Source organism: Nocardioides sp. (assembly GCF_036503465.1).
Classification (GTDB): domain Bacteria; phylum Actinomycetota; class Actinomycetes; order Propionibacteriales; family Nocardioidaceae; genus Nocardioides.
The window spans coordinates 1-57,531 of sequence record NZ_DASXWU010000086.1 but is presented as its reverse complement, the minus strand read 5'-3'; the positions used below and the strand labels follow the sequence as shown (position 1 = coordinate 57,531).

53 protein-coding genes and 1 pseudogene (1 of these 54 only partly in view) are annotated in these 57,531 nt (G+C 71.9%); 20 read left to right on the top strand and 34 right to left on the bottom strand.

The window, feature by feature from the left end; all coding sequences use genetic code 11:
* Positions 1–79 carry the start of a PP2C family protein-serine/threonine phosphatase gene (locus tag VGK78_RS15810; protein WP_331528657.1) on the bottom strand. The gene continues 728 nt to the left of window position 1, outside the view, so only the first 79 of its 807 coding nucleotides appear in the window; its start codon is at positions 77–79; the stop codon falls past the left edge of the window.
* A gap of 205 nt (positions 80–284) precedes the next feature.
* Here VGK78_RS15810 and VGK78_RS15805 point away from each other — a divergent pair, with 205 nt between their 5' ends.
* The 3 genes from VGK78_RS15805 (at position 285) to VGK78_RS15795 (ending at position 2,496) form a co-directional block, all read left to right on the top strand.
* Positions 285–1,334: a S66 family peptidase gene (locus VGK78_RS15805; protein ID WP_331528655.1), complete on the top strand. Its 1,050-nt coding sequence runs from the start codon at positions 285–287 to the stop codon at positions 1,332–1,334.
* A 153-nt stretch (positions 1,335–1,487) separates the two neighbouring features.
* Positions 1,488–1,910, top strand: a complete 423-nt coding sequence (locus VGK78_RS15800; RefSeq protein WP_331528654.1) for a hypothetical protein — start codon at positions 1,488–1,490, stop codon at positions 1,908–1,910.
* Positions 1,911–2,010: 100 nt separating this feature from the next.
* Entirely contained in the window at positions 2,011–2,496 is a 486-nt protein-coding gene (locus VGK78_RS15795) for a DUF3806 domain-containing protein (RefSeq protein ID WP_331528653.1), read from the top strand.
* Positions 2,497–2,513: 17 nt separating this feature from the next.
* Here VGK78_RS15795 and ilvD read toward each other — a convergent pair whose 3' ends face one another.
* Positions 2,514–4,190, bottom strand: coding sequence for a dihydroxy-acid dehydratase (ilvD, locus tag VGK78_RS15790; protein ID WP_331528652.1), 1,677 nt, complete (start codon positions 4,188–4,190; stop codon positions 2,514–2,516).
* 100 nt (positions 4,191–4,290) lie between these two features.
* Here ilvD and VGK78_RS15785 point away from each other — a divergent pair, with 100 nt between their 5' ends.
* Positions 4,291–4,620, top strand: a complete 330-nt coding sequence (locus VGK78_RS15785) for a hypothetical protein (RefSeq protein WP_331528651.1) — start codon at positions 4,291–4,293, stop codon at positions 4,618–4,620.
* A 46-nt stretch (positions 4,621–4,666) separates the two neighbouring features.
* Here the strand turns inward: VGK78_RS15785 and VGK78_RS15780 are convergent, their stop codons facing one another.
* Entirely contained in the window at positions 4,667–5,755 is a 1,089-nt protein-coding gene (locus tag VGK78_RS15780) for a sialidase family protein (RefSeq protein ID WP_331528650.1), read from the bottom strand.
* A gap of 65 nt (positions 5,756–5,820) precedes the next feature.
* Here VGK78_RS15780 and VGK78_RS15775 point away from each other — a divergent pair, with 65 nt between their 5' ends.
* Positions 5,821–6,402 (top strand): PadR family transcriptional regulator, encoded by a 582-nt coding sequence (locus VGK78_RS15775; protein ID WP_331528649.1) that lies wholly within the window; start codon positions 5,821–5,823, stop codon positions 6,400–6,402.
* 107 nt (positions 6,403–6,509) lie between these two features.
* Positions 6,510–7,364 (top strand): EamA family transporter, encoded by an 855-nt coding sequence (locus tag VGK78_RS15770; RefSeq protein ID WP_331528648.1) that lies wholly within the window; start codon positions 6,510–6,512, stop codon positions 7,362–7,364.
* 10 nt (positions 7,365–7,374) lie between these two features.
* Here VGK78_RS15770 and VGK78_RS15765 read toward each other — a convergent pair whose 3' ends face one another.
* From VGK78_RS15765 to gatC, 8 genes are all read right to left on the bottom strand, one after another.
* Positions 7,375–8,250 carry an ECF transporter S component gene (locus tag VGK78_RS15765; RefSeq protein ID WP_331528646.1) on the bottom strand — a complete coding sequence of 292 codons (876 nt, stop codon included), beginning with the start codon at positions 8,248–8,250 and terminating at the stop codon, positions 7,375–7,377.
* Complete coding sequence (locus VGK78_RS15760) at positions 8,247–9,830, bottom strand: ABC transporter ATP-binding protein (RefSeq protein WP_331528644.1); 1,584 nt, start codon at positions 9,828–9,830, stop codon at positions 8,247–8,249. The genes VGK78_RS15765 and VGK78_RS15760 overlap by 4 nt, the downstream gene beginning before the upstream one ends.
* The gene (locus VGK78_RS15755; protein ID WP_331528677.1) at positions 9,827–10,945 is read right to left on the bottom strand and encodes an energy-coupling factor transporter transmembrane component T family protein; all 1,119 of its coding nucleotides are present in this window, start codon (positions 10,943–10,945) and stop codon (positions 9,827–9,829) included. The genes VGK78_RS15760 and VGK78_RS15755 overlap by 4 nt, the downstream gene beginning before the upstream one ends.
* Positions 10,945–11,820 carry a hypothetical protein gene (locus tag VGK78_RS15750; RefSeq protein ID WP_331528643.1) on the bottom strand — a complete coding sequence of 292 codons (876 nt, stop codon included), beginning with the start codon at positions 11,818–11,820 and terminating at the stop codon, positions 10,945–10,947. Before VGK78_RS15750 ends, VGK78_RS15755 begins: the two co-directional genes overlap by 1 nt.
* Positions 11,821–11,825: 5 nt before the next feature.
* Positions 11,826–12,914, bottom strand: coding sequence for a hypothetical protein (locus VGK78_RS15745; protein WP_331528641.1), 1,089 nt, complete (start codon positions 12,912–12,914; stop codon positions 11,826–11,828).
* A gap of 591 nt (positions 12,915–13,505) precedes the next feature.
* Positions 13,506–15,035, bottom strand: a complete 1,530-nt coding sequence (gene gatB, locus VGK78_RS15740; protein ID WP_331528640.1) for an Asp-tRNA(Asn)/Glu-tRNA(Gln) amidotransferase subunit GatB — start codon at positions 15,033–15,035, stop codon at positions 13,506–13,508.
* Positions 15,032–16,579 carry an Asp-tRNA(Asn)/Glu-tRNA(Gln) amidotransferase subunit GatA gene (gene gatA / locus VGK78_RS15735; protein WP_331528639.1) on the bottom strand — a complete coding sequence of 516 codons (1,548 nt, stop codon included), beginning with the start codon at positions 16,577–16,579 and terminating at the stop codon, positions 15,032–15,034. Before gatA ends, gatB begins: the two co-directional genes overlap by 4 nt.
* Positions 16,576–16,890, bottom strand: coding sequence for an Asp-tRNA(Asn)/Glu-tRNA(Gln) amidotransferase subunit GatC (gene gatC / locus VGK78_RS15730; RefSeq protein WP_331528637.1), 315 nt, complete (start codon positions 16,888–16,890; stop codon positions 16,576–16,578). The genes gatA and gatC overlap by 4 nt, the downstream gene beginning before the upstream one ends.
* Positions 16,891–16,985: 95 nt before the next feature.
* Between gatC and VGK78_RS15725 the strand changes: the two genes are divergently transcribed.
* The 3 genes from VGK78_RS15725 to VGK78_RS15715 all read left to right on the top strand — a co-directional run bounded on the left by VGK78_RS15725 (position 16,986) and on the right by VGK78_RS15715 (position 20,444).
* The gene (locus VGK78_RS15725; protein WP_331528636.1) at positions 16,986–17,504 is read left to right on the top strand and encodes a SigE family RNA polymerase sigma factor; all 519 of its coding nucleotides are present in this window, start codon (positions 16,986–16,988) and stop codon (positions 17,502–17,504) included.
* Positions 17,497–18,615 carry a hypothetical protein gene (locus VGK78_RS15720; protein WP_331528635.1) on the top strand — a complete coding sequence of 373 codons (1,119 nt, stop codon included), beginning with the start codon at positions 17,497–17,499 and terminating at the stop codon, positions 18,613–18,615. The genes VGK78_RS15725 and VGK78_RS15720 overlap by 8 nt, the downstream gene beginning before the upstream one ends.
* A 245-nt stretch (positions 18,616–18,860) precedes the next feature.
* Complete coding sequence (locus VGK78_RS15715; RefSeq protein ID WP_331528634.1) at positions 18,861–20,444, top strand: hypothetical protein; 1,584 nt, start codon at positions 18,861–18,863, stop codon at positions 20,442–20,444.
* Between the two features lie 25 nt (positions 20,445–20,469).
* On the opposite strand, the gene ligA is transcribed toward VGK78_RS15715, so the two are convergent.
* A complete protein-coding gene (gene ligA / locus VGK78_RS15710; protein ID WP_331528633.1) occupies positions 20,470–22,554 on the bottom strand; it encodes an NAD-dependent DNA ligase LigA in 2,085 nt (694 codons plus the stop codon).
* A 66-nt stretch (positions 22,555–22,620) separates the two neighbouring features.
* On the opposite strand from ligA, the gene VGK78_RS15705 reads away from it, so the two are divergent.
* From VGK78_RS15705 to VGK78_RS15690, 4 genes are all read left to right on the top strand, one after another.
* A complete protein-coding gene (locus VGK78_RS15705; protein ID WP_331528632.1) occupies positions 22,621–23,595 on the top strand; it encodes a methyltransferase in 975 nt (324 codons plus the stop codon).
* Entirely contained in the window at positions 23,592–24,203 is a 612-nt protein-coding gene (locus tag VGK78_RS15700; RefSeq protein WP_331528631.1) for an alpha/beta fold hydrolase, read from the top strand. Before VGK78_RS15705 ends, VGK78_RS15700 begins: the two co-directional genes overlap by 4 nt.
* Positions 24,204–24,347: 144 nt before the next feature.
* Entirely contained in the window at positions 24,348–24,950 is a 603-nt protein-coding gene (locus VGK78_RS15695) for a TetR/AcrR family transcriptional regulator (protein WP_331528630.1), read from the top strand.
* A 47-nt stretch (positions 24,951–24,997) separates the two neighbouring features.
* Entirely contained in the window at positions 24,998–26,674 is a 1,677-nt protein-coding gene (locus tag VGK78_RS15690; protein ID WP_331528629.1) for an MFS transporter, read from the top strand.
* Positions 26,675–26,869: 195 nt separating this feature from the next.
* Here the strand turns inward: VGK78_RS15690 and VGK78_RS15685 are convergent, their stop codons facing one another.
* The 14 genes from VGK78_RS15685 to rplU all read right to left on the bottom strand — a co-directional run bounded on the left by VGK78_RS15685 (position 26,870) and on the right by rplU (position 40,903).
* Positions 26,870–27,511, bottom strand: a complete 642-nt coding sequence (locus tag VGK78_RS15685; protein ID WP_331528628.1) for an O-methyltransferase — start codon at positions 27,509–27,511, stop codon at positions 26,870–26,872.
* 24 nt (positions 27,512–27,535) lie between these two features.
* Complete coding sequence (locus VGK78_RS15680) at positions 27,536–28,849, bottom strand: hypothetical protein (RefSeq protein WP_331528627.1); 1,314 nt, start codon at positions 28,847–28,849, stop codon at positions 27,536–27,538.
* 2 nt (positions 28,850–28,851) lie between these two features.
* Positions 28,852–29,373: a SigE family RNA polymerase sigma factor gene (locus VGK78_RS15675; RefSeq protein ID WP_331528626.1), complete on the bottom strand. Its 522-nt coding sequence runs from the start codon at positions 29,371–29,373 to the stop codon at positions 28,852–28,854.
* Between the two features lie 99 nt (positions 29,374–29,472).
* Complete coding sequence (locus tag VGK78_RS15670; protein WP_331528625.1) at positions 29,473–31,257, bottom strand: gamma-glutamyltransferase family protein; 1,785 nt, start codon at positions 31,255–31,257, stop codon at positions 29,473–29,475.
* The gene (locus VGK78_RS15665; protein ID WP_331528624.1) at positions 31,254–32,264 is read right to left on the bottom strand and encodes a methionine synthase; all 1,011 of its coding nucleotides are present in this window, start codon (positions 32,262–32,264) and stop codon (positions 31,254–31,256) included. The genes VGK78_RS15670 and VGK78_RS15665 overlap by 4 nt, the downstream gene beginning before the upstream one ends.
* A gap of 79 nt (positions 32,265–32,343) precedes the next feature.
* Entirely contained in the window at positions 32,344–33,456 is a 1,113-nt protein-coding gene (gene mnmA / locus VGK78_RS15660) for a tRNA 2-thiouridine(34) synthase MnmA (RefSeq protein WP_331528623.1), read from the bottom strand.
* The gene (locus VGK78_RS15655; protein ID WP_331528622.1) at positions 33,453–34,637 is read right to left on the bottom strand and encodes a cysteine desulfurase family protein; all 1,185 of its coding nucleotides are present in this window, start codon (positions 34,635–34,637) and stop codon (positions 33,453–33,455) included. The genes mnmA and VGK78_RS15655 overlap by 4 nt, the downstream gene beginning before the upstream one ends.
* A 56-nt stretch (positions 34,638–34,693) precedes the next feature.
* A complete protein-coding gene (locus VGK78_RS15650; RefSeq protein WP_331528621.1) occupies positions 34,694–35,542 on the bottom strand; it encodes a TrmH family RNA methyltransferase in 849 nt (282 codons plus the stop codon).
* 192 nt (positions 35,543–35,734) lie between these two features.
* Positions 35,735–36,409, bottom strand: a complete 675-nt coding sequence (locus VGK78_RS15645) for a nucleotidyltransferase domain-containing protein (RefSeq protein ID WP_331528620.1) — start codon at positions 36,407–36,409, stop codon at positions 35,735–35,737.
* 80 nt (positions 36,410–36,489) lie between these two features.
* Positions 36,490–37,524 (bottom strand): hypothetical protein, encoded by a 1,035-nt coding sequence (locus VGK78_RS15640; RefSeq protein ID WP_331528619.1) that lies wholly within the window; start codon positions 37,522–37,524, stop codon positions 36,490–36,492.
* A gap of 44 nt (positions 37,525–37,568) precedes the next feature.
* Complete coding sequence (gene proB, locus VGK78_RS15635) at positions 37,569–38,702, bottom strand: glutamate 5-kinase (protein WP_331528618.1); 1,134 nt, start codon at positions 38,700–38,702, stop codon at positions 37,569–37,571.
* The gene (gene obgE / locus VGK78_RS15630) at positions 38,699–40,237 is read right to left on the bottom strand and encodes a GTPase ObgE (protein ID WP_331528616.1); all 1,539 of its coding nucleotides are present in this window, start codon (positions 40,235–40,237) and stop codon (positions 38,699–38,701) included. The genes proB and obgE overlap by 4 nt, the downstream gene beginning before the upstream one ends.
* 70 nt (positions 40,238–40,307) lie before the next feature.
* Positions 40,308–40,565, bottom strand: a complete 258-nt coding sequence (gene rpmA, locus VGK78_RS15625) for a 50S ribosomal protein L27 (RefSeq protein ID WP_331528614.1) — start codon at positions 40,563–40,565, stop codon at positions 40,308–40,310.
* Positions 40,566–40,600: 35 nt separating this feature from the next.
* Positions 40,601–40,903, bottom strand: a complete 303-nt coding sequence (rplU, locus tag VGK78_RS15620) for a 50S ribosomal protein L21 (RefSeq protein ID WP_331528613.1) — start codon at positions 40,901–40,903, stop codon at positions 40,601–40,603.
* Between the two features lie 306 nt (positions 40,904–41,209).
* Here rplU and VGK78_RS15615 point away from each other — a divergent pair, with 306 nt between their 5' ends.
* Positions 41,210–41,725 carry a DUF4232 domain-containing protein gene (locus VGK78_RS15615; protein WP_331528612.1) on the top strand — a complete coding sequence of 172 codons (516 nt, stop codon included), beginning with the start codon at positions 41,210–41,212 and terminating at the stop codon, positions 41,723–41,725.
* A 29-nt stretch (positions 41,726–41,754) separates the two neighbouring features.
* Here the strand turns inward: VGK78_RS15615 and VGK78_RS15610 are convergent, their stop codons facing one another.
* Together VGK78_RS15610 and VGK78_RS15605 are read right to left on the bottom strand one after the other, a co-directional pair.
* Positions 41,755–42,405 (bottom strand): response regulator transcription factor, encoded by a 651-nt coding sequence (locus VGK78_RS15610; RefSeq protein ID WP_331528611.1) that lies wholly within the window; start codon positions 42,403–42,405, stop codon positions 41,755–41,757.
* A complete protein-coding gene (locus tag VGK78_RS15605; protein WP_331528610.1) occupies positions 42,402–43,559 on the bottom strand; it encodes a sensor histidine kinase in 1,158 nt (385 codons plus the stop codon). Before VGK78_RS15605 ends, VGK78_RS15610 begins: the two co-directional genes overlap by 4 nt.
* 170 nt (positions 43,560–43,729) lie before the next feature.
* Between VGK78_RS15605 and VGK78_RS15600 the strand changes: the two genes are divergently transcribed.
* A complete protein-coding gene (locus VGK78_RS15600; RefSeq protein ID WP_331528609.1) occupies positions 43,730–44,437 on the top strand; it encodes a hypothetical protein in 708 nt (235 codons plus the stop codon).
* Here the strand turns inward: VGK78_RS15600 and VGK78_RS15595 are convergent.
* The 3 genes from VGK78_RS15595 to VGK78_RS15585 form a co-directional block, all read right to left on the bottom strand.
* Positions 44,409–47,081, bottom strand: coding sequence for an Rne/Rng family ribonuclease (locus VGK78_RS15595; RefSeq protein ID WP_331528608.1), 2,673 nt, complete (start codon positions 47,079–47,081; stop codon positions 44,409–44,411). The two genes, VGK78_RS15600 and VGK78_RS15595, sit on opposite strands and share 29 nt — an antisense overlap.
* 356 nt (positions 47,082–47,437) lie before the next feature.
* Positions 47,438–48,148 (bottom strand): TIGR03936 family radical SAM-associated protein, encoded by a 711-nt coding sequence (locus tag VGK78_RS15590; protein ID WP_331528607.1) that lies wholly within the window; start codon positions 48,146–48,148, stop codon positions 47,438–47,440.
* Positions 48,149–48,157: 9 nt separating this feature from the next.
* Entirely contained in the window at positions 48,158–49,351 is a 1,194-nt protein-coding gene (locus VGK78_RS15585) for a winged helix DNA-binding domain-containing protein (RefSeq protein ID WP_331528606.1), read from the bottom strand.
* Positions 49,352–49,450: 99 nt separating this feature from the next.
* On the opposite strand from VGK78_RS15585, the gene VGK78_RS15580 reads away from it, so the two are divergent.
* Together VGK78_RS15580 and VGK78_RS15575 are read left to right on the top strand one after the other, a co-directional pair.
* Positions 49,451–50,653, top strand: a complete 1,203-nt coding sequence (locus VGK78_RS15580) for an MFS transporter (RefSeq protein ID WP_331528605.1) — start codon at positions 49,451–49,453, stop codon at positions 50,651–50,653.
* 24 nt (positions 50,654–50,677) lie between these two features.
* Entirely contained in the window at positions 50,678–51,712 is a 1,035-nt protein-coding gene (locus VGK78_RS15575; protein WP_331528604.1) for an endonuclease/exonuclease/phosphatase family protein, read from the top strand.
* Positions 51,713–51,731: 19 nt separating this feature from the next.
* Here the strand turns inward: VGK78_RS15575 and VGK78_RS15570 are convergent, their stop codons facing one another.
* Positions 51,732–52,799: a DNA adenine methylase gene (locus tag VGK78_RS15570; RefSeq protein ID WP_331528603.1), complete on the bottom strand. Its 1,068-nt coding sequence runs from the start codon at positions 52,797–52,799 to the stop codon at positions 51,732–51,734.
* 94 nt (positions 52,800–52,893) lie between these two features.
* Here VGK78_RS15570 and VGK78_RS15565 point away from each other — a divergent pair, with 94 nt between their 5' ends.
* Positions 52,894–53,808 carry a DMT family transporter gene (locus VGK78_RS15565; protein WP_331528602.1) on the top strand — a complete coding sequence of 305 codons (915 nt, stop codon included), beginning with the start codon at positions 52,894–52,896 and terminating at the stop codon, positions 53,806–53,808.
* 109 nt (positions 53,809–53,917) lie between these two features.
* A complete protein-coding gene (locus tag VGK78_RS15560; protein ID WP_331528601.1) occupies positions 53,918–54,361 on the top strand; it encodes a Crp/Fnr family transcriptional regulator in 444 nt (147 codons plus the stop codon).
* On the opposite strand, the gene VGK78_RS15555 is transcribed toward VGK78_RS15560, so the two are convergent.
* Together VGK78_RS15555 and VGK78_RS15550 are read right to left on the bottom strand one after the other, a co-directional pair.
* Positions 54,345–55,343, bottom strand: a complete 999-nt coding sequence (locus tag VGK78_RS15555) for a L,D-transpeptidase (protein WP_331528600.1) — start codon at positions 55,341–55,343, stop codon at positions 54,345–54,347. The genes VGK78_RS15560 and VGK78_RS15555 overlap by 17 nt on opposite strands.
* 6 nt (positions 55,344–55,349) lie before the next feature.
* Entirely contained in the window at positions 55,350–57,287 is a 1,938-nt protein-coding gene (locus VGK78_RS15550) for a TIGR03960 family B12-binding radical SAM protein (RefSeq protein WP_331528599.1), read from the bottom strand.
* Between the two features lie 56 nt (positions 57,288–57,343).
* On the opposite strand from VGK78_RS15550, the pseudogene VGK78_RS15545 reads away from it, so the two are divergent.
* Positions 57,344–57,531: pseudogene (locus VGK78_RS15545) on the top strand (EamA family transporter); the annotation flags it as partial.

Genomic DNA, 57,531 nt, shown 5'->3' with positions numbered 1-57,531 from the left:
GCCCCGCGAAACCCGCGTCCTCGTTGTGCTCGCGGACCAGGCCGACGTGAGAAGCGGCACCGTAGGCGAAGCGCAGCATCGGCGGTAGCTCCTTCCCGGCGGACGAGCCCTGGGACGACCCCGGTCGGCGAAAGGTTGTCGGCGCCGGACCCGCCGACCGGGAGAGTGTCGCGCATGGAAGCCCGATCCGCAGCCCTGGGTCGTGCTCGGGAGCACGCGGTGCCCGCCGGAGCGGCTTGACATCGGGTGTCGCCGCGCTCGGCCCCCCGCGGTTGGATGTCGGGATGTTCCCCTCGCTCGTGCACCCGCCCAAGGCCTCGCCCGGTGACAAGGTCGCGATCGTCTCGCCGTCGTTCGCGGCGCCCGCGGTGGCTCCGGCGGTGCACGAGCAGGCCATGGAACGGATCCGCGACGTCCTAGGGCTCGAGCCGGTGGAGTACCCGACCACTCGTCGGCTCGGGGCCACGCCCGAGGACCGCGCCGCCGACCTGAACGCCGCGTTCGCCGACCCCGAGATCAGGGCGGTGCTGGCGACGATCGGCGGCGACGACCAGATCACGGTGATCCCCCGTCTCGACGCGGACCTGGTGCGCGCCGACCCCAAGCCCTTCCTCGGGACCAGCGACAACACCAACCTCCTCTGCTGGCTCTGGACGCAGGGGGTCGCCGCCTTCCACGGCGGCTCGACGCAGATCCACATCGGCGCCGGGCCGGCCCTCGACGACGTGCACCTCCGGTCGTTGCGGGCCGCGCTCCTCGACGCCGGACGGCTGGAGATCACCGAGCCCGGCGAGTCCGAGGACTTCGGCGTCGACTGGCACGACCCGGCCGCCCTCACCTCGTACGGCGACCGCGAGCAGACCGAACCCTGGACCTGGGCCGGCCCGGAGCGGACGGTCACCGGTCCGACCTGGGGCGGGTGCATCGAGGTCCTGCAGTGGATGCTGGCCGCCGGCCGCTTCCCCGCGGATCCCGCTGTGCTCGACGGGGCCGTGCTGCTGCTGGAGTCGTCGGAGGACCTGATCCCTGCATCCGAGTTCGGCTTCATCACGCGATCACTCGGCGAGCGAGGCCTGCTCGCCGCCGTCGACGCGGTGGTGGTCGGCCGCCCTCCGGCGTCGACCCGTGAGAGCCGGCCGGAGGCGGGCCGCCGGGCAGCCCACCGGGCGGAGCAGTGCGACGCCGCGGTCGAGCAGGTCCGGCGCTACAACCCGGACGCGGTCGTGGTGGTGGGCGTGCCCTTCGGGCACACGAGGCCGCAGTGGATCCTGCCCCACGGCGGCACGATGACCGTGGATGCCCGCCAGCAGAGGGTGTGGGCCGACTTCGACTGACACCCCTGGGGCCCACGGCGGGACCGGGCGCAGGGCGGATTCATCCTCGCGACGGATGCCTCGACCGGAGCAGGCGACGTACCGTCCCGGCGAGGACACACGGGGGTTCCCCGGCGTGTCCGGACCTCCGTGCCACATCACACAGGAGGCGACATGCACATCACGTTGAAAGTCCTGACCGGGGCCGCCGCTGCCACGATCCTCGGTCTGAGCACCTGGGCACCGGCCCAGGCCGATCCGGCCGGCGCCCGGGACTCGCTGCAGCTCCAGGTCACCTGCGACAACGGGCAGACCTACGACGTCGTGACCAACGGCAACGGCGCCTGGACGCCGGCCCATGACCTGAACAGCACGGCTGTGCTGATCCCGGTCGCGTTCGGGGAACAGACGTTCTCGGTCTACGACCCCGACGGCAACCTGATCGACCAGGAGACCGTTCCGGCCAGCGCGAAGACGGGCGCGTCCGCCCACAACGGGCACGCCACCGTGAACTGCTCGTTCGCGGGCTCCACGACGGCTCCCGATGGATCGACGTTCATGATCTCGGGGACGGTCACCGGGTTCGTCACGCCGTGACGCTCCGGCGGCCGCTGCACTGTCGGGACCTCGCGGTCCCGGCAGTGCAGTTCCGGCGACCTGCCACGGCAGGGCCTCCCGGCTGGCTACGGTGAGGGTCGTGCCGTGGTTCAGGAAGTCATCAGCTGAGGGACCCGCACCGGAGGCGACCCCGGGCGCCACGGAGACGACGCCTCCTGCGGTCGAGCGGCTGACCGAGGACGAGGTCGAGTGGGTGCGCGCGACGATCGCCGAGCTCGCCGAGCAGGGCGTGCGCCTCGGTGACATCGACGATCTCGGCCGCCACTACGACGAGCTCCTCGAGGGCTGGCTCCGTCTCCGCGAGGCGGACCGGCCGGAGCCGAGCGGGGTCCTCGACCAGATCGGCCTCGCCTTCGGCCAGCACCTCGCCGACCACACCGGCCTGGAGTGGTGTGTGGCCACCGATGCGCAGGGAGTCACCATCGCGCTGCACCGGCCACGCACACCGGGCCGGGTGCTGTTGTTCCCCGTCGACATGGTCAGCAAGCGCTGGGCCGCGCAGGAGACGCGTGTATTACCCGCCCTCGCGCGGGCCACCATCGACGCCGTGCTGCAGATCCCCTGACGGGAGCAGCCGGACGATCAGCCGCAGACCGCCCCGTGGGCCGCGGACTGCACGATCCGGACGTACTTCGCGAGCACGCCGCGGGTGTACTTCGGGGGCAGGGGCTCCCACCCGTCGCGGCGCGACTCCCAGTCGTCGAGCTGCTCGACGTCGAGGGAGCGGTTCGCGACGTCCAGGGTGATCCGGTCACCGTCACGCAGGAACGCGATCGGGCCGCCGTCGGCCGCCTCGGGCGCGATGTGGCCCACGCACAGGCCCGTCGTACCGCCGGAGAAGCGACCGTCGGTGATCAGCAGCACGTCCTTGCCGAGGCCGGCGCCCTTGATCGCACCCGTGATCGCCAGCATCTCGCGCATCCCGGGCCCGCCCTTGGGGCCCTCATATCGGATCACGACGGCGTCGCCGGCCGCGATCGCGCCCGCCGACAGCGCGTCCAGCGCGGCTCGCTCGCCGTCGAAGACGCGGGCCGTCCCGGTGAACGTCGAGTCGTCGAAGCCGGCCGTCTTCACCACGGCTCCGTCGGGGGCCAGCGATCCCTTCAGGATCGTCAGCCCGCCGGTCCGGTGGATCGGCCGGTCGAGTGACCGCAGCACGTCGTCGTCCAGCCCGGGTGGGCCTAGCTCCTCGAGGTTCTCCGCCATCGTCTTCCCGGTCACGGTCAGCACGTCGCCGTGCATCAAACCGGCGTCCAGCAACGCTTTCATCACCACCGGGATGCCGCCGACCTTGTCGACGTCGTTCATCACATAGCGGCCGAACGGCTTGAGGTCGCCGAGGTGCGGCACCTTGTCGCCGATCCGGTTGAAGTCGTCGATCGTCAGGTCGACGTCGGCCTCGCGGGCCATCGCCAGCAGGTGGAGGACGGCGTTCGTCGAGCCACCGAGTGCCATCACCACGGTGATCGCGTTCTCGAACGCTCCGCGGGTCATCACCTGACGCGCGGTGATGCCCTGCCGGAGCAGGTTGACCACGGCCTCCCCGGACCGGTGGGCGAAGCCGTCCCGGCGCCGGTCGACGGCCGGCGGCGCCGCCGAGCCCGGGAGGCTCATCCCGATCGCCTCGCCGACGGCGGCCATGGTGTTGGCGGTGAACATGCCGCCGCAGGCGCCCTCGCCGGGGCAGATGGCGCGCTCGATCCGGTCGACCTCGTCGCGGCTGATCGTCCCGGCCAGGCAGGCGCCCACCGCCTCGAAGGCATCGACGACGGTGACGTCACGCCCGTCGATGCGGCCGGGCATGATCGACCCGGCGTACAGGAACACGGCGGCGAGGTCGAGCCGCGCCGCCGCCATCATCATCCCGGGCAGGCTCTTGTCGCAGCCGGCCAGCAGCACCGACCCGTCGAGCCGCTCGGCCATCATCACCGTCTCGACGGAGTCCGCGATGACCTCGCGGCTGACCAGTGAGAAATGCATCCCCTCGTGGCCCATCGCGATCCCGTCGGAGACCGAGATCGTGCCGAACTCGAGCGGGTAGCCACCGGCGGCGTGCACGCCGTTCTTCACCGCCTGCGCCAGCCGCTGGAGCGAGAGGTTGCAGGGCGTGATCTCGTTCCAGCTCGAGGCGACGCCGATCTGCGGCTTGGCGAAGTCCTCGTCCCGCATCCCGACGGCCCGCAGCATGCCGCGGGCGGCGGTCTTCTCCAGCCCGTCGGTGACGTCGCGGGAGCGAGGCTTGAGGTCCGGCGTACTCATGGTCCGACCCTAGTGCCGCGCGCGTTGCCCGCCGGGCGGCGTCCGGGGTACGAAGGAAGGAGCAGCAGAGACCTCGGAAGTCGGCGGGAGGAGGAGAGCCGTGGCCGAGAACCAGCAGGAACCCGATCAGGAGGCGGAGCAGGAGCCGGAGTCCGAGCGGATCACCCGGACCGACAGCGGAGTCGAGATCTTCATCGAGGACGCGGGCGGCCGGGAGCTGCACGACCCCGCCGAGAGACCGCCCGAGGCCGAGGTCCGGGAGATCGAGGAGGAGCGGACGCGTCGGCTCGATGCCAAGAACCGGCCGGAGAACGCAGAGGTCGACAACACGCACCGGGTGTTCGACCCCGAGGTCGGGATGTTCACCGACAGCAACGGGTACGACGCGAGGAACCGCCGCTACGCCCTCGACCCGAAGCGCGGCGGCTGACCACCCGCTCCTTCCGGATCACGGCCCGACCGGCCCAGCCGGCGCCTCAGATGGCGGCGGCGCGCACCACGCAGATGTCGGGCAGACCCTGGTGGATCTCCGCCCAGGTCCGGCCGGCGTCCGGCGAGGCCCAGACCCCGCCGTTGCGGCCACCGAAGTACAGCCCGTGCGTGTCGTGGGTGTCGACGCACATCGCGTCGCGCATCACCGCCACGAAGTAGTCGTCGGGCAGACTGCCGTCGCCGAGCGCGGACCAGCTCTTGCCGCGGTCGGACGAACGCCAGACTCGCGCGTGCCCTTCGACGGGCCAACGGCCGCCGGCATCGCTCAACGGGAACGCGTAGACGGTGTCGGGGTCGTGGGGGTGCACCACGATCGGGAAGCCGAACTCAGAAGGCAGCCCGGGAGCGATGTCGTGCCAGGTGCCGCCGCCGTCCTCGGAGCGGTAGACGCCGCCGTGGTTCTGCATGTAGAGCAGGTCGGGCATCTCGGCGTGCCGAGCAACCTTGTGCACGCACTGGCCGAACTCCGGGTAGGTCCGGTCTCCGGGGAAGAACTCCGCCTTCACGCCGGTGTTGGAGGGGTACCACGACTCACCGCCGTCATCGGTGCGGTAGACGCCGCCGGTCGAGATCGCCGCGAGCACCTTCGCGGGATCCGACGGGTGGGGCAGGATCGTGTGGAAGGCCTGGCCCCCGAATCCAGCGTTCCACTCGGGGCGCTGGGGGTGGTCCCAGAGGCCGCGCTCGAGCTCGAAGGTCTCCCCGCGGTCGGTGGACTTGAAGATCGCGCCGGGCTCGGTGCCGGCGTACACCACGTCGTCGCCGACGCCCGGCACCAGCTGCCAGACGCGCGCCAGCGAGACGCCGGTGTCCTCCGGGAAGCGGACGGCGCCGTTCGGCGTCTCCTGCCACGTCTCGCCGAGGTCGTCCGAGCGCCACACCTGCGGGCCGAGCCAGCTCGAGCTCGCGCCGGCGAGCAGCCGCGGCGTGTCCCCGCGGGTGTCGATGAGGCAGGAGTAGACCTCCTCCATCGGGAAGTGCGGTCCGGTCCAGCTCCACTCACGGCGGGACTCGTCGGAACGCCCGATCCAGAGGCCCTTGCGGGTGCCGACCATCACCAAGGTGTCGCTCATGTCGATGCTTCCCTTCGCTTGTCGACCCCTCGTGTTCCTAATTGGAAGAGTAGTCTGGTCGTGCGATGAGTCAAGACCCGTCAACCCGGACTCCGGACCTCCCGGTCACGTCGTACGCCCTGCTCGGTCTGCTGACCTTCGGTGACGAGCTGACCGGCTACGAGCTCAAGCAGCGCGCCGACAACACCCTGCGGTTCTACTGGGTGGCTCCGGCGATGAGCCAGATCTACAGCGAGCTCGCGCGGCTGACCGATCACGGGTACGTCGAGCCGGTCACGACGCAGGGCGAGGGGCGGCGCACGACGTCGTACCGGATCACGGCCCTGGGATCTCGCGCGTTGCGCTCCTGGATCGAGGGCTCACAGGTCGGTTTCCCCACCCTCAAGCACACGGTGTGCCTGCGCCTGCTCGTCGGGCACGCGTCGAACCCGGAGCGGATGCGCGAGCTGCTCGAGGAGTACGCCGCGGAGCTGACGGACGCACTGAGCGACCTGCGACAGGTGCGGGCCTCGCTGCGTGGCGCGGACGCCCCCGGTGAGCCCTTCCACTACCCGTCGATCGTCGCCGACTGGGGACTGGACTACTACGCCGCCGAGAGCCGGCACGCACGACGGGCCCTGGCCCGCCTGGCCGCTGCCCCACGCTGACCCGGCGCTTCGCCACGCCGTACGACGCCGACCCGGCAGAAGATGCGCCGGCTCGGCGCCCCACCCGGCACAACTTCTGCCTGGTCAGCGCTGGATAGGTTGCGGGGGTGCTGTCGAGGGTCCCGCCGGTGTGGTTGGTGGTCGCCGGGATCGCGTCGGTGCAGTTCGGGGCGGGCATCGCGAAGAGCCTGTTCGACGACGCCGCGCCGCTGACCCTGGTCTGGCTCCGGCTGGCGACGAGTGCGGTGGTCCTGGCCGCGGTCGTGCGCCCGACCCTGCATAGGCGTACGCCGGAGGACTGGCGGGTGGCGGTCGCGTTCGGCGTCGTGCTCGGGACGATGAACGCCGCGATCTACGAGTCGTTCGCACGCATCCCGCTGGGGATCGCGGTCACCATCGAGTTCCTGGGGCCGCTGGGGCTGGCCGTCGCCGGCAGTCGACGAGCCCGCGACCTGGTCTGGGTCGCTCTCGCCGCGGTCGGCGTCGGGCTGCTGGGCGTCGAGCGCGGGGACCTCACCGTGGCCGGGGTCGCCTTCGCGCTGCTCGCGGCGGTGTCGTGGACGGCGTACATCCTGCTCAGCGCGAGCACCGGTCGGCGGTGGCCGGGTCTGGACGGACTGACCGTGGCGAGCGTCGTCGCGACCGTGATGATGGCGCCGATCCTGGCCGCGTTCTCCGGCCGCGGCATCACCGATCCGCGCGTGGTCGTCCTCGGCGCGCTGGTCGGCCTGCTCAGCTCGGTGATCCCCTACTCGTGCGAGATCACCGCGCTCCGGACGATCCGGCCCTCGGTGTTCGGCATCCTGATGAGCCTCGAGCCGGCCGCGGCCGCGCTCGCGGGCATCGTGGTCGTCCACGAGTTCCTGTCCGCACTCCAGTGGCTCGCGGTCGTCTGCGTGATCGCGGCGAGCGTCGGTGCCACCCGATCCGAGTCGCGGCTCGCAGCACCCGTGCCTGACTGATGGCGAGACCTCACGCCCGCGGGCTGACCTCCGCGTCGTCCGCCTGGTGGGGTACTGGAGCTTCCGCCGGGGCGGACGACCCGACCTGAGGCGAGGCGGCGATCACCCCGTTGACGACGACGCGCCGGGCGGCGCGGCGCAAGGTGGTGAGGACGGCCGGACCCAGCACGACGATCGCCACGGCGTTGGTGACTGCGCGGCCGGTGTCGAACGACCCGGTCGAGGTGATCAGCGTGTACGCCAGGAAACGGTGCAGGTTCTCCGACAACGGGTCACCGGGCACGAACGCGAGCCCGGTGTGGCCCGGTACGGCGACCCCGAGCACGAAGGGCCACGACGAGAGGTTCAGCAGCAGACCGTAGGCGTACGCCGCCACCACGCCGTACGCCGCCAGCATCGCGACCTCGGCACGTCCGCCGACCTTCCGTGGCAGCAGCCCGGCCCCCATCCCGACCCATGCCGAGACCAGCATCTGGAAAGGAAGCCACGGCCCCACGCCCCCGGTCAGCAGCGCGGACGCGAACAACGACGTGCACCCGAGGACGAAGCCGAACCCTGGCCCGAACACCCGTCCGGCGAGGATCAGCAGGAAGAACACCAGCTCCACGCCGGCTGTGCCGGGCGAGAGGCCTCGCAGCACCGCGTTCACCGCAGACAGCACACCGAGCACAGCCAGAACCCGTGGGTCGAGCCCGCCCTCGGTGACCTCGGCCAGTGCCACCACGATCACGACCGGTAGCAGCGCCAGGAACACGAACGGCGGGCCGACCTGCCCGCCGGAGGAGTCGCGGACCAGCAGTGGCCACATCAGCATCATCAGGCCGGCGAGCGAGGCCACACCCAGCACCAGGGCCGAACGCCGGGAGAGCGGGACCGCGCGGCTCACGACGGCACCTCCGAGACGCGCAGCCATCCGGGACCGAGGATCTTGGTCACCTGCGGCGCGAACGCCGGCGAGGCGGCCAGCACCTCGCGGGTCGGGCCCTCCGACACGACCTCACCCTCGGCCAGCACCACGACCGCATCGGCCGCCTGGGCCGCGAACTCGACGTCGTGCGTCGCCACCATCACCGCGTGCCCGTCGTCGGCCAGCCGCCGGAGAACGTCGGCGAGCTCGCCCTTCGCCGGGTAGTCGAGGCCTCGCGTCGGCTCGTCCAGCAGCAGCACCGGTGGCGAGGTCACCAGCACGACCGCGAGCGCTAGAGCGAGTCGTTGGCCCTCCGACAGGTCGCGCGGATGCGCCTCGTCCGGTACGCCGGGCACGAGCCGGTCGAGCAGCTTCCGGCACTCCCCCGAGCCCGGGCGACCGGAACCGGCGTCTGCGGCCGCGCACTCGTCCGCCACGGACTCCAGGTAGAGCAGGTCCGACGCCGTCTGCGGGACCAGCCCCACCAGCTCGCGCCGTCGCCCGGCCGGTTCACCGGCGGGGTCGACGTCGCGGACGGAGACCTTGCCTGACCGGCGCGCGCGGGTCCCCTGGAGGGTCCACAGCAGGGTCGACTTGCCGGAGCCGTTGCGGCCCATCAGGGCGGTGACGCTGCCGGGTCGCAGGCGCACCGACACCTCGCGCAGAGCGACCGCTCCGCCACGGACCACGGTCAGATCGTCACTCTCGAGCACCGGCGCCTCGCCGGACGCCGGCGCCACGGCGGGCGGCTCGCCGAGGTCGAGCCCGCGCGCGAACCGCCTCGCGTCGCGGACGGTCATCGGCATCGGCGACCAGTCGAGGGCCCGGCTCAGCTCGACGATCGGGGGTACGACGGGTGAGGACCTGAGCAGGTCGGCCGGCGCACCGGCCCGCACCGTCCCGTCACCGGGCAGCAGCACCATGCGGTCGGCGAACGGCACGACCCGCTCGAGCCGGTGCTCGGCCATCACCACGGACACCCCGAGGTCGTGGACGAGGCGGGCCAGCGTGGCCAGCACCTCCTCCGCCGCCGTCGGATCGAGCGCGGACGTCGGTTCGTCGAGGACGAGCACTCGCGGGTGCATGGTCAGCACCGACCCGATCGCCACCCGCTGCTGCTCGCCACCGGAGAGGGTGCGCAGGTCGCGCGACCGGAGGGGAGCGATGCCGAGCAGGTCGAGGGTCTCCTCGACGCGGCGCCGCATCGTGTCGGCCGGCAGTCCGAGCTGCTCCATCCCGTAGGCGAGCTCCTCCTCCACGCTGTCGGTGACGAAGCCCGCGGCGGGGTCCTGCCCGACGTACCCCACGACGTGCGCACGCTCGCGCGGCGGCTTGTGGACGACGGACCGACCGTCGACGAGCACGTCGCCTGCCAGCGTGCCGCCGGAGAACCGCGGGACCAGCCCGGTGAGCACGCCGAGCAGCGTCGACTTGCCGACGCCGGTGCGGCCCGACACCAGCACCAGCTCCCCCTCGTCGATGGTCAGGTCGACGTCACGGAGAACGGCGGCCTCCGAGGGCCCGTCGTACCCGAATCGAAGCCGGCGGAGCTCGATCACAGCGTGCCCTCCGCGGCCGGCGCTGCCGCGTGCGGCCGCGGTGAGCACAGGGCGCCCGCGACCCCGACGACGACGGCCACGAGTCCCAGCAGGCTCAGCGTCGGCGCGACCGTGAGCGACGGGTACGCGATCGGAAGCTGGTGCCGCGACATCCACCATCCGGCGACGCCGACCAGGACGCCCGAGGCGGCCACGGCCAGCTCTGGCCACCGCCAGCGGTCCGGCCGGTAGCGGCTGCGCGCCACGCGTCGTCCGGCGAGGCGGACCGCCACCACGGACACCACGACGCCGAGTGCCAGCATGGGTCGGCCCAGCCAGGCCGGGGTCGTCCGGTCGAGTCCGCCGTACACGCCGACGGCCACTGCGCACAGCCCGAGCAGCATCAGTCCACCGGTGGTACGTCGTTCGCGCGGCGTCGCCCCGGACGCGCGGCCGTAGCCGCGGGTGTCCATCCCGGCCGCCAGCGACAGCGATCGTTCCAGGGCGTCTTCGAGCACCGGGACCAGCAGCCGACGCAACCCGCGCACACGGCCGGTGTCACCGCCTCGCAGGGTCTGCGCGGCTCGAACCCGCCGGACGCTGTCGGCCAGCTGCGGCAGCACCGTCACTGCGACGACCAGGGCACTGCCGATCTCGTAGAGCGCCGGCGGCAGGGAGCGCAGCAGTCGCTTGGGGTTCGCCAGCGCGTTGGCGGACCCGACGCAGATCACGATCGCCGCGAGCCGGAGTCCGTCGTACAGCCCGGCCAGCAGCGACTCCTGGGTGACCGGCCCGAGCAGGCGCAGGCCGAGGGTCCAGTGCGGCAGCGGGATCTGCGGGAGATGCAGCAGCACGCGGCCTCCGTCGCCACCGCCGAGCAGGATTCGGAAAACGACCCGGAGCAGGACGATGGCGACGCCGAGCCACAGATAGAGACGGAACGAGTCCGCCCACGGCTGGGCGCTGCGCCGGGCCGCCACCGCCAGGCAGGCGACCCCGATCAAAAGGAGCAGCAGGTAGGGGTTGGTGGTGAACGACGCCGCCGCCGCCAGCCCGAGCGCCCACAGCCACCACGCGACCGGATGGAGGTCGCGTGGCAGCCGTGCGGTCCCGAGCGTGCCGAGGCGGGCCCGCATCACGCGCCGCCGCTGCGTCTCCGGCGCGCCAGGACGACGGCGCCGCTACCGACGAACAGCACGGCGACGGCGATCGGCGCCACCCACCCGGGCAGGCCCCCCGAGCCCGAGGAGTCGGACTCCGTGGAGCCGGTTGGAGCGACACCTGCGAGGGGAGCGGCCGCCTCTGTGCGGTCCGGCGCGTGTGCAGAGGCCTTCGCCTTCGCTCTCTTCGAGGGCTGCGTGTGCTGATGCTTCCCGTGCCCGCCCGCTCGGGTGCGGCCCGACCGCGCATCCGCTGCGCTCGAGGTCGGGCTCGAGGCACCGGGTGCGGCCGAGGACGACGGAACCTGGCTGGGGGGTGACGAGCTCGGCTGCGGGGAGGCCGACGGCCGACTCGTCGGGCTCGGGGACGGCTGTGTCTCGTGGCGAGGGGCAGGTGCACCCGGTGGCACCTGGTCGTTCCCGCTCTGCCACGACATCGCGACCGACCCGCCCTCCGGCACCTTCAGCGAGCCGGCTCCCTGGGAGGAGAAGGACCACTTTCCCGTCTTCCCGTCGGTCCACCACAGCGACCAGTAGGCGTCGGCCGGCGGCGTGCGCTGGCACGACTCCTGGTCGGACGAGGGCTTTCCGTCGATGCGGCAGACGAACGCTTCTCCATTGACCGGGGTCAGCTTGAAGCCGACGTCCTGGAGCTGGTCCCAGGCGACCTCGCCGGCGCCGGCGCCGTCACAGCGCGTCTGGACGCCGCCACCGAGCTGGTGGAAGTCCACCACGACCGACACGCCGTGGGCGCTCGCACACGTCGCCGCCTGGGCGGGCTCCGACGCGCCGAGCCCCACCGTCGCGGCCGCGAGGACCGCGACGGTGAGGCGTACGACGAGCCGTGACACACCCGTCACCCGCAATGGGACAGGGCGACCAGCGCTGGGGCTCCCTGTGCGGTGGCCCGGCGCCACTGGTCACGGGTCGTCTCGTCGATGCCGTCCTGCTTGGCAGCCCGGTAGGCGGCGTAGTCGTAGGCGATGGCCCCGCGCTCGCGAGCGAGCGGCGTCCCGGACAGGTTGCCCCGGACCTGGAGCTTGGCCAGCCAACCGGCCGCGTGGCGAGCAGCACCACACCTGCCGTCGGTCAGGAAGGCCCAGCCGGCGAGTCCCGTGCTGTTCGAGTTGGCGCCCGACGTGGGTCCGGAGCCACCGAAGGCGCCGGTCGCCCTCTGGTGGCGCTTCAACCACCGGCCGGCGTCGCCGAGGGCGGCCCTCAGAGCACGATGGCCCTTCGAGACCGCCGTCAGCTCGACGACGGCCAGTGCGGTGACGTCGGTGTCGGCCGGGTCACCCTTGCCGCAGCCCTGGTCCGGGGACGTCTTGTCCGGGTTGAATTCCAGACGGAAGTAGCCCGACCGGCACTGCTGCTCCAGGAGGAAGTGAAGCGCCTTGCCGGCGATCGGGCGGTGCGCGGCGAGCAGCCCGCGGACGGCGAACACCTGGCCGATGGTGTTGGCGAAGTCTCCGGACGTCGACTTGTCCTGGATTCGCCCTGCGATCGGGGCGTCCGTGGCGACGCGGTCCACCATGCGTCGTACCAGGTTGACACCACCGAAGTTCCAGGCGCCCCCACCGGTCTGCTGCGCGACCACCAGCAGCTTCGCGGTGGCGCCGGCGTACCGGTCGGTGTGGAACGTCGTGTAGTTGTTCACGTGCCGGGCCAGCGCCCTGCGCGCCTCCTTGATGTCGGAGCGGTGACCGCCGATGGCCTTCAGGCCCAGCACCGTGTCGGCGGTGAGGCCGTAGTCCTTGAACTTGAACTGCCGGTTGTAGATCAGGCCGTGCTTGTTGAGCTGGTCCGCGAGCCAGGTGGCGCCGTGACCGGCCGGCGATGACGACGAGACGGCGTCTGCCGGGGAGCCCGCGGCGGCCATGGTGGCGGCCAGGGCGGTGACGACGACGGCCGAGCCGGCACGTCGTACGACGGATCGTCTGGACATGATTTCCTTCCCGCTGCGACAGCGGGCAGGCGCACCGGGAGCGGAGCCGGAACCCACCCGCTGCGTTCCTCGACAGCGTGTGTTAGGGACGCGTCGTAGCAGGTGCTCCGGCTCGTCGTGCCTCCACGAGAAGGGCACGACCCACGGTTGCGGGTCAGCGCCGGAATTCGACCGGCTTCCCCCGCCACGGGCGTGACTGGATGTGATCACCGGCAGGCTATCCCTACTCGCGGCCTGCGGAGCAATCGAGTCCGCGCCTCGGCCCTCGGACCCGTCCAGACGGTGGCGGGCGAGCTTCGTCGAGCCCCCGCCGGCATCCGCTCTGCTTCGGTCGAGCACCCATCCTGGACATCGACATCCTGGTCAGCCGGGACGAGGTCCCCGGGCCGTGGCAGCCCTCTAGACGATCGGCTACCGGCATCGAGGAGCTGCGCCAGATCTAGAGGCTCAACGATCCACCGGTCTGATCTCCACGACCATCACCCAGACCGGATACCCCGTGCAAACCGGAAGCCGGCAACGGCCCCGGGGGAAACCGCCTGGCCCCTCCTCTGAAGCCAAAAGACCGCAACCCACCACCCACCGCAAGGTCTAGGTCAGTCGCTCGAGAATCAGCTCCCGGACCCTGTTGGCGTCGGCCTGGCCCTGCATCTCCTTCATCACCGCGCCGATCAGCGCGCCGGCCGCGGCGACCTTGCCGTCGCGGATCTTGTCGGCGACGTCGGGGTTGGCCGCGATGGCGTGGTCGACGGCGGTGCCGAGCGCACCCTCGTCGGAGACGATCGCCAGGCCGCGAGCGGCGACGATCTCGTCGGGCGTGCCCTCGCCGGCCAGCAGGCCGTCGAAGACCTGACGGGCGAGCTTGTCGTTGAGCGTGCCCTCGTCGACCAGGGCCTGTACCCGAGCGACGTCAGCAGGCGTGACGCCGAGGGCGGCGAGCTCGGTCTCGGACTCGTTCGCGCGTCGAGCCAGCTCCCCCAGCCACCATTTCCGCGCGGCCTGGGGTGCGGTACCTGCGGCGATGGTCTCCTCCACCAGGCCGAGCGCGCCGGCACCCACGGTGTCGCGCATCTCGAGGTCGGAGAAGCCCCACTCCGTCTGCAGCCGAGCCCGCCGGGCATGCGGAGGCTCCGGCAGTTCCGTCCGCAGCTGCTCGACCCATTCGCGACTCGGAGCGACCGGCACCAGGTCGGGCTCGGGGAAGTAGCGGTAGTCCTCGGCGTCGGACTTCTCGCGCCCGCTGGTCGTGACCCCGGTGTCCTCGTGCCAGTGCCGGGTCTCCTGCAGGACCTTCCCGCCCTCGGACAGCACGGCGGCATGCCGCTGCATCTCGTAGCGCGTCGCCCGCTCGACCGACCGCAGCGAGTTGACGTTCTTGGTCTCGGTACGGATGCCGAGCGTGGTCCCTTCGACAGGCTCAGGACGGCGCTCGACAGGCTCGACCGACGATTTCGGCGCCAGCGACAGGTTCACATCGCAGCGCAGCGATCCCTGCTCCATGCGTACGTCGCTCACGCCGAGGCCGAGGAGCAGGTCGCGGAGCTGGGCGACGTACGCTCGAGCCACCTCGGGCGCCTTCGCGCCGGTACCGAGCACCGGCTTGGTGACGATCTCGATCAGCGGGATGCCGGCCCGGTTGTAGTCGACCAGTGAGTAGTCGGCGCCGTGGATGCGTCCGGTGGTGCCGATGTGGGTGGACTTGCCGGTGTCCTCCTCCATGTGGGCGCGCTCGATGCCGACGCGGTACGTCTCTCCGTCGACCTCGACGTCCATGTACCCGTTGAAGGCGATCGGCTCGTCGTACTGCGACGTCTGGAAGTTCTTCGGCATGTCCGGGTAGAAGTAGTTCTTCCGCGCGAACCGGCACCACTCCGCGATCTCGCAGTTCAGCGCCAACCCGATCCGGATCGCCGACTCCACGGCCTTGGCGTTCACGACCGGCATCGAGCCCGGCAGCCCCAGGCAGGTGGGGCAGACCTGGGTGTTCGGCTCGGCGCCGAACGTCGTCGGACACCCGCAGAACATCTTGGTCGCGGTGTTCAGCTCGACGTGCACCTCGAGTCCGAGCGCGGGGTCGAACCGCGCGAGGACGTCCTCGTACGACAGCAGGGTCTCGGTCATTCCTCGCCCTCCTCGAGCAGCGAGAGCGCCGGTGCCTGGTCGAGCAGCGGCCCGCCCCACTCCTGGGCCAGCAACGCCTCGAGGGCGGCGCCGACGCGGTAGACCCGGTCGTCGGCCATCGCCGGTGCCAGGATCTGGACGCCCGTCGGCAGCCCGTCCTGGTCGGCCAGCCCGCTCGGGACCGAGATGCCGGGCACGCCGGACAGGTTGGCCGGGATGGTCGCGAGGTCGTTGAGGTACATCGCGAGCGGGTCGTCGACCTTCTCGCCGATCTTGAACGCGGTCGTGGGCGCCGTCGGGCTGACCAGCACGTCGGCCTGACCGAACGCCGCCTCGAAGTCGCGCGTGACCAGGGTGCGTACCTTCTGCGCCTGCCCGTAGTACGCGTCGTAGTAGCCGCTCGACAGGGCGAAGGTGCCGAGGATGATCCGACGCTTCACCTCGTCGCCGAACCCGGCCTCACGGGTCGCCCGCATGACGTCCTCGGCGCTGGGCTCTGCTCCGTCTCTGGCAACGTCCGGCGTGACCCGCAGGCCGTACCGCATCGCGTCGAACCGGGCGAGGTTCGACGACGCCTCGGCCGGCAGGATCAGGTAGTAGGTCGCCAGCGCGTGCACGAACGACGGGCACGACACCTCGACGACCTCGGCACCGGCCTTGGTCATCAGCTCGACCGACTCCTCGAACCGGGCGAGGACGCCCGCCTGGTAGCCCTCGCCGCCCAGCTCCCGGACGACACCGATGCGGACGCCGGTCAGGTCACCGTCGGCACCCCGTCGAGCCGCCTCGACCAGCGCGGGGACGGCCTCCTCGATCGAGGTGGAGTCGAGCGGGTCGTGCCCGCCGATCACGTCGTGCAGCAGCGCGGCGTCGAGCACGGTGCGGGTCACCGGGCCGGCCTGGTCGAACGAGTTGGCCAGCGAGACGAGCCCGTAGCGCGAGATCCCGCCGTACGTCGGCTTCACGCCGATCGTGCCGGTGACCGCAGCGGGCTGGCGGATCGAGCCGCCGGTGTCGGTGCCGATCGCCAGTGGTGCTTCGTACGCCGCGACCGCCGCTGCACTGCCTCCGCCCGAGCCGCCGGGGATGCGGTCGAGGTCCCACGGGTTGTGGGAGGGACCCCAGGCGCTGTGCTCGGTCGACGATCCCATCGCGAACTCGTCCATGTTCGTCTTGCCCAGGATCGGCAGGCCGGCAGCGCGCAGCCGGGCGACGACCGTCGCGTCGTACGGCGGCACCCAGCCCGCGAGGATGCGCGAGCCGCACGTCGTCGGCAGCCCGCGGGTGGCCAGGACGTCCTTGACCGCGATCGGGATCCCGTCGAGCGGACCCCATGACTTCCCAGCCGCACGGCGAGCGTCGGAGGCCGCTGCGTCACGCAGCGCGCCGTCCGTGTCGACGTGCAGGAACGCGTGCACGGCGCCGTCGACCTCGCCGATCCGGTCGAGCGCGGCCGAGGTGATCTCGACACTGGTCGTCTCGCCGGACGCGAGCGCCTCGGTCAGCTCGACCGCTGTGCGCTTGTCCGCGCCACGGGCGCTCACTGCTCGTCCCCCAGGATCCGCGGCACCTTGAACCGCTGCTGCTCCACCTCCGGCGCACCGCTCAGCGCCTCCTCGGCCGTCAGGCCGGGCCGCACGACGTCGTCACGGAAGACGTTGGTCATCGGCAGCGTGTGGGACGTCGGCGGCACGTCGTCGCCGGCCACGCCCTGGATCGAGGCGATCGACTCGAGGATCACGCTCAGCTGCGGCGCGAGGTGGTCGAGCTCGGCGTCGGTCAGGTCGATCCGGGCGAGGTCGGCGAGGTGCGCCACCTCGTCGCGCGTGATCGTGTGCTCGGAGGACTCGGGCATGCGTTCATCCTATGGATGCGGCGATCGACCCAACCATCCGGTTTCGCCGCAGCATCTGATCGGGTGACCAGCCCACCGAACAGCTCGGAGATCTCATGGCACGACCGCCCTCGGACGCGGAGTTCACCGAGTTCGTCCATGCCTCGTGGCCGGCGCTGTACCGCACGGCGTACCTGATGCTCGGCGACCGCGCGTCCGCCGAGGACCTCGTTCAGACAGCCCTGGCCAAGACCTACGCCTCGTGGAGGAAGGTCCGAGACCTCGGCGCCGCCCGTGCCTACGCCCGGACCACCCTCGTCAACACGGCCTCGAGCTGGTTCCGCAAGAAGGGCTGGCGCAACGAACAACCGACCGACACCTTCCAGGAGCGGGGGTACGACGAGGACCCCAGCCTGCGCCCGGCGCTCATGCAGGCGCTGGCCCAGCTGCCACCGCGGCAACGGGCCGTGGTGGTCCTCCGCTTCTACGACGACCTGTCGGTCGCCGACACCGCACACGCCCTCGGCTGCGCCGAGGGGACCGTGAAGAGCCAGACCTCCGACGCCCTCGCCACGCTGCGTCAGCTGCTGGGCGAAGCAGTCATCCCGCTGGAGACAGGAGCCCGCCATGACTGACCGACTCGCCAGCCTCATGCACGGCGAGGCCGAGACGCTCGACATCCCGGCACCGCCGGCCGCCGAGATCCTGGGCGCCGGACGCCGGATGCAGCACCGTCGTACGCTCGTCCGCGGTGCCGCCGGGGTCGCCGTTCTGGCGGTTGCCGCGACCACCGTCGGAGTGCTGACCCTGGGGGGCGGGGGCAACGCCACGGACACGGGTCCGGCGGCCGGCTCGACGCCGGATCTCGCCTACGGCGTCGGCGACACCGTCTATGTCGGCCAGCACGCGACACCGGTGCGGATGCCCGAGGTCGCCCAGACGCTCTACTACACCTCGGCCGGCGTCCTGGTCCGCACCAACAAGGACGGCTCCTCCGACGGCGGAGCGCCCTTCCACTTCGAGCTGGTCGGGACCGACGGGACGACGTCCGAGATGGGCGTCACCCTCCGTGACGTGGTGCCGTCGACGGACCCGGCGCAGCCGTACCTCGCCTGGGCCACGATGACCGACGGCAGGATCCGGGTCGTCGTGCACGACGTCAGCACCGACCGCGACGTCGCACGCGTCGACGTGCCCGGCACGTTCAGCTGGGGCGGCTGGGAGGCGCCCCCGGTGGCGCTGTCCGGTGACGAGGTCTACGTCGGCACCGACGACGCGACCACGGTGGTGGACTGGCGAACGGGGAAGGCCACCACCACCGCCACCATCCCGAGTTCGACCCTCCCCGAGGTCGAGGGCGGCCGGACCGTCGTCATCCGGGGCGGAGAACAGTCCGCCGCCACGGCAGACGTCGTCGACGTGGCCACGGGCGAGGACGTCATGGACATCCCGATCACGTCCGAGACCCAGGTGCAGCTGTCCCCCGACGGCAGGTTCGCGATGACCTCCGGATACGCGCCGACGGGCACCTCACGCGTCATGGTCTACGACCTGGCAACCAGCCAGGCCGTCCAGCTGCCGGGACCAGCGGCCTACGGCTGGACGACCGACGGCTCGCTGTACCAGGTGCACGGGTCGACTCTGACCTTCTGCGAGCCCACGACCGCGGCGTGCCGCGACCTGACGGTGCCTCGCGTGAGCACGGATGCGCTCGTCCGTTACGCCGGATTCGCCTTCGAGAGCTGACCGTCGAGGCCGGATCCGACCGACGGAAATTTGACCATTCGTCCGCGTCACACCTTGGCCAAACAGCCTACGTCGGTGATCCGTGCGGGCTAGCGTGCTGGAAAACCACACGCTAGCCACCCCCCAGGCTGACTATGAAAACCGCTCTCCACACGGTCCGAGAGACCGAGGTTTCCGGCGTCCTGTGCTTCTTCGCGGACACGGGCCGGCCGGCTTCCGCTGCCCACCTGATCTTCCGTCACGGCATGGCCGACGAGCCACTGCCCGAGACCGGCTGGCTCCGCCTGCTCGAGCACCTCGCCCTGCTCGACCGCGAGACCCTGAGCCGGCCGATCCACGGCGAGGTCACGATGCTGCTGACCCGCTTCGCGGCGTTCGGCGCCGCCGAGGAGCTGACGCACCGGCTCGGCCGGCTGTGCAGGTGGATCGCCGAGCCCGACTTCCGGCTGCTCGCCCGCGAGCGCGGGGTGCTCCAGGCACGGGCCCACCAGCGGCACGACCCGTTGAGCCGCTCCCTCACCTGGAGGTACGGCGCGACCGGGCCCGGCGTCGCCAGCTACGCCGAGGTCGGCGCCCTCCGGGCGACCCCCGAGCTGCTCGCGGAGCGAGCCTGGCGGGTGTTCAACGCCGCCAACGCCCTCCTGGTGCTCGACGGACCTCCCCCGGCGGATCTCAAGCTGGGCCTGCCCGCCGGCGAGTACCTGCCGCCCTTGCCGGCCACCCCGGTGAACCGGCGCCTGCCCGCGGCGTACCGCGACGACGCCGGCCTGACCCTGAGCGGCGTCGTGTCCCGCACGCACGAGGCGACGTTCCTGCCCGCCGTCCTCGAGCGAGCCGTCCACGACGGCCTGCGCGAGCGGCTCGGCGGGGCGTACGCACCCTGGTCGGGGATGACCGAGGTCGACGACCAGCACCTGGTCGTCGGGGGCGGCTCCGACGTCGTGCCCGACATGCGCGCCACCGTCGCGCACGCCGGGATCGACGTGATCCGGCGGCTGGCCGAGGACGGGGTTCCGCGTGCGTGGGTCGAGGAGGCCGTCCAGCAGCGGCTCAGCCGACTCGACAACCCCTCCGCGGTGACCGATGTCGCGCTGGAGTCGGCGTACGCCGCCCTCAGCGCCCGCGTCCCGCTGAGCCACGAGGAGCTGATCGAGCAGCTCCGCACCACCAACCCGCAGCTGGTCGACACCGCGGTGCGCGAGCTGCAGGCGACCCTGCTCGTGGGCCTGCCCGAGGACGCCAAGCTGGCCCGCGGGCTGAAGCTGGTGACGTTCCCCGAGTCCGAGCCGGTGGGCGAGGGCAAACGGCACAGCCACGTGGACTGGCCCGCCAACCTGTCGACGTTCTCCACCGATGCCCAGGTCGCCGAGGAGCTCGACGGCACCACAGCCCGCGCGATGAAGCTGGCCGACGTGGTCGCGCTGTTCGCCTGGCGCGACGGCACGCGACAGCTGGTCGGGCGGGACGGCTCCGTGCTCGAGATGGAGGCGTTGCAGTGGATGAACGGCGAGAAGCTCGCCGCGGCCCTCGACGCCGCCGTCCCCGACGACCTGCACGTCCCGATGCCGGACCGCGAGGTCACGTTCCGTCGGATGGGGCTGCCCGAGCGGTGCGCGATCGGGTTCGCACGGGCCGCCAACACCAAGCCCGGCCTGATCGTGCTGATGTCGTTGATGCTGCTGCTCACCGTGTGGTCGGTGATCGGCGGCCACCGGGTGATGGCCTTCTTCCTGCTGGTGCTCAGCGGCGCGCTCGGCGCCCAGCTGTGGCGGCTCGAGGGTGGTCAGCTCAAGACGACCTCGCCGCCGGCCACGCCCGAGCAGGCTTGAACGTCCGCCGGAGCCCGAACGTCCGTCAGAGCCCGCCGGGGCCCCTCTCGAGCAGCACCTTGAACCCGCCCTCGTCGAGGATCGGGACGCCGAGCTGCTCGGCCTTGTCCGCCTTGGAGCCGGCGTTGTCGCCGACCACAACGTAGTCGGTGTTCTTCGACACCGAGCCCGCTGCCTTTCCGCCCCGCGAGACGATCGCCTCCTTGGCGGAGTCGCGGGAGTAGTCGACCAGCGAACCGGTGACCACGACCGTGAGCCCCTCGAGCGTCCGCGGCGTCGACTCGTCGCGCTCGTCGGCCATGCTGACCCCGGCGGCTTCCCACGTGTCGACGATCTCGCGGTGCCAGTCGACGGTGAACCACTCGATCACGGACGCGGCGATGGTCGGTCCGACGCCCTCGGCGGCCGCCAGTTGCGCCTCGGAGGCACCCCGGATCGCGGCCATCGAGCCGAACTCGACCGCCAAGGCCCGGGCCGCCGTCGGCCCGACGTGCCGGATCGACAGCGCCACCAGCACCCGCCAGAGCGGCACCTGCTTGCGTCCGCCGAGGTTGGCGAGAAGCCCTTCGCCGTTCGCGCTCAGCTGAGGGCCCGCCTCCCCCTTCTTGGGAGCGCGCGTGAACAGGTCGGTCTTCAACAGCTTGTCGCGATCGAGGTCGAAGACGTCGCCCTCGTTGGTGATGACGCCTGCGTCCAGCAGGGCATGAGCCGCCTCCGAGCCGAGGCCCTCGATGTCGAACGCCCCGCGGCTCGCCACGTGGTAGACGCGGTCGAGCAGCTGAGCCGGGCAGGCACGCGTGTTGGGACAGCGGAGGTCCTTGTCACCCTCCTTCTGCTGGACCAGGTCGGTGCCGCACGAAGGGCAGGTCGTGGGCATCACCCACGCCGTCAGCCCCTTCGGTCGGAGCGGGAGCACGGGTCCGACGATCTCGGGGATCACGTCACCGGCCTTGCGCAGCACGACGGTGTCACCCGGCCGGACGTCCTTGCGCTTCACTTCGTGGGCGTTGTGCAGGGTCGCCCGCTCGACGGTGGATCCGGCGACCTTGGTGGGCTCCATCACGCCGAACGGCGTCACCCGGCCCGTGCGGCCCGTGTTGACCTCGATCGACAGCAGCTTGGCGTTGACCTCCTCGGGCGGGTACTTGAACGCGATCGCCCAGCGCGGCGCGCGTGACGTCGAGCCGAGCCGGCGCTGCAGGGACACGTCGTCGACCTTGATCACGACGCCGTCGATCTCGTAGGGGACGATCGTGTGCCGGTGCTCGCCGGCGTTCTCGATGTAGGCCCTCACCCTCTCCAGCGACGGCAGCACCTCCACCCTGTCGGAGGTCGGGAGGCCCCACGCCCGGAGCGCGTCGTAGGCCGTCGACTGCGACACCGGCTCGAACCCCTCGCGCGCGCCGATGCCGTGGCAGACCATGCCGAGCGCCCGCGACGCCGTGATGCGCGGGTCCTTCTGTCGCAGCGAGCCGGCCGCGGAGTTGCGCGGGTTGGCGAACGGCGGCTTGCCCGCCTCGGTCAGCGACTCGTTGAGGCGCTCGAACGCCTCGACCGGCAAGAACACCTCACCGCGCACCTCGATCAGGTCGGGGACCGGGAACTCCTCGGTGTCGGTCAACCGGTCGGGCACGGAGTCGATGGTGCGGACATTGCTCGTGACGTCCTCACCGGTGCGCCCGTCGCCTCGCGTGAGAGCCCGCGTGAGCCGCCCGCGCTCGTAGAGCAGGTTGATGGCGAGCCCGTCGACCTTGAGCTCGCACAGCAGCGCGGGTGACGCGACACCGTCGCGGGCCAGCCGGGCGTTCCACGCCTCGAGCTCGTCGTAGGTGAAGGCGTTGTCGAGGCTCTCCATGGGTCGGATGTGGTCGACCGCGGTGAAGTCGGTCGAGACTGCGCCGCCGACCTTCTGGGTCGGGGAGTCAGGCGTGCGGAGCTCCGGGAACTGCTCCTCGATCGCCTCCAGCTCGCGCAGGCGCTGGTCGAAGTCGGAGTCGGACAGGGTGGGGTCGTCGAGGACGTAGTAACGCCACCGCGCGTCGTCGATCTCCTCGGACAGCTGACGGTGGCGTTCCTTGGCCTCGGTGGTCGCCGACTGCGGTTCGCCCATGGCGCTATCTTGCCGGGTCGCACCGACAGCCCGACCGGTGACGTTGCGCGGTCCTAGGATCCGCTCGTGGACGATCCCAAGCACCTGGTCGACTTCCGGAGCCCGCTGCTGGTCCAGATCGTGAACTCGGTCGGACTGGGAGACCTGCTCGCTGAGGGCCCGCGCTCGGTCGAGGAGATCGGCGCGGCGACCGGCTGGCGGCCCGACCTTGCCGCGCGGGTGTTGCGGGCCTTGGCGCCGCGCGCGCTGTTCCATCGCGATGAGGACGGCCGCTGGTCGCTCACCGAGGCGGGACAGGTGTTGAGGAGCGACCATCCCGACTCCGTCGCGACGGCCCGCTACTCGGGATTCGAGGTGGGGGGATGGACCCGCATGCCCGAGACCCTGCGCTCGGGCGTACCCGCCTTCGAGCTCACCTTCGGCACCAGCTTCTGGGACTGGCTGGCGCAGCATCCCGGCGACCGCACGGAGTTCGACGAGAAGATGCGTCGCCGGCTGCCGGCCATGCTGTCGATGGTCGCCGACTACGACTGGCCGGAGACCGGCCACCTGGTCGACGTGGGGGGCGGCACCGGGACCCTGCTCCTCGACATCCTCGAGCGCCGCCCGCGGATGACCGGCACGCTCTTCGACGTACACGAGACCGTCACGACGGCCCGCGACCGGGTCGCCTCGTCCTCGGCCGCGCAACGGTGCGACCTCGTCGCGGGCAGCTTCTTCGACGTGGTTCCCGAGGGCGGGGACATCTACCTGCTCTCCCAGATCCTGCACGACTGGCCGGACGAGGCTGCGGTCCGGATCCTGGCGACCGTACGCCGCGCGATGACCGCGGAGGGCAGCACCCTGCTGCTGCTGGAGGGGATCTTCCCCGAGGTGGACACCATCGGGTTGGGCCTGCTCGACCTGCACATGCTGGCCATGTTCGGAGCCGGTGAGCGGGACCGCAACCAGTGGGAGTCGCTCCTCTCCTCGGCCGGGTTCCGGTTGGAGGACGTCGTCTCCGGTGGCTACACGAGCTGGCTGAGGGCGGTGCCCGCTTGAGGGCGCTCAGCCGCCACGACTCGGTCGGGTCTCCGGCGTTCGCCGTGCTGGTGCTGCACGGCGGCAAGGACCGGTCGCGGGCGACGGTCACCGCGAGCAGCCTGTCCTGGCAGCGTGGCGTGGCGCTCGCCCGCACCCTCGGGCGGCACCTGCACCGGGACGGCGTCGGGGTACGGCTGCTGCGCTACCGCACGGTGGGCTGGAACGGGGACGGTGCCGACAAGATCGAGGACGCGCGGTGGGCCTTGGACCTGATGCGCGACGAGGTCGGCGAGGTGCCGGTCGCCCTGGTCGGTCACTCGATGGGCGGTCGTACGGCGTGCCACGTGGCCGACCACACCATGGTCCGCGGTGTCGTCGCGCTCGCCCCCTGGTTGCCGCCGGAGGAGCCGGTCGCCGCGCTGGCCGGCCGGGAGCTGCACGCCGCGCACGGGCGGCGCGACCGCGTGACCAGCGCCCGCGCCACCCGCGCGTACGTCGACCGGGCCGCCGCGGTCGCCGCGGCCACGTCGTTCACCGACATGGGCGACCGCGGCCACTACCTGCTCAGCGGCATCCACGCCTGGAACTCCTTCACCCTCGACCGGGTACGCCGCGTCCTCGGCTGAGCTCGCCCCGGCGGCGAGGAGCAGACCGGAGAGTTCCTCCGGACTCCGGATGAAACCGATTTGTTTCATCCGTGATGCTCCACTACTCTCATCATGGAACGAAACCGTTTCGTTTCATTTCGATCACGGACAGGTGACGATCCGATGACGCCCGAGGCCACTGCCGCCGCTGCCGCCGCCCGACCGCGCGTCGAGGGTGACCGCGAGCAGGAGATCCTCGACGCCGCCCTCGCGGTGCTCGCCGACGTCGGCTACGACCGACTGACGATGGACGCCGTCGCCCACCAGGCCAAGGCGTCGAAGGCGACGTTGTACCGGCGGTGGAACTCCAAGGCGACGCTCGTCGTGGAGGCTCTCGCCCGCTCCAAGGGCATCCCGGTCGTTCCCGACACCGGCGGCCTGCGGAGCGACCTGCTCACGGCGTTCTGCGGGCTGGGCGGCCTCACCGAGCACGGGACCACCGCCACGCTCGGTGCGGTGATGACCGCGGTGAGCACCGACCCGGAGTTCGCCCGCGAGTTCCGCGCCCAGGTCGTCGAGCCCAAGGCCCGCGTCTCGCGCGTCATCTTCGAGCGCGCCCGCGACCGAGGCGAGCTCCGCGACGACCTCGATCTCGACCTCGTCGCGGCGGCCCTGGCCGGGATCGTCCTGCACCGCGTGTTCGTCTTCGGCGACACGCCCGACCAGTCGCTCATCGAGCGCGCGGTCGACCAGATCATCCTGCCGGCTGTCAGGCCGCAGGGCTGAAGCCCGTCAAGAAGTCACGCAAAGAAGTCACAGGAGTAAGGAACCGTATGTCCGACCTGACCGAAACCGTCGGGACGCCCGAGCCGGAGGTCACCACCTCCGGCAGAAGGCAGCACCTCGGCTGGGCACTCGTGCTGATCTGCATCGCCCAGCTGATGGTGGTCCTCGACGCAACCATCGCCAACATCGCCCTGCCGTACATCGGCAAGGACCTGAACATGTCCGGCACGAACCTGACCTGGATCGTGACCGGCTACTCGCTCGCGTTCGGTGGCCTGCTGCTCCTCGGCGGCCGCCTCGGTGACCTCTACGGCCGCCGCAGGATCTTCATGACCGGCCTCACGCTGTTCGCGGTCGCGTCGCTGCTCGGCGGCTTCGCCCAGAACGAGGCGCTGCTGCTCGGCGCCCGGGGCATCCAGGGGCTGGGCGCCGCGCTCGCGTCCCCGGCGGCGCTCGCGCTGATCACCACGACGTTCCCGGCCGGCCCGGCGCGCAACCGCGCCTTCGCGGTGTACGCCGCGATGTCCGGCGCGGGTGCGGCCGTCGGCCTGATCCTCGGCGGCTGGCTGACCGGCCTGGACGTCTCGATGTTCAACAGCCACGACGGCTGGCGGCTGACCTTCCTGATCAACGTCCCGATCGGCATCATCGCGGCGCTGCTCGCCCCACGTTTCCTCAGCGAGTCGGAGCCCCACCCGGGCCAGCTCGACGTCCCCGGCGCGATCGCCGGCACGGCCGGTCTCCTCTCGGTGGTCTACGGGCTCACGCGCGCCGGCACCGCGGCGTACGGCTGGCACGACGGCTGGACGATCACCAGCCTGTTCGCCGGCGTCGTGCTCCTGGTGATGTTCATGCTCGTGGAGACGAGGGTCGAGCACCCGCTGCTGCCGTTCCGGATCTTCGCCAACCGCACCCGGGCGGCGAGCTTCGCGGCGATGATGCTGCTGCCGGCGGCGATGTTCGCGATGTTCTTCTTCCTGTCGCTGTTCATCCAGAACGTCATGGGCTACAGCCCGCTCAAGGCCGGGTTCGCGTTCCTGCCGTTCAGCGTGTGCATCATCATCAGCGCCACGATCGTGTCCAACCTCGCGAACCGGATCGACCCGCGCTACATCGCCGGTGTCGGCACGCTGATGGCGTCGGTGGCTCTGTACGGCTTCTCGCGGCTCAGCGTCCCGGACAGTGGTACCGACGTCCTGAACGCGGCCGGCCAGGGTCACCACCTCGGCTCGGACGTCAGCTACTGGACGCAGATCCTGCCGTTCGTGTCCTTGATGGCGCTCGGGATGGGTGCGGTGTTCGTGCCGCTGACCCTGACCGCCGTCCATCACGTGCGGGCCGAGGACTCCGGCATCGGATCCGGGGTGCTCAACACGATGCAGCAGGTCGGTGGTGCGCTCGGTCTGGCGATCCTGTCGACCGTCGGCAGCCACTTCACCAACAACCACATCTCGCAGATCGCACCGACCGTCGGCCGTGGTCTGTCGCAGCTGGACCCGCACGTCCAGTCGCAGCTGATGGCTCAGCTGGGGGTGGCATCACCGGGTGAGCTGGTCGCACGGCTGTCCTACCTGGGCGGGTTCTCCACCGGCGCCACCCACGCCTTCCTGGTCGGGGTCTTCCTGATGCTGGCCGGCTCGGCGATCGTCTGGCTGTTCCTCGACGTCAAGCACGAGGAGCTGGCCACCGACGCCCCCGAGCGGGAGAGCGTGCACGTCGGCTGATCCTGAGTCGCACCGACGACGCCCCCGGAGCAGCGCTCCGGGGGCGTCGTCCTGTCTGGGCTGTGGCTTCGGCAGCTCCGGGTGGACGGTTCATCACGCTGAGTGGTCGAGCCGGCGCTGGGCCAGGTGAACTCCGCTGGCCATGTGCGGATTCACCTACCCAGCGTGATGAACCGTCAGTGCCGGCCCCGAGCGTCAGCGTTTCCGGGCGAGGCTGACGCCGTCGCGCACCGGGAGCAGCACGACGTCGACCCGGTCGTCGGCGACCAGGGCCTCGTTGAGGTCGGCGATGGCCCGGTCGCTGTCGTCCTCCGGGTCGAGCACCCGCCCGCCGCGGAGCATGTTGTCGAGGACCATCAGCCCGCCCGGACGCAGCCGCGGCAGGATCTCCTCGACGTACGCCGGGTAACCGGTCTTGTCGGCGTCGATGAAGGCGAAGTCGAGGTACGGCTCACTCGGCAGCGACTTCAGCGTCTCCACCGCCGGCGCGATCCGCAGCTCGATCTTGTCGCCCACGCCGGCCCGCTCCCAGTAGCGCCGGGCGACCGATGTGTACTCCTCGCTGACGTCGCAGCACAGGAGGTGCCCGTCGACGGGCAGGCCGCGGGCGATGCAGGTCGACGAGTAGCCGGTGAACGTGCCGACCTCGACGGCCTGTCGGGCGCCTGTCAGCCGGACCAGCATCGTCAGCAGCTCGCCCTCGTCGTGGGTGATCTGCATGACCGACTGAGGTGCCAGGTCGCGATGTGTCTCCTCGGCGAGATCACGCATCACCTCGTCGGCGGGCTCGGAATGGGCGAGCAGATAGTCGTTGATGGCGGGGTCCACGATGTCCATGCCGCCGAGTCTGCCGTAGGTCTGTCAGCCGGAGAACCGGCCCACGTGACCGCCTTGTGCGTCGTACCAGATGACGTACCGGCCGTTGGCCCGTGTGTCGCCCACCATCCGTTCCCGACTACTGCCCAGTCTGACGAGCTGACCGGTGGAGAGGTCGTCGACATAGGGCGAGATCGACCCGTCGGACGCGTCGCCCTCGAAGGTCAGCAGGTCGCCGGAGAGTCGGATCTGCTGCAGGTACCCGGGCGACGTGGACGTGATGTCGGTGACCAGTCGTCCGTCGAGATCGGTCACGACGAGATGGGACGAACCCGGGCACGCCTCGAGAAGCGAGATGAGGTGACCGTTGGTCGTGACGGCTCCCGTGAGGTTTCCGTCGACGAGAAGGGAGGGATTCGGCAGCCCGCAACCCGAGTCCAGAGGCATCGGCACCGTGCGCTCGACCCCGGTGCTGAGGTCGACTGCCTTGACGGTGGTGCCGTCGGTCCAGACCGCCTCGCCGCCCCCGACCGCGATCTCCGCCGCATCGGCAGGCTTCTCCGCGCGCAGCACCGACGGGTCCTCCGGATCGACCGAGTAGAGGGACACCCACTGCCGTGGACTCGAGGCCGTCGCCGCGTTCTGTCGCGTGACGACGCTGAACCAGACCCGACCGTCCTCGTACCAGATGGAGCGGACGGGGTGGACCCCGCCCGGTGTCTGACCCGACACCCCGGACAGGTCGTTGCTGACCGTGATCGGGTGCTGACCTTGCGCGTCGGTGAGCAGGTAGTCGAGCGTCCCCGCGTTCGGCTGCTCCCAGGCGAGCCCGCCGTCCCCGGTGAACGACGGCTGCCAGATGTTCGACGGGGAGACGGACCGAGGTGCCAGCACGCCGGCGGGTGCTTCTCCGGGTCCGCCCACCATCTCGTAGGTAGCCGAGAGCTCGGTCGTCGAGCCGCTGCTGCTGGTCACCTTCATCACCACCAGCCGGCCCGAAGCGTCCACGTCGGCGTACTGCCCGATCGGTGCCAGCGGCCCCAGGTGGTTCGCGACGGACGGCACGCCGTAGTCCAGGGTGCTGAACCCGGCAACGGACGACGCGGGGACCGCGTCGACCACCGACTGGTGCAGGTCATGCGGCGTCCCGACCGGCTCCGGCGCCTGGTGGCCGGACCGGGTCGTGCCGTAGCCGATCGCGCCCGCGGCGAGCACAGCCACCGCCAGCCCGGCGGCCAGGCTCGTCGTACGCCGCTGCTGCCGCCGGGCGGCCAAGCGCGTGATGTCGGAAGCCGCATGCGGCTCGGGCGGCGCGAACGACGTCGCGCGCTCCATCAGGTCGGTCAGGTCGCGGGGCATCGTCACTCCCTCCCGCTCACGAGCAGCTCGTCGTTCGTCTCCCGGGCGAAGGCGGCCTGCAGGGTCTCCAGCCCGCGCGCCGTCTGCGACTTCACGGTCCCCTCGGAGATCCCCAGGACGGCCGCCACCTCGCTCACCGACAGGTCGTCGTAGTAGCGCAAGACCAGGCAGGCCCGCTGTCGCGCCGGCACCTGCGCCAGGCACCGCGTGAGCAGCTCGCGATCGGCCGACCGATCGGCATCGTCGGGGCCGCCGGTGTCGTGGATCTCGTCGACCGGCACCTCCGTGCTGGACCGCCGCCGCTTCGCGTCGATCACCACGCTCACCACCGCCTTGCGGGCATACGCCCGGGCCTCGGCATCGCCACGCAGCCGTGGCCAGTGCCGGTACACCCGGATCAACGCCTCCTGCACGAAGTCGCTCGCCAGTGACCAGTCACCGCACATCAGGTACGCCGTGCGCCGCAGCCCCGGTTGGCTGCTGAGCACGAAGGAGGTGAACTCCCCCGCGTCGCGTCGTGCCATCGCCGTCCTTCGCCTGTCCCGAGCCGGCCATCCGACGGGGCCGGTCACCTCACGAACGAGGTGGCGGTGCCGCCAGGTTGCACGGACCGTACGCCGGGTTCAGCGCCCGACGGCGTACCCCTGCGCCCCGCGCGAGTTGGCGCCCGCGCCGAGCAGGCCCGTCTCGGCGTCACGCGAGACCGCGCAGAGCCGCCCCAGCGTCCACGGCCCGACCCGGGTGATGCCGTGACCGCGCCGGGCCAGCGCCCCGATGACCTCGTCTCCGAGCCGGTCCTCGACGACCAGCTCCCCGGGACTCATCTCGCGCGGGTAGAACGAGCTCGGCAGCGAGGTCGTGTGGAACATCGGCGCATCGATCGCCTCCTGGATCTCCTGCCCGCCGGCGAGCAGTCGGAGCAGGAACACCAGCTGCCACTGGTCCTGCTGGTCGCCGCCCGGTGTCCCGACGGCGTACGCCGGTACGCCGTCGCGCAGCACGAGGGTCGGCGACAGGGTGGTGCGCGGTCGGCGACCTGGGACCAGTGAGGACGGCAGCCCGTCGTCCAGCCAGAGCATCTGCAGGCGGCTGCCGAGGCAGAACCCCAGCCCCGGCACCGTCGGCGAGCTCTGCAGCCAGCCGCCGCTCGGGGTGGCCGAGATGATGTTGCCCCACCGGTCCACGACGTCGAGGTGGCAGGTGTCGCCCTTGGTCTCGCCGGTCCACAACAGCGTCGGCTCGCCCAGCCCCGATGCCTCCGGCGCGCCGGACTCGTGCAGCACGTGCCGGGGCAGCCGCGCGGTCCGACCGCCCGGCGATCCCGGCCGCAGCTCCGCCGACGCCACGTCACCGACGAGGGCCAGCCGCTGCTCGACGTACGCCGGGTCCAGCAGCTCGGCGACGGAGAGGTCGCTGCCGTCGCCGTACCACGCCTCCCGGTCCGCGAAGGCGAGCTTGAGCACCTCGGCCGTCACGTGCGCGCCCTCGGTCGTCGACGGGTCGAGCGCATCGTCGGGGAGCCGGTCGAGCATGGCCAGCGACTGGAGCAGCACCGGTCCCTGGCCCCAGAGGTCGGTCTTCGCGACCTCGAAGTCCCGGAACCGGTGGGTGACGGCCGGCTCGTACGACGCGCTCCAGGCCGCCATGTCCCCGCCGGTGAGCACGCCGGCGTGCGGCTCGCCGCTGGAGTCCAGGAAAGGCCTTCGGAGGAAGCGGTCCACCGCCTCGGCGACGAACCCCTCGCCCCACGCGCGCCGGGCGGCGTCGTACTTCTCCTCGCGGCTCGGCCCGGCCGCCTCGGCGATGGTCACGAGACGATCGAGCACGTCGGCGTACGCCGTGTTCGCGACGAGCTCCCACGGGCGCGGAACCCGGCCGCCCGGCATCCAGTGGGCCGCCGAGGTCGGCCAGTGCTCGGTGAACATCTGCTGCATCGTCGCGACCGTCGACGCCGCGCGCGGAAGCAGCGGGTGCCCGTGGCGCGCATAGCCCGCGGCGTACGACAGGACGTCGCGGAGCGATCTGGTGCCGTGGTCGCGGCCCAGCATCAGCCAGGCGTCGACGGCACCGGGAACGGCCGCGGCCAGCGGCCCGGACCCGGGCACGAGGTCCAGACCCAGGGCGCGGAAGTGCTCGACCGTCGCGCCCGCCGGGGCGGTTCCCTGCCCGCAAAGCACGGTCGGTGTCGGATCTGCGGCGGTCGCGAAGACGGCCGGCACCTCGCCACCGGGGCCGTTCAGATGTGGCTCCACCACGTGCAGGACGAACGCGCCGGCGAGCGCGGCGTCGAAGGCGTTGCCGCCCGCCTCGAGCTCGGCCATCGCGGACTGGGAAGCGAGCCAGTGGGTGGTGGACACCATGCCGAACGTGCCGCGCAGGGTCGGCCGGGTCGTGTGCTCCGTGGTCACCGCTGCTCCCGGACGGCGTCCGAGGTGCCCGAGAGGTTCCGGCCGACGGCGCGGCACAGGTCGCTGGCTCGGCGTGCCCACGCGGGCGACGCTCCCGCGAGGCCGCACGCCGGAGTGACGACGAGCAGGTCGGAAACGGCGTCCGGGTCGAGGCCGAGCACGTCGAGCACGCGGAGCACACGCTCGGTGAGACCCTGCTCGCTGGGCACGGTCTCCGGCTCGGTGACCGGGACGACGCCGAGTGCGACCCGTTCTCCCGCGTCCAGCGCCTCGGCGAAGGCGTCGAGGTCGTCGGCGCCGAGCACCGACAGGTCGCCGCTCAGGCCACGCGCACCGGCCCCCCGCAGCAGCGCCCACGGTGTACCCGCCGCGCAGGAGTGCACCCAGGGCTCGGTGCCGGCCTCGTCCAGCACCCACTCCAGCGCCTCCGACGCCTCGGGCGGGTGGACGGCCCGGTGCTTGCCGAACCCCGAGGCCGTCGGGACCGCCCCGGACAGCACTGCCGGCAGCGCGGGTTCGTCGACCTGGACGACGACGTGCTCGGCGGCGACGCGGCGGCGTACGTCCGCGAGGTGGGCGGCGACGCCCTCGGCCAGAGCCTGGGCGAGCTCCCGACGAGCTCCGTGGTCGGCCAGCACCTTGTCTCCGCGTGGCTTCTCGACGGTCGCGGCCAGGGTCCACGGTCCGGTCAGCTGCACCTTGAGTACGCCGCGGAAGTCCTGGCCCTGCTCCTCGAGCTGGTCGAGGTCCTGGGCGAGCAGGGAGCGGGCACGACGGTGGTCGACGCCGGAGCTGTCGGTCAGCCGCCAGCCCGCGGGTTGCAGGTCGAAGCCCAGGTTGCTGATCGTGGCCAGGGTGCGACCGACCATGCCTGCCGCGACACCACGACCGGGGAGCTCGGGCAGGTAGGGCAGGTCCGGCACCTCGCCGAGCACGACCCGAACCGCCTCGGCGTACTCCTCGGCGTCGGTGCCCGGCCAGGACCCGACACCGCTGGCGATCGTCACGGCCCCTCCGACGTGAGCGGTGAGACAGCCACCTTTCTTGGCCACGCGAAGGTGGCTGGCTCACCGCCGGTGGTAGCGGTCACGCCGATGCGCCGACCCGGGCGGTGGACGTGATCGTCGCCGAGCCGACGACGCGGGTGCCGTCGTAGATCACCGCGGCCTGACCCGGCGCGATTCCCTGGGCCGGGTCGATCAGCTCGATCGAGACCTCGTCGCCGTCGACCTCGATCCGTGCCCGGTGCTCGGCGCCGTGGGCGCGCAGCTGCACCGTCCCCTCCAGGCTTGCGCACGGCGGGAGCGCGGCGCCGCACCAGCGCGCGCGGTCGGCGGCGATCCGGTCGACGGTGAGGGCCTCGCGGGACCCGACGGTCACGGTCCCCGAGACCGGTTCGATGTCGAGCACGTAGCGCGGCCGGCCGTCGGGCGCAGGCGTGCCGAGCCGCAGACCCTTCCGCTGCCCGATCGTGAAGCCGAACGTCCCCTCGTGGCGGCCGAGCTCCTCCCCCGAGGACGCGTCGACGATGGCGCCGCCATGGTTGGGCGCACGGTCGCCGAGCTTCTCGCGCAGCCAGCCGGCGTTGTCGCCGTCGGCGACGAAGCAGATGTCGTGGGAGTCCGGCTTGTCCGCGACGAGCAGTCCGCGGGCCGCGGCCTCCTCGCGCACCTGCGGCTTCGGGGTGTCTCCGAGGGGGAACATCGAGTGGGCGAGCTGCTCCTGCGTGAGCACGCCGAGCACGTAGGACTGGTCCTTGCCCGGATCGACCGCCCGGTGCAGCTCCGTCGTCTCGTCGGCGGCGATGCGGACCCGGGCGTAATGGCCGGTCGCGACGGCGTCGAAACCGAGGGCGAGGGCACGGTCGAGCACGGCCGCGAACTTGATCTTCTCGTTGCAGCGCAGGCACGGGTTGGGCGTGCGGCCCGCGGCGTACTCGTCCAGGAAGTCCTCGACCACGTCATCGTGGAAGCGTTCGGAGAGGTCCCAGACGTAGAACGGGATGCCGATCACGTCCGCCGCGCGGCGGGCGTCGTTGGCGTCCTCGATGGTGCAGCAGCCACGCGCGCCGGAGCGGTACGACGCGGGGTTGCGCGAGAGGGCCAGGTGGATGCCGGTCACGTCGTGTCCGGCCTCGGCGGCACGCGCGGCGGCCACCGCCGAGTCGACGCCGCCGGACATCGCGGCGACGACCTTCATGAGATGCGCGCCCCCCGGGCACGTTCGACAGCGGGTCCGATCGCCTCCACCAGCTTATCGACGTCGGCGTCGGTCGAGGTGCGGCCGAGGGTGAAGCGCAGCGAGTGCCGCGCCCCCTCGTCGTCGAGGCCCATGGCCAGCAGGACGTGCGACGGCTGAGGCACTCCGGCCGAGCAGGCCGAGCCGGTCGAGCACTCGATCCCGCGGGCGTCCAGCAGCATGAGCAGCGAGTCGCCCTCGCAGTCCGGGAAGCCCAGATGGGCGTTGCCGGGCAGCCGATCCTCGGGGGCGCCGTGGAGGTGCGCGTCGGGCACGGCCCCGATCACCCGGCGTACCAGCGAGTCCCGCAGGGCCGTCACCCGTTCGGCGTACTCGGGCTGCGCCTTGACCGCGTGCTCGACCGCGGTCGCGAAGCCGGCGATCGCCGGCATGTCCAGGGTGCCGCTGCGGATGTCGCGCTCCTGCCCGCCGCCGTGGAGCAACGGCGTCAGCGTCAGCTCGCGGCGCAGCACCAGAGCACCCACGCCGTACGGTCCCCCGAGCTTGTGTCCGGTCAGCGTGAGCGCGTCGACCCCGCTCGCCGCGAAGTCGACCGGCACCGCCCCGACGGCCTGGACGGCGTCGGTGTGCATCGGGATGCCGTGGGCGGATGCGACCGCGACGATGTCCTCGATCGGCTGGATCGTGCCGACCTCGTTGTTGGCCCACATCACCGAGATCAGCGCGACCGAGCCGGGGTCGCGCTCGACGGATGCCCGAAGGGCCTCCAGGTCGAGCCGGCCGCCGCTGTCGACGGGCAGCAGCTCGACCTCGGCGTGCTCCTCCTCGGCCAGCCAGTGCAGGGCGTCCAGCACGGCGTGGTGCTCGACCGAAGAGCTGAGGATCCTGACCTGGGCCGGGTCAGCGTCGCGCCGCGACCAGAACAGGCCCTTGAGGGCGAGGTTGTCCGCCTCGGTGCCGCCGGAGGTGAAGACGACCTCGCCGGGGCGGCAGTTGAGCGCCTGCGCGATCCGCTCGCGCGACTCCTCGACGACACGCCGGGCCGCGCGGCCGCTGGCGTGGAGCGACGACGGGTTGCCGACGTCGCCGAGGTGAGCGGCCATCGCCTCGACGGCCGCCGGGAGCATCGGAGTGGTCGCGGCGTGGTCGAGGTAGACGGTCTGGTCGGGGGCGTCGTGCATGTCAGACCCAGGGTACGGTGCCGGGTCTGACGTGGGAAAACCCGTGTCCACGAGGCTCAGACGTCGTCGAGCGCCGCCCGCGCCTCGAACAGCAGCACCGCGGCCGAGGCGGCCACGTTCAGCGAGTCCGCCCGGCCCCGCATCGGGATCGCCACCCTGGTCAGCCCCTCACGCCACTCATCGCTGACACCGTCTCCCTCCGAGCCGACCACCACCGCAGTGGGCCCGGTCCCGAGCCCGGCGGAGCGGTACGGCGTGGCACCGGCGGGATCCGCGACGTACGCCGTGAAGCCGGCGGCGTCGAGGTAGGCCCGCGCCACCGCGACGCTGTCGAACGTCAGCACCGGTGTGGTCAGTACCGTCCCCCGGCTGGCGGCGAAGACCTTGGGATGCGTCACGCGCGCCGTCGCCCGGGTCAGCACCAGCGCGTCGGCAGCACAGGCATCGGCGGTGCGGACCAGCGTGCCCAGGTTGCCGGCGTACTCGATGCCGTCGGCGACCAGCACCAGCCGGGCAGACCCGTTCAGCACCCGGGCCGGGTCGCTGTGCGGCAGCCGGACGACCGACAACAACGCGGGCGCGGTGGCCTCGGGCTGGAGCCGGGCCAGGACGCGCTCGGAGACCCGGTGGGCGCGCGACGCACGCGCCGCCACCCGGGCGGCGGTGGACTCGAGCTCGGGGTACGCGCGGCCACCGGGACACCACAGGGCGACCTCCACCGTGGCGTCGCTGCGCAGCACGACCTCGTGCGCCCACGAGCCGGAGACCGCGGTGACGTGGTCCGTGCGCGGCAGGGCATTACGCCGCGCCCGCGAGTAGCGGCGTACGTCGTCGTGTGACGCGCCGACGGGTCGGAGACGCTCGAGTGGCGCGGACGACAGGGAAAGATCCGTGGTGCTGGGCATGGCGGGCTCCGACGAGCAGGAGTGACGTCCTGACCGCGAGCCCCGCTCCGTGCCGGGGAGCGCATGGGGCGCGGTCGTCAGGCCGCCGGTCGGCGCCTGGCTGAGGTCACTCCTCGATACCCATGCCGAGCACGCTACGGACGAACGTTCCGTTCGCGCATCCCAATATTCAGGAGGGTCGGTGCGCGCCTGCTAGGGCGCGGCGGTCTCCACGCCGGTTCCGATCAGGTCGAGCCAGGCGTGACCCGGGTGCACATGGGAAAGCACATCGCGCAGCCAGGCCCGCTGCCCGTCGCTCATCAGCGGCAGCGCACGGGCCAGGTCGCGGCGGTCCTTGGTGCGATCGAGCCGGGCCTTGAAGAGCAGCACGATCTCCGGGTTCAGCACCCTCACCCCGTCGCTGGTCAGCCAGGTGACCTCGTCGAGCGGCGCCACGTGCTCGGGCAGCCGCTTGTTGGTCCACCGGCCGCCGTCGTCCGGCGTGACCGGCACGTCCATCACCCAGGGCGAGCGGGCGTCGCGACGTACCCAGATCTGGGCGTCGGGCTCCGGCAGGTCGGGGTACTGCCGAGTCATCGGCCGCATCGCGCCGTTCGCGATCGTCCAGAGATGCCAACGGTCGCGGACGAACTCCCGGAACGTCGGCACGTCACAGGCCAGCATCGAGACGTCGACGTCCTCGTGGTCGCGCGGAGCGCCGGTGAACGCCTCGACGGCCCAGCCGCCGACCAGCCACCAGGGTCGGTCGAAACCGTCGAAGAACGCCTTCACGCCCTCGGCGTCGAACGCCTCGAAGGCGCCGTAGAGGCCGATCCAGTAGTCGTCCTCCTCCTGCTCCTCGGGGGTCAGGTCCAGCGGCTCGCGCACGGAGAGAACCTACCCGTCGAGCCTGTCCTGACCCCCGAGGAGCCCCGAGGGAGGGCCACCGGGGATCGGTCAGCGGTGCCTCACCGCCGGTGGCCGTACATCTTGTTCATGCCCAACCAGTCTCCGAGGCCGAGCGTGCGGGCGTACGCCGAGCAGGGCGTGAGCTCGTGCTGCATGGTCAGGTTCGGGTGTCCCGGGCCGGTGTGCGCCATGCCGTAGGCGTGTCCCCACTCGTGGGTCACCGTGCCCTCGAAGTCCCACTTGTTCGTGCAGTTCGTGGGCAGGTGCGTCGCCAGGGCGCGTCCGTTGTCCAGCATCATGTCGGCGCCGGCCATCCGCCCGGTGCTGTAGTACCAGTAGCAGGTCCAGCCGAGGAGGCCGGAGGGCAGGTTGCCGAAGCCCACGACGTTCCGGGTGTTGCCGCGGCCACAGCTCGGGCCGTTGCGGTTGATGTTCGGCTGGGCGGTCGTGCGCCCGAGGTAGTGGGACGCGGGGGTCTTCAGCCGGGCCCGCCCGCAGGTGTTCACGCCGGCGCGCATGTGGAAGTTCGCCGCCCGGATCTGCGTGACGACCTTCTTCCTGCTGAACCGGTCGGGCATCTTGCTGAGGTTGATCTGGTAGCGCAGGGAGCGCGCCCACTTGTGGTGCTCGAGGTGGAAGGTGCGGTCTCCGCAGGCGCTGGTCGACGTCGCGCGGGCCGTGGTCAGCAGTCCCGTCGTGGCCGTGGTCGTGGTGGTGGTCGTCCCCAGCGGCGCGAGATACCAGCCCTGCCCACCGCCGTCGGCTGCCGACCGCACCGCCCGGAGCCTCGTGCCGGTGTTGGTGACCGTGAGGCCCATGACATCGCCGGAACGGCCGACGCCGTCGCCCGCGACGCTCATCCCGGCCGGCGGCACCATCACCGAGACCCGGCCGTCGGTGACCATCCGCCCCACGAGCGAGCAGCCGGATCGGGCCGCGGCGCTGAGCGAGCCCACCGGGATCGGGCCGCGGAGCAGGCAGTGGTCGGCGGCAGGTGTCGCCGGCCGAGCCGCGGCCGGGGTGTACGTCGTGACGATCATCAGGCCGCCGATGGCGAGCGGGACAGCCAGGGCGAGGAGTCGTCGGGGCGTCATGGGTTCGATCCTGCCCAGGCGGGGGTCGGCCAAACCCGGTCGGGTCAGTACCTGAGGAGGACGAGGTCGTCGCGATGCACGACCTCGCGTTCGTACGCCGCGCCGAGCTCGCGCCGTAGCACGGCCGACGTCTTGCCGACCAGGACCGGGATCTCATCCGCGTCGAAGTTCACCAGTCCACGAGCGACCGCCACCCCGTCGGGCCCGGCGAGGTCGACGGGGTCGCCCGCTGAGAACGCCCCGGTCGAGCCGGTCAGTCCCGCGGCGAGCAAGGAGGCGCGGCGCTCGGTGACGGCGCGGACGGCACCGTCGTCGAGCAGCAGGACACCCTTCGGCTCCGTGGCGTGAGCCAGCCAGAGCTGGCGGGTGGGCCGACGCCGGCTCGCGCCGTGGAACCAGGTGCCGACGGGACCGCCGGCGAGAGCTTCGCCGGCGTGCGCCGCCGAGGTGAGCAGGACCGGGATCCCGGCGCCGGTGGCGATCCGGGAGGCGTCGAGCTTGGTCCGCATGCCGCCCGTCCCGAGCCCGGCGGCCCCGGCCTTGCCCACCCGCACCCGGGCGAGGTCGTCGGCGAGCGCCACCTCGGCGACGAGCCGGCTGCCCGGGGCCGAAGGCGGACCGTCGTACAGGCCGTCGACGTCGCTGAGCAGGAGCAACAGATCGGCGTGCACCAGATGAGCCACCAGGGCGGCGAGCCGGTCGTTGTCGCCGAACCGGATCTCGGTGGTCGCCACGGTGTCGTTCTCGTTGACGATCGGCAGCACGCCGAGCTCGAGGAGCTTGGCGAAGGTCTGGTGAGCGTTGCGGTAGTGGCTGCGCCGGGTCATGTCGTCGGCGGTCAGCAGCACCTGGCCGGCGACGATGCCGTGACCGGCCAGCTCCTCGGTGTAGCGGTGGACCAGCAGCCCCTGCCCCACGGCCGCCGCCGCCTGCTGGGCCGGGAGTGCCCGCGGCCGCCGCTTGAGCCCGAGTGGGGCCAGGCCCGCTGCGATGGCTCCGGAGGAGACCAGCACGACCTCGACGCCCCGGTCCCACGCTCCGGCCAGGACCGCGACCAGGCGCCGTAGCCGATCGGGGTCGAGGCCGCCCTCGGCTGTGGTCAGCGAGGACGAGCCGACCTTCACCACGATGCGCCGGGCCTCGGCGACCCGCCCTGCGCGAGCAGCTCCGGCGCTCACTCGTCGCTCTCGTCGACGTGGTCCGGATCGTCGTCGGATCCGATCTCGTAGCTCCTCGGACCGCCGGCGTCCCGACGCGCCTCGTCCACCCGCCTGGCGACGTCGGCGCGCGCCTCGGTGTCCCCGCGCTCCGGCATGGCCGCGTCGATCTCACGGCGCCGTCGCACGGCCGGACGGGAGTCGTCGAACCGCTGGTCCTCACCCCGTCGGCCGAGCATCTCGACGCCGGCGTCGATGCTCGGCCGGAAGTCGAACACGACCGCGCTGTCGGGGTGACCGATCAGCACGGTGTCGCCCTCGGCCGCGCCGAGCTCCAGCAGCCGGGCCTCGACGCCGAGCCGGTTGAGCCGGTCGGCGAGGAACCCGACCGCCTCGTCGTTGCTGAAGTCGGTCTGCCGAACCCAGCGTTCGGGCTTCGGCCCGCGGACCCGCCAGCCCTGCCCGGTCTCGGCGACCGTGAACTCGTCGCCGCCGTCGGCCGACGGGGGCCGGATCACGATCCGTTCGCGCGGGGCCTCCGGCGTCGCCGCACGGGCGGCCCGCACGATCTCGGCCATCGCGAAGCTCAGCTCGCGCAACCCTTCCCCCGACGCGGCGCTGATCGCGAACACCCGCAGTCCGTGCTCCTCGAGGTCCGCGCGCACCAGGTCGGCCATCTCGCGCCCGTCCGGGACGTCGATCTTGTTCAGCGCGACCAGCCGGGGCCGGTCGTCGAGACCGCCGTACGACGCCAGCTCGCGCTCGATCACCTCCAGGTCGTCCACCGGGTTGCGGCCGGGCTCGATGGTGGCGGTGTCGATGACGTGCACGATCGCCGCGCATCGCTCGACGTGGCGCAGGAACTCGTGCCCGAGACCCCGGCCGGTGCTGGCCCCCTCGATCAGACCCGGGACGTCCGCGACGGTGTACGTCGTGTCGCCGGCGCTGACCACACCGAGGTTGGGCACCAGGGTGGTGAACGGGTAGTCGGCGATCTTGGGCCGGGCCCGCGACATCGCCGCGATCAGGCTGGACTTGCCCGCGCTCGGGAACCCGACCAGCCCGACGTCGGCGACGACCTTGAGCTCGAGGGTGATCTCCAGCTCGTCGCCGGGCTCGCCGAGAAGCGCGAAGCCGGGGGCCTTGCGCTTGGCGCTGGCCAGCGCGGCGTTGCCGAGACCTCCGCGGCCACCGTCGGCGACGACCAGCTCGGTGCCCGGACCGACCAGGTCGGCGAGCACCTCGCCGTTCGCGCGGCTCACCAGGGTGCCGTCGGGGACCGGCAGCACCAGGTCGGCGCCGTGGGACCCGTTGCGGTGGCCGCCCGCGCCGTGACCGCCGTGCTCGGCCCGGCGTCGCCGGCTGTGGTGATAGTCGAGCAGCGTCGTCACGCCCGGGTCGACGCGGAGGATGACCGAGCCGCCGGGGCCGCCGTTGCCGCCGTCCGGACCGCCCAGCGGCTTGAACTTCTCCCGGTGCACCGAGGCCACGCCGTTGCCACCGCGCCCCGCGGCGACGTGCAGCGTCACCCGGTCCACGAACGACGGGAGAGACATCTCCTGCTCCTGAAAATCGACGAAGGGCGTCCCGGAACGGGGACGCCCTTCGGTCGGTGGTCGACGGGCGTTACTGCCCGGCCGGGACGATGTTGACGACGCGACGGCCGCGCTTGGTGCCGAACTGCACGTTGCCCGGGACGAGGGCGAACAGGGTGTCGTCGCCACCGCGGCCGACACCGTCGCCCGGGTGGAAGTGGGTGCCACGCTGGCGGACGATGATCTCGCCGGCGTTGACGAGCTGCCCACCGAAGCGCTTGACACCGAGACGCTGTGAGTTGGAGTCGCGACCGTTCTTGGTCGAGGCCGCGCCCTTTTTGTGTGCCATGGGATGAGTCCTGTCTGGAAGTGAGCTCGGGCCGCTCAGGCCTTGATGTCGGTGACCTTGACCTGGGTGTACTTCTGGCGGTGACCCTGGCGCTTCTTGTAGCCAGTCTTGTTCTTGTACTTCTGGATCACGATCTTGGGACCCTTCGTGGCGCCGAGCACCTCGACGGTCACGCCGGCCTCGGCGAGACCGGTGGCGGTGACCTTGTCGCCGTCGACGGTCATCACGACGGGCAGGGTGAGCGTGTCGCCCACGGCAGCGTCGGTCCGGTCGATCTCGATGACGTCGCCGACGGCAACCTTCTGCTGCCGGCTGCCAGCGCGCACGATCGCGTACACCGCGGTCTCCTTCGTAGGTCCGAATCAGGGTCTGCGTCTCCCGGCCCGAGATCGTGGGCCCGGCAGGGCCCGGACGAACGGCCGGACAGAGGGCACGCCGCTCCGGAACGAGCGGGCGCCGGACATCCATGGTACGGCGTGCGCGGCGGCGACGGCAAAACGAGGCACGGAGTGGAAACCGTTGCCGAAACCGATACCGATCCGATGCCGAACGCTACGTCCGCGGACGCAACCGTTCACCTCCTGGATTGCATCCCATCGATGACGGTCGGCGAAGGGGCCGACGGGCACGTCCGAGGAGGAGCCATGCACCACCCCATCACTCATCTGCTGGCCGCAGCGGCCGGTCTCGCCGTCGCCGCCGGCGGCGTCCTCACCACCGTCCCGGCCGCCGATGCGACGACGTCGGCCTGCACGAACGGCGACCTGAGCGCGTCGTACCGCCACTCCGACGACGCCGCCGGGCACCGGTACGGCTGGATCGTGCTGCGCAACGTCTCGGGCCACGCCTGCCACACCGGCGGCTACGGCGGGGTCTCGTACGTCGGTGACGGCGACGGCACCCAGATCGGCGCGTCGGCCGTGCGAGTCGACGGCAAGGTCGCGACCTACGTGCTGAAGCCGGGTCAGCGCCTGCGCAGCCCGATCGACGAGGTCAACGCCCAGAACTACCCGCGCACGAAGTGCCGCCGCGCCCACGTGGACGGCTTCCGGGTCTACGTGCCGAACGCGACGCGCTCGCAGTACGTCGTGCACCCCACGCTCGGCTGCCGCAACGCCAAGATCCACCTGCTCTACCAGAAGCCGTACCGCCGGCCCTGACCGTCGCTCGACGTCGATGCGCGGGGTGGTCACGGGCCTCCCGTGACCACCCCGTGCTCGTAGGCGTAGACGACGGCCTGGACCCGGTCCCGTAGCTGCAGCTTGGCCAGCAGCCGCGCCACGTGGGTCTTCACCGTGGCCTCGCTGATCACCAGCTCGGCGGCGATCTCGGCGTTCGACAGGCCGCGCGCGACGTACGTCAGGACCTCGTGCTCGCGCTCGGTGAGCCGGGCGAGCTCGGGCGCGGGGCGGACCTGTGGCTGTCTGGCGAAGTGCTCGATCACCCGTCGGGTGACCGCCGGGTCGAGCAGCCCGTCACCCGCGGCGACCGTCCGGATGGCGTGGACCAGGGTCTCCGGCGGGGCGCTCTTGAGCAGGAAGCCGCTGGCCCCCGCACGCAGCGCCTCGTAGACGTACTCGTCGACGTCGAAGGTGGTCAGCACGATCACCCGCGTGCCGGGTGTGCGCTCGAGGACCGCTCGGGTGGCGGCGAGCCCGTCGAGCTGCGGCATCCGGATGTCCATCAGCACGACGTCGGGACGGCGGCCGACCGACAGGTCGACGGCCTCACGCCCGTTCTCGGCCTCGGCCACGACCGTGAGGTCGTCGTGCCCGTCGAGCAGCAGCCGGAAGCCGGCGCGGACCATGGCCTGGTCGTCGGCGACCAGGACCCGGATCACCGGGTCACCTCCGGAAGACCGACCTCGAGCACGAAGCCGCCCGTTTCCGGGCTGGAGACGCGGAGCTCCCCGCCGTACACCTCGACCCGCTCCCGCATGCCGGCCAGCCCGTGTCCACCATCGACATCGGTCGGCCCCCACGTCGACCCGACTCCGTCGTCGGCGACCCGCAACCGGAGGCCGGTGCCCTCGAAGCGGAGCCCCACCCAGACCGATCGGGCCCGGGCGTGCTTGCGGACGTTGGTCAGTGCCTCCTGGAGTATCCGGTACGTCGACACCTCGACCGCCGGCTCGAGGACGGGACGTTCACCGTCGACAGTGAGGTGCACGATGAGGCCGGTGCTGCGCGTCTCCTCGAGCAGATCCTCCAGCTCGGCCAGCGTCGGCGCCGGCTCGACGACCGCCCGGGCAGCCGAGTCGGGATCGTGCTCGCTGCGCAGGACGCCGAGCATGCGCCGCAGCTCGCCGATCGCACGCCTCCCTGCTTCCTCCGTCCGGGTCAACGCGTCGCGCTCGGACGCCAGCTCGGAAGGCAGTCGACTGCGCACCACTCCGGCGTGCAGGACCATCACGCTGACCGCGTGCGCCACCGTGTCGTGGAGCTCGCGAGCGATCCGGGCCCGCTCCTCCACCACCGCGGAGCGGGCGTGCTGCTCCCGAGCAATCTCGGCCCGGGCCGCGCGGTCGGCCGCCGCCGCGGCACGCTCGACCTGGCGGCGGAGTGCCGCGCCGGCGAGGGCCGGGCCGCACACCCAGAGCGCGACGAACGGGTAGTTGGCCGGGGTCTGGTCCGCCGGCGGCAGACCGAACAAGGACAACCAGGCCAGCGCCAGCACAAGGGCCGTGGTCACCGCCGCCCGGCGAACCGGCTCGTGCCGGCCCACCGAGTAGGACGCGACCAGGATCGCCGACAGCAGGGCCAGCCCGTCGAGCTGCAGTCCCCAGGCCGTCTTGAACGCGAGCCCGCCCGCGCACACCAGGGCCGCGGGCACCGTGGCGACGCGGCGCCAGGCCAGGGCACCGGTCGCGGCCACCGCCGCGGTCAGGTTCACCGCCACCGGCCCGTGCACGGTCCCGGTCGCGATCTCGAGCGCCGCCCAGACCAGGAACCCCGCGCCCAGAAGGACATCCGCGAGAGGGGGTGGGGCGGTCACGGCGGCAGTCTAGGAACGCCGACCGCCCGAGGCGTCAGCTTCGTGGACGACGTCGAGCCGGTACGCCGTACACCACGCGGATGACGGCGGGAGCGCTCGCTGGGGTGACGACCCGAGACGTCGCCGGCTCCCACACTCGACGGACCATGCAGCGCCGTCGAGGAGGCACCATGTCCGTTCCCGCGTCCACCAGCACGACTGTCAGCGGCTCCACCGAGCCCGCGACGCGCCCGCCCGTCGACCATCGCACGCGAGCCGGCCTTACCGCTCTGGTGGGCGGTGCGGTTCTGCTGGCGCTGTCGAGGCTGCTCACGACCGAAGGCGGCAGCCCGGCCGACCGGCTCCACCAGATGAACGGGCAGGACGTGAGGGTGACCGCGAGCGCGTTGCTGGCGATCGCCGGGTTCGCAGCCCTCGTCCCCGGGTTCCTGACCGTCGTGGCAACGGTCCGCGGACGTGGTGGGGTGCTGGCCACGATCGGAGGTGCGCTGGTGGTGCTCGGCGGGGTCGGCTTCGGGGTGCTCAGCTCGATCGACCTGAGCACGCTCGCGGCCACGCACGTCGACAGCGGCCAGGCGATGCGGGACTACCTCCACCAGCTCGACGTCAGTCCCGGGGTGCTGGTCGTGACGCCGTTCGCGGTGATCGGCTACCTGATCGGCCCGTTCCTGGTCACCCTCGCGGCTCGCCGGGCGGGGGTCGTCCCACCCTGGCTGCCGTGGACCGTGCTGGCGTCGCTCGTCCTGCAGCCGGTGGCGGCAGGCATCGGCGGCCCGGTGGTCGCCCACACCGTCGACTCGGTGCTGCAGCTGGTGCTGATCGGGTCGCTGTGCGTGCTGGCCCAGCGGATCAGCGCTTGCGTGCACCCTTCCGCTTGACCGGGACGTGCAGCGCCGGCGGCTCCTCGGGGGTCTGCACGGCAACGCCGGCGGCCACGTCAGCCGTGCCCTCGGCAGCCCCGTCGACACCCGTCGCGGACGCGGGTGGTCCGGCCGGACGGCTCGCCGCCCGGCGCCGGGTGCGCGTCACGACCCGGGGCTTCTCGGGCTCGGCGGGCGGAGTGGGCTCCAGCTCGGGCTCCAGGTCGGTCTCGACGTCGGGCTCGGTCTCGACCTCGGCCTCGTCGACCACCGGTGACGCGTCGGCCGTCTGCTCGGAGTCGACCGGGTCGATCGGGCTGACCGCGGGCTCCTCGGTGGGCTCTTCGGCGAGCTCCTCGGCCGGCTCCTCGGCGAGCTCCTCGTGGTGACGGGCCATCGCGGCGACGTCCTTGGGCGAGGGCGGCTTCGGTGGCTCGGGTGCGGCTTCCTGGCCGCGACCGCGGCTCCGGCTGCGGCGGGCCCGCCGCGGCTCCTCGTCGGCCTTCTTCGGCTCGACCGGTGCGTCCTCGATCACGACCCCGCGGCCGTGGCAGGTCGGGCAGTCGTGGGAGAACGACTCGAGCAGGCCGGTGCCGATCCGCTTCCGGGTCATCTGGACCAGGCCCAGCGACGTCACCTCGGCGACCTGGTGGCGGGTGCGGTCGCGACCGAGGCACTCCACCAGCCGGCGTAGCACGAGGTCACGGTTGGACTCGAGCACCATGTCGATGAAGTCGACGACGATGATGCCGCCGATGTCCCGGAGCCGGAGCTGCCGGACGATCTCCTCGGCCGCCTCGAGGTTGTTCTTCGTCACCGTTTCCTCGAGGTTGCCGCCGGAGCCGGTGAACTTGCCGGTGTTCACGTCGATGACGGTCATCGCCTCGGTGCGGTCGATGATCAGGGACCCGCCCGACGGCAGCCAGACCTTGCGGTCCAGGCCCTTCTTGATCTGTTCGTCGATGCGGTACGCCGCGAAGACGTCCTGGTCCTTCTTCGGCTCGTAGCGCTCGAGCCGGTCCCCGAGGTCGGGCGCGACGTGCGCGACGTACCCCTGGACGGTCTCCCAGGCGTCCTCACCCTCGATGACGAGCTTGGTGAAGTCCTCGGTGAAGAGGTCGCGCACCACCTTGAGGGTCAGGTCGGGCTCGCCGTAGAGGAGGGTCGCGCTCGCGCCCTTGTTGGCGGCCTTCTTCTCGATGTCGTCCCAGCGGGCCTTGAGCCGCTCGACATCACGCGTGAGCTCGTCCTCCGCGGCCCCCTCGGCGGCGGTGCGCACGATCACGCCGGCCTGCTCGGGAACGATCTCCTTGAGCAGGGTCTTGAGCCGGTTGCGTTCGGTGTCCGGCAGCTTGCGCGAGATGCCGCTGGTGGTGCCGTCGGGGACGTACACGAGGAACCGGCCGGCCAGGCTGATCTGGCTGGTGAGCCGGGCGCCCTTGTGGCCGATCGGGTCCTTGGTGACCTGCACGAGCACGGTCTGCCCCGAGGACAGCACCGACTCGATCTTGCGCGGCTGACCGTCCTTGTGGCCGAGCGCCGACCAGTTCACCTCGCCGGCGTACAGCACGGCGTTGCGGCCCTTGCCGATGTCGATGAACGCCGCCTCCATGGACGGCAGGACGTTCTGCACGCGGCCGAGGTAGACGTTGCCGATCAGCGAGGTCTGCGACTCGCGGGCGACGTAGTGCTCGACGAGCACGTTGTCCTCGAGCACGCCGATCTGAGTGACGTCCTCGTGCTGCCGGATCACCATGACCCGGTTGACCGACTCGCGCCGGGCCAGGAACTCGGCCTCGCTGACGATCGGCGCACGACGACGACCGGCCTCGCGGCCCTCGCGACGACGCTGCTTCTTCGCCTCCAGACGGGTCGACCCGCTGACCGCGGTGATCTCGTCGGCCGCGCTACGCCCGCTGCGCACCTTGGTGACGGTGTGGGCCGGGTCGTCGGCCGCGTCGCCGCCGTCTTCGCCGGCCCGGCGGCGGCGCCGGCGGCGGCGGGACGAGGTCGACTCGCCCTCGGGCGTGTCGCTCGACGCCGCGTCGGCGGCCTCGCCCTCGTCGTCGGTCGACTCCGCGTCGGTCTCGCCGCTCTCGCCCCCCGGCTTGCGGCGGCGGCGGCCGCCGCGGCGGCGCTTGCGGCGGGCGGGCGTCTCGCCCGACTCCTCCGCGTCCCCCACCTGGGAGCTGTCGTGCCTCGTCGTGTCGGAGCCTTCAGCGGCCTCGTCGGCCGAGGCGGCCGAGGCCTTCTTCGCGGTACGCCGACCGCGGGCGGCGGAGGTGTCGGGTGCCTGGAACACCGCGGCGACGGAGGACCGTTCCTGCACCTCGGACGCCTCGCCCTCCGGGGCCGCCGGTGCCTCGTCGGCGGCGGCCTTCTTCGCGGCAGTGGCCTTCGAGCTCCGCGACCGCTTCTTCGGTTTCTCGGCCCCCTCGGGCGTGTCGCCGCCCTCGCCACCGCCCGCCGGGGCCGCGGCCTTCTTCGCCGCGGCCTTCTTGGCGGTGGCCTTCTTGGCGGTGGCCCCCGCGGAGGACGGAGCGGCCTTCTTGGTCGTCCGCTTCCGGGTCGCCTTCTTGGCGGCCGGCGCAGGGTCGTTCGCGGCGTCCTGGCGGTCCGAGTCGTCGGGGGTCGCGGATGCGTCCGCGTGATCGTCGAGCATGTCGCTCCTCGGTCCGGACGCTGCGTGCATGCCCCGGACGTGTCCGACGCCGGCGACCCGGATGGACAGGGCCGACAGCGCAAAGCCTTCGTATGGCGGCGACACCCTCCGCAGGTGCGTCGCAGTCATCCGGGAGTCACGGACCGCGGTCGCCGGGCCTTGCATCATCTGCGGGCTTCGTCGCTGTCACCGACTCAGCCGGCCGCGTCGCGGTCGGGTGACGACCTGGACTCAGCGTGCCGATCCACGACCTGGAGGGTGTGGGCCGGCGAGAACGTCGTCGGATCGACTCCAGCGGCACGCCGCACGGCCGATCGACTCGAGTATCGCACACCGGACGCGGGATCCCCGCACTGTCACGCCAACAGGGGGTCGCCGATGGCCCCGGTGGCCTCGTCGAGCGGTCCCTGCTCGAGGCGGGTGACCAGCGGTGCCCCCGGCTCCTCGAGGCCGCCCACCTGCCGCAGGCCGGCGAGCACGTCGTCGGGGCGGACGGCGGGCACCGTGTGCCGGAGCAGGACCGTGAGCCGCGCTCCCGCGTCGTACGCCGTGACGTCGAGCGCGCGCACCGCGGCCCGGCTGTCGAAGGACCGGACCCCCTTCTTGGTCATCCGTTCGACGCTGACCGACGTCTGGGCGAGAAACGCCTCGGCCGCCGCCCGCACCGCGTCCGGTGGGAGGGGCACGTCGATGCGCCAGCGGCTCGCCTCGAGCCGGTCGGCGAGGCTGCCGGGCTCTGACTCCACCACCGCCAGCACGTCGAGCCCCTCGGGCAGCGCCCGGTCGAGGTCCTCGGCGAGCCGCGCCGGGTCGACGGTCTCGGCCAGCCCGATCTCGAGGTACTCCGCCTCGCTGGCGGCCCCGGTCGGCGACGCCCCGGCGTAGGAGATCCGGGGGTGTGGGTTGAAGCCGGAGGAGTACGCCATCGGGATGCGAGCCCGGACCAGCGCGCGCTCGAAGGCGCGGATGAAGTCGCGATGGCTGGTGAAGCGGAGCCGCCCGCGCTTGGCGTAGCGGACACGCAGCCGCTGGACCGGCGGCGCCTGTTGCTCCGGCTGATCTCGCACCGGGTCAGGCTAACCAGGCCCTGTCGCCGCGAGGTGCGCGCGGGCCATCGGCGAGAGATAGATCGAGCGCACGACGTCCTTGTCCAGCCAGGCGGTGAGCTCCGCCGCCTTCGCGTCCAGCGCGCGCCGGGCGTCGCGGGGCACGCCTTCGGCGAGGAGGACATCGACCGTGCCCTCGGGCTGCTGGCACCAGACCCCGACGATCCGGCCGTTCCACCAGGCCGTCGGGCCGGCGTTGCCGTTGCGGTCGAACACCTTGTCGGCGTGGGCTCCGAGGTGGAAGCCGCGCTCCTTCCAGCCCATCGTCGTCGGGTCGAGCGACGGCAGCAGGGCCGCCCACGGGCCGGGGTCGGCCACCGGGTCGAGGTCGTCAGGCAGGACCCAGCCGACGCCTTCGCCGTCGAGCGAGACCGGGACGGCCTCCACGTCGGCGATCGCCCGGCGGACCGCCGCCTTGGTGGCACCGAGCCACCAGACCAGGTCGGCCTCGGTGCCGGGGCCGAAGGACCGCAGCCACGCCGCCACCAGCGCGGCGTACCCCTCGGCCTCGGGGAGCGGCTCGACCGCCTCCCCCAGCCACTGGGCGGCCGCGGTCCAGCGCGGGCGCGAGAGCTTCCAGCCGCCGTCGTTCTCGCCCCGGACGATCGCGCCGGAGGCGGCCAAGGTGACGATGACGGATGCGGCGACGGCGACGTCGACGCGGTACTGCCCCTTGCCGCGGCTGACCCGCGCGTCGAGCGCGGGCAGGGCCGTGCGCACCTGGGCCGTCGTGAGCGGCCCGTCCTCCTCGATCATCCGGCGCACCAGGTCGAGGTGCTCGGTCGCCCAGGCGTCGCCATCGGTCGCGATGCCGGTGGTCTCCATCTCCTTGGCCATCCGCCGCACCTGCTGGGCGGCGACACGGGCGCTGGCGCTCCCCCAGACTGCGGGGAGCAGCTCGCGCGGGAAGGCGAAGACCGTACGGCGCATCGCGAGCTGCTTGACCACAGACCGGTCGGCGTAGAGCGCCCGGTCGACCTCGTCGCGCGTCGCGCCGGAACGTGCCCACGCGGCCAGGTGCACCGAGGCCGGCTCGGTGGCGTGAAGGCAGGTCACGGCCCGGGCCGCGGCCAGGGTGTCGCCCACCGGTACGGCGAGCCCGTGCCGCACCCCGAGCCGGGCCCGGCGCTCGTCGTCGTCGATGTGCCGCGCCACCTCACTCACCCGGCCATCCTGCCGGAGCGCTCGGACACTGCCGTCACCCCTCCCGGGCCACCCTGCCGCGATGTGACGACGGGCCGCACCGGGTGCGACGATCCGGCGGTGTCCGCCGCCCGTCGTACCTGGTTGGTGCTGCTCGGGCTGGTCCTCCTCTCCTTCAACCTGCGTCCGGCCGCGGTCAGCGTGGGACCGGTGCTCGAGGAGGTCCGCGACGGCCTGGCGCTCTCGGGACCGGAGGCCGGGCTCCTCACCTCGCTCCCGGTGCTCGCGTTCGCGGTGTTCGGCGCCCTCGCGCCGACCTTCGCGCGGGCCGCGGGCCTGCACCGCGCGGCCGGCGCTGGCCTGGTCGCCGTCGTCGTCGGGCTCGCCGGCCGGGCGAGCGTGCACGACGACATCGCCTTCCTCGGGCTCTCGGCCGTGGCCCTGGCCGGCATGGCGACCGCCAACGTCCTGATCCCGTCGCTGGTGAAGCTGCACTTCCCGGACCGGATCGGGCGGGCGACCGCGATCTACACCACGGCACTCGCCACCGGGCTGACCTCGGCGTTCCTGCTGACGGTCCCGGTCGCGGACCTCACGGGCAGCTGGCGTGGCGGCCTCGGCGTGTGGTCGCTGACCGCCCTCCTCGCACTGGCTCCGTGGGTGGCGCTGTCCGCACACGACCGGCACCTGGACCGCGACCGCAGGACCATCTCGTTCGGGGAGGTCGGGCGGACCCGGCTCGGCTGGGCGATGGCAGTGATGTTCGGGCTGCAGTCGCTGCAGGCCTACTCGATCTTCGGCTGGTTCGCCCAGCTCTGGCGCGACCACGGCTACAGCGCCGGGCAGGCCGGGCTGCTCGTGGCCATCGTCGCCGCCGTCAGCATCCCGCTGTCCCTGTGGCTGCCGGCCCTGTGCGCCCGGCTCGAGAGCCAGGTGGCGCTGATCGTCGGCGTACTGACCTCCTACCTGGTCGGCTACGGGATGCTCCTCGTCGACGCCCACACACTCGCGATCCCGGCGGCGATCCTGATCGGCGTCGGCTGCTGCATCTTCCCGCTCGTGCTCACCTTGATCGGGCTGCGCACCCACACCGCCGACGGCACGGCCGCGCTCTCGGGCTTCACCCAGTCGCTGGGCTACCTGCTGTCGGCACTGGGCCCCTTCCTGGTGGGCACGATCTACGGCGCCACCGACAGCTGGACCGTTCCGCTGTGGCTGCTCCTCGCCCTGGTGGTGCCGCTCATCGCCGTCGGTGCGTACGTCGGCCGCCCGGCGTACCTGGAGGACCAGCTGGGTCGTCTCCAGCCGGCCGTCCGGGACTGACCCGTCGTCGGGCACAGTGGTCGCGTGCCGGACGACCAGCCTGGGGCCCGTGAGCCGCGCCTCGACATCTCGCGGCGTTCGGCGTGGGTGGCGAGTGGTGTGGCGCTCGGCATCGCGGTCGTGGTCGCCGCCGCCGTCTGGGTCCTCGGCTCCTCCGACGGCTCGCCGTCCGGAGGAGCCGGCACGTCGCCGACCGTGGTGACCGCGCCGACCTCGAGCGCGCCGACCGAGCGCCCGCGAGACCACGGCAAGCACCGTCACCGCCTGCGCCACCCGCTCCAGCCGGTGGTCATCCGCCACGACCCGGGATGCCCCATCCGTCCGCCGCACATCGTGCGGGTGATGCAGTTCAACATCCACGCGGGCGTCAGCCGGTCCGGCACCGTCGACCTGGCTCAGGTCGCCGCGGAGATCAGGTCGGTGCACCCCGACGTGGTCAGCCTGAACGAGGTCGACAGAGGAACGACGCGCAGCGACCGCGTCGACGAGCCGGCGTACCTCGGTCTGGCCACCGGCCTGCGGGCCGTCTACGGCCCGAACCTCTTCGGGTACGACGGCGGCCGCTTCGGCAACGCGATCCTGAGCCGCTTCCCGATCCGCGAGACGCACAACACCCGCCTGCCGCACCGGCCGCACTCCGAGCCGCGCGGGCTGCTCGAGGCGACGCTGCGGATCGGCCACCGATCCGTGTCGTTCTACGCCGTGCACCTGAGCCAGGGCAGACGCGGCGCCGTGCCGCGCATCCGCCAGGCCGAGACGATCTCCCGGGTGATCCGGACCTCGCCGTACCCGGTGATCCTGTCCGGCGACCTGAACTCCCGCCCGGGCGACCTGCCGGTGCGGATCCTGCGGCAGTACCTTCTCGACGCCCAGCAGTACGGCGGCCGAGGCCGGGGCCTCACCGTGCCCGAGGCCGACCCGCGCAGCCGGATCGACTACATCCTCTACGACAACCACTTCGCGCCCGTCCGCGACAGCACCCAGGTCGTGCGCTCCTCCGCGAGCGACCATCGCGCGGTGTGGACCGACCTGGTGCTCCGGCCCCGGGGACAGTGCTGAACCTCGGTGCCGAGCGGGGTCAGCGTCCGATGAAGATGTACTCGTCCACGCTGCGCCGTGTGGCCGTGGCATGCGTCCCGTAGGAGTAGGTGTGCTCGACGGCCCGCACCTCGACGTGGTCCTTCACCTCGGCCAGCAGTGAGTGCAGCGTGTCGCGGTCCGGCAGCGCGTTGCTGGAGTAGGACAGCACGATCGTCGACTCGTGGAACTTCTCCAGGACGTCGCGCAGCCCCTCCTCGATCGTCCGGCGCGAGGAGAACCTGGTGACCCGCTTGGGCAGCTTCTTGCTCCTGGTGCCGTGCAGGATCGTGTCGCCCGCCCAGTAGCGCGACAACCCCTCCAGGAAGTGGAACCGCTTGGTGTAGTCGTTGTCGTCACGCGGCGGTGCGTAGGGCGGGTCGAGGTACACCACGTCGTACCGCCCGGGCTCGAGTTCGTCGACGTCGACGGAGGTCGCGACGCAGGGCCGACCGTTGCTGAAGACCGCCCTGTTGTAGTCGGCCACCCGCTCCACGAAGTGCTCGCGCAGACCGATGCGGAGGTCGCGGCGCCCGTCGTCGTACCGGCTCAGGTCGCCGGTCAGCGTGAAGACGCCGCGTGGCTGCTTCCGCGCGGCGGCCAGGCAGAGTGCGGCGATCGCCACGGCGCGCCGGTGCCCGCGCAGGCCGTCGATGTGGCTCCACGCGGAGTCCAGGAACGCCAGGTCGTCGTCGGTGAAGAAGACCCCGGAGAACGTACGCCGGACGAAGTCGCGGTCGTCCGCCGGTGGGCCGAGGATCCGCCCCACCTCCTGGGCGGACAGCCTGGTCGCGTGGTTCACCACCCCCGCTGTGGCCACGACGGCGGGGAACCCGAGGTAGTCGTTGCTGTGGACGGCGTACCCCTGGTGCTTGAGGAGGTAGGAGACGACGCCGGAGCCCGAGAACGCGTCCAGAGCGGTCCTGCCGCCGAGCTCGTCGAAGACCCGGGCGAGATGCGGCAGCAGCCGGTGCTTCGACCCCATCCACCGGACCCTGGGAAAGACCGCGGCGCGCTGGGCGGCACGGCTCGCCGCCGACCCTGGCGAGTCGACCGCGAGGCTGGCCACGCGGACATCCTGCCGTGTCGCTCCGCCGGTGCCCGGGGGACACCCCGTGGGACACTGTGCCCGGCCTCCGCGCGCGTCCGGCACGATGGTCGTCGTGTCTCGTCGCGCGGCCGTGCTGTTCGTCGCCCTCGGTATGGCCTGGGGCATCCCGTACCTGCTGATCAAGGTGGCGGTCGACGAGATCTCGCCCGCCCAGCTCGTGCTCGCCCGGACCGCCCTCGCCGCGGCCATCCTGATGCCGATCGCCCTCGCCCGCGGCGCAGTGCGGCCGCTCCTGGCCCGCTGGCACTGGCTGCTGCTGTTCACGGCCGTCGAGATCGCGGTGCCGTGGGTGTTCCTCGGCAGCGCGGAGACCCGGCTGCCCAGCTCGACGACCGGCCTGCTGATCGCCGCGGTCCCCTTGGCGGGCGTGGCCATCGCGTTCGTGACCGGGCGGGCCGAACGCCTCACGACGATCGCGTGGGTGGGAATGGTCCTCGGGATCGTCGGCGTCGCCGCACTGGTCGGCCTCGACGTCGGCGGTTCGGACCTCGGCGCCGTGGCCGAGGTCGGCGTGGTCGTGGTCGGGTACGCCGCGGGCCCGGCCATCCTCAGCCGGCCGCTCCAGGGACTGCCCGGGATCGGGATCATGGCCTCCGCCCTGACGATCTCCGCCCTGGTCTACGTGCCGGTCGTTCTCATGACCGACGGCGTACCGGGGGCACTTCCCTCGGGAGACGTCATCTGGTCGGTGGTCGCGCTCGCCGCGGTCTGCACCGCCGCGGCGTTCATGCTCCTCTTCGCGCTGGTCAACGAGGTGGGTCCGGTGCGGGCGACCACGATCACCTATCTCAACCCCGCCGTCGCCGTGGTCGCCGGCGCGTTGGTGCTCGGCGAGCCGGTCACGGTCTGGACCGTGATCGGCTTCGGGCTCGTGGTCACCGGTTCCTTCCTGGTCAACCGCGGCGGCCGGCCGGTCCAGCCACCCGAGGCCGAGCTCGTCGGCGAGACCGCGAGCAGCTGCGCCTGAGGGCCGCGGCTGCTCGGTCATTGCCTCGAGGGCCACGGCGTGTCACCGTGGCTCAACGCTGACGACCTCCGCACGGCTCGTGCGGCGGTCGCACACGAGGGGGTTGGGGATGTTCGACAGACACGGCGTGCCGAAGTCACGGATCGACGTGCTCGGCAAGGTACCGATGTTCGAGGGACTCCCCCGCAAGGTGCTGTCGCGCATCGACTCCCACTGCGACGAGGTCGAGGTGCATCCCGGCCAGACACTCACGTCCGAAGGGCACGCCGCGCGCGAGGCCTTCATCGTCGCCGGCGGCAGGGCCGAGGTCAGGGTCGGTGACGAGGTCGTCCGGCAGACCGACGTGGGCGAGATGATCGGCGACATCGGCGTGCTGCAGAACCGGCCGCGGACCGCGACCGTGACGGCCACGACCGACATGCGGCTGCTGGTGGTCAACGGCCACGACCTCGACTGGCTGTTCCAGGACAAGCAGCTGGCCGCGCGGGTCGAGCAGAATCTCGAGCGCCACCTGGCCGGCCCCCAGCCGTCCGGCCCTACGTCTGGGTCGTGAACTGCTTCCTGCCGCTCGCGGCGAGCCACTGGCTCCACGGGAGGTCGTAGGCGGCATACCCGTTGTCCGCGGCGGCCTTCCCGCGCGGCGAGCCGGTGACCGTCACCGGGTCTCCCTGCTTCGAGAGGCGGTAGTACCACTTGGCGTCTGCCAGGGACAGGTGCACACAGCCGTGGGAGCCGTTGGCGTGGCCGGGGTACGGGTCGCCGCTGGAGTAGTGCAGGAAGGTGCCCGACCAGGTGATCCGCACGTCCCACGGAAGGACGAGGTCGTAGTAGTCCGGGTTGTTCTTGTCGCAGGTGATGTGCACGCTGCAGGACGTCATCCGGACCTTGCGCTCCTTGTTCACCACCGCCATCGTCCCGTCCCAGGAGGGCCACTGCGGGCTGCCGGCATCGCTCGGCATCGTGCGCAGGACCTTCCCGTCGCGCGTCACCACCGTCTTGTGCTGACGCACGTAGACGTGGGTGCGGACGTCGGCGCCGATCGTGAAGTCCCGTGTGTAGCTGTGCGTGCCGTAGCGCCCGTAGCCGTCAGGGACGTGGGCGAAGCGGGCGACCATCGACACCTTCGTGCCGGCCTTCCAGAACGACTTCGGGCGGAAGTCCACCCGGCGGTCGCCGAACCAGTGCCAGGCCCCGGTGACGGGGACGGAGGTGCGCAGGGCGATGTGCTCCTCGATCCCCTGCCGGGCCGAGGGCTTCACGGGGTCGGTGAACACGATCGAGATCGGCATGGCGACGCCGACGCTCGTGCCGCTGAGCGGCGCGATGCTGTCGAGCAGCATCGGCGGGCCGGTCGGGACGGGCTTCTTCGTCGGCGCGGTGGTGGCGGGCGCGGACGGGGGGGCCGAGTGCGAGACCTTCGGCTGCGGTGCCCGCCCGGCGTCCGGCGCCGAGTCCGATCCACCGCAGCCGGTGAGGACGAGGGCGAGACCGACGGCCGCCACCCAGGCGGGCCGGAGGGTCCATGTGCGGCTCACGACGCGTCACACCACCGAGAGCGGGAGCAGCTGCCGGCCGGTCGGGCCGATCTGGATCTCGGTGTCCATCTCGGGACAGACGCCGCAGTCGTAGCAGGGGGTCCAGCGGCAGTCCTCGACGTCGGGGACGGCGTCGGGGTCCGCGGCAACCGCAAGGGCGTCCTCCCAGTCCGACCACAGCCAGTCCTTGTCGAGGCCGGAGTCGAGGTGGTCCCACGGCAGGACCTCGTCGTAGTCGCGCTCGCGGACCGTGTACCAGTCGAGGTCGACGCCGGTGCCCTCGAGAGCCCGCTCGGACGCCGCGACCCAGCGGTCGTAGGAGAAGTGCTCGCTCCAGCCGTCGAAGCGGCCGCCGTCACGCCACACCTCCTCGATGATCCGGCCGACACGTCGGTCGCCGCGCGACAGCAGTCCTTCGACGATGCCGGGCTCGCCGTCGTGGTAGCGGAAGCCGATGGCCCGGCCGTACCGCTTGTCGGCGCGCACCACCTCGCGCAGCTTCCGCAGCCGCTCGTCGGTCGTCTCGTGGTCGAGCTGAGCCGCCCACTGGAACGGCGTGTGTGGCTTGGGCACGAAGCCGCCGATCGAGACCGTGCAGCGGATGTCGTTGCGCCCGGTGACCTCGCGGCCCTTGGCGATCACCTTGGTCGCCAGGTCGGCGATGCCGAGGACGTCCTCGTCGGTCTCGGTCGGCAGGCCGCACATGAAGTAGAGCTTCACCTGCCGCCAGCCGTGGGAGTACGCCGTGGCCACGGTGCGGATCAGGTCGTCCTCGGTGACCGCCTTGTTGATCACCTTCCGCATCCGCTCGCTGCCGCCCTCGGGCGCGAACGTCAGCCCCGACCGCCGTCCGTTGCGGGAGAACTCGTCGGCCAGCGTGATGTTGAAGGCGTCGACCCGCGTCGACGGCAGCGAGAGCGAGACGTTGGAGCCCTCGTAGCGGTCGGCGAGCGCGTGCGCGATGTCGCCGATCTCGGTGTGGTCGGCACTGGACAGCGAGAGCAGCCCGACCTCCTCGAAGCCCGACCGGCGGATGCCGGTCTCGACCATCGAGCCGATCGTCTCGATCGACCGCTCCCGCACCGGCCGGGTGATCATCCCGGCCTGGCAGAACCGGCAGCCGCGCGTGCAGCCGCGGAAGATCTCGACGCTGAACCGCTCGTGCACGGTCTCGGCGAGCGGTACCAGCGGCTTCGCGGGGTAGGGCCACTGGTCGAGGTCCATCAGGGTGTGCTTGCGGATCCGGAACGGGATGCCGGGCCGGTTGGGCACGATCGCCTCGATGGTGCCGTCGGCGGCGTAGGCGACGTCGTAGAACCTCGGGACGTAGACGTTCTCGGAGACGGCCAGTCGGCGCAGCAGCTCGTCGCGCCCACCGGGCTCGCCCTCGCCCTTCCACTCGCGCACCACCTCGGAGATCGCGAGCACGACCTCCTCGCCGTCACCGAGCACGGCCGCGTCAAGGAAGTCCGCGATCGGCTCGGGGTTGAACGCCGCGTGGCCGCCCGCGATCACGACCGGGTCGTCGTCGCCGCGGTCGACCGCGTGCAGGGGGATGCCGGCGAGGTCGAGGGCGTTGAGCAGGTTGGTGTAGCCGAGCTCGGTCGAGAAGCTGATGCCGAACAGGTCGAAGTCGCCCACCGGGCGGTGGGCGTCGACGGTGAACTGCGGGATCCCGTCCTCGCGCATGATCCGCTCCATGTCGGGCCACACGGCGTACGACCGCTCGGCGAGGATCCAGTCACGCTCGTTGAGCACCTCGTAGAGGATCTGCACGCCCTGGTTGGGCACCCCGACCTCGTACGCGTCGGGGTACATCAGCGCCCAGTGCACCGATACGGAGTCCCAGTCCTTGACCCGCTGGTTGAGTTCGCCGCCGACGTACTGGATCGGCTTGCTGACCCGGGGCAGCAGCGGCTCGAGCCGGGCGAACAGGGATTCCACGCCTGCCCATGCTACGTGCGCAAACACAGTCGGAACCGTTTGACAGGATCGGCGTCATGCGCCAGCCGCTCAACTCGTTGCCGCCGCAGGTATTGCTGCTGGCCGGAATCGCGTCGGTGCAATTCGGCGCGGCGGTCGCGAACAAGCTCTTCGACCGGGCCGGTCCCGCCGGTGTGGTGTTCCTGCGGCTCGCACTGGGCGCGCTGCTGCTCGTGGCAGTGGCGCGGCCGTCGTTGCGTGGCCG

Coding starts and splice junctions, on each gene's coding strand:
- VGK78_RS15805 (WP_331528655.1), top strand. CDS start 285: ATGTTCCCCTCGCTCGTGCACCCGCCCAAGGCCTCGCCCGGTGACAAG.
- VGK78_RS15800 (WP_331528654.1), top strand. CDS start 1,488: ATGCACATCACGTTGAAAGTCCTGACCGGGGCCGCCGCTGCCACGATC.
- ilvD (WP_331528652.1), bottom strand. CDS start 4,190: ATGAGTACGCCGGACCTCAAGCCTCGCTCCCGCGACGTCACCGACGGG.
- VGK78_RS15780 (WP_331528650.1), bottom strand. CDS start 5,755: ATGAGCGACACCTTGGTGATGGTCGGCACCCGCAAGGGCCTCTGGATC.
- VGK78_RS15775 (WP_331528649.1), top strand. CDS start 5,821: ATGAGTCAAGACCCGTCAACCCGGACTCCGGACCTCCCGGTCACGTCG.
- VGK78_RS15755 (WP_331528677.1), bottom strand. CDS start 10,945: ATGCGGGCCCGCCTCGGCACGCTCGGGACCGCACGGCTGCCACGCGAC.
- VGK78_RS15745 (WP_331528641.1), bottom strand. CDS start 12,914: ATGTCCAGACGATCCGTCGTACGACGTGCCGGCTCGGCCGTCGTCGTC.
- gatB (WP_331528640.1), bottom strand. CDS start 15,035: ATGACCGAGACCCTGCTGTCGTACGAGGACGTCCTCGCGCGGTTCGAC.
- gatC (WP_331528637.1), bottom strand. CDS start 16,890: ATGCCCGAGTCCTCCGAGCACACGATCACGCGCGACGAGGTGGCGCAC.
- VGK78_RS15725 (WP_331528636.1), top strand. CDS start 16,986: ATGGCACGACCGCCCTCGGACGCGGAGTTCACCGAGTTCGTCCATGCC.
- VGK78_RS15720 (WP_331528635.1), top strand. CDS start 17,497: ATGACTGACCGACTCGCCAGCCTCATGCACGGCGAGGCCGAGACGCTC.
- VGK78_RS15715 (WP_331528634.1), top strand. CDS start 18,861: ATGGCCGACGAGCCACTGCCCGAGACCGGCTGGCTCCGCCTGCTCGAG.
- ligA (WP_331528633.1), bottom strand. CDS start 22,554: ATGGGCGAACCGCAGTCGGCGACCACCGAGGCCAAGGAACGCCACCGT.
- VGK78_RS15695 (WP_331528630.1), top strand. CDS start 24,348: ATGACGCCCGAGGCCACTGCCGCCGCTGCCGCCGCCCGACCGCGCGTC.
- VGK78_RS15690 (WP_331528629.1), top strand. CDS start 24,998: ATGTCCGACCTGACCGAAACCGTCGGGACGCCCGAGCCGGAGGTCACC.
- VGK78_RS15685 (WP_331528628.1), bottom strand. CDS start 27,511: ATGGACATCGTGGACCCCGCCATCAACGACTATCTGCTCGCCCATTCC.
- VGK78_RS15680 (WP_331528627.1), bottom strand. CDS start 28,849: ATGCCCCGCGACCTGACCGACCTGATGGAGCGCGCGACGTCGTTCGCG.
- VGK78_RS15675 (WP_331528626.1), bottom strand. CDS start 29,373: ATGGCACGACGCGACGCGGGGGAGTTCACCTCCTTCGTGCTCAGCAGC.
- mnmA (WP_331528623.1), bottom strand. CDS start 33,456: ATGAAGGTCGTCGCCGCGATGTCCGGCGGCGTCGACTCGGCGGTGGCC.
- VGK78_RS15655 (WP_331528622.1), bottom strand. CDS start 34,637: ATGCACGACGCCCCCGACCAGACCGTCTACCTCGACCACGCCGCGACC.
- VGK78_RS15650 (WP_331528621.1), bottom strand. CDS start 35,542: ATGCCCAGCACCACGGATCTTTCCCTGTCGTCCGCGCCACTCGAGCGT.
- VGK78_RS15640 (WP_331528619.1), bottom strand. CDS start 37,524: ATGACGCCCCGACGACTCCTCGCCCTGGCTGTCCCGCTCGCCATCGGC.
- obgE (WP_331528616.1), bottom strand. CDS start 40,237: ATGTCTCTCCCGTCGTTCGTGGACCGGGTGACGCTGCACGTCGCCGCG.
- rpmA (WP_331528614.1), bottom strand. CDS start 40,565: ATGGCACACAAAAAGGGCGCGGCCTCGACCAAGAACGGTCGCGACTCC.
- VGK78_RS15615 (WP_331528612.1), top strand. CDS start 41,210: ATGCACCACCCCATCACTCATCTGCTGGCCGCAGCGGCCGGTCTCGCC.
- VGK78_RS15600 (WP_331528609.1), top strand. CDS start 43,730: ATGTCCGTTCCCGCGTCCACCAGCACGACTGTCAGCGGCTCCACCGAG.
- VGK78_RS15595 (WP_331528608.1), bottom strand. CDS start 47,081: ATGCTCGACGATCACGCGGACGCATCCGCGACCCCCGACGACTCGGAC.
- VGK78_RS15560 (WP_331528601.1), top strand. CDS start 53,918: ATGTTCGACAGACACGGCGTGCCGAAGTCACGGATCGACGTGCTCGGC.